This window comes from [Clostridium] citroniae WAL-17108 (genome assembly GCF_000233455.1).
GTDB classification, from domain to species: Bacteria; Bacillota; Clostridia; order Lachnospirales; family Lachnospiraceae; genus Enterocloster; species Enterocloster citroniae.
Map to the genome: position 1 here is coordinate 230,685 of NZ_JH376423.1, position 57,671 is coordinate 288,355.

Below are 57,671 nucleotides of genomic sequence, written 5' to 3' on the forward strand. Positions count from 1 at the left end.
AGCGCTGTCTCCAGCTGTTTGGCAGCCAGACGTCCGGCATTTTCATAGAATGTATATTTTTTTCGGTAGTTCTCTATAAATTGGCTGATCAGATCCAATATGAACACCTCCGTTCCTGTTTCTGGATAAAAACAGTATATCGTAATGCATGTGATAATTCAAATACTTTCAGGTCCAGGTGTATTCTTTTCTATTTCCAATTTATGTGATACAATGGAAAACATATATAACATATGATTTTCAGAAAGAGAGAACAGGGATGAAGCTGACAGAACTCAAATGCACTGCCTGCAACGGAACACTGAAACTGGATGAGAAGAACCCCCACATAGCGGTGTGCGAATACTGCAGGTCCCGCTATGTGCTGGAGGACGAGGGGGAGGGGAATGTCCGTCTGTCCTCCCAGCCGATCAGGATGAATTATGTGCCCCAAACGCCGGGGGGATCAAAGCAGCCTTCCTCATCCGGGAAGCCTTCCGGGCGGGACAAGGAGGGATGGATACGGGCAGGAGCTGTCACAGGCCTGGCCCTTGTGGTCTTGGCGCTGGTGTTCGGACCGGGATTAAAAAAACAGTGGGATGGATCCAAGGGGCCCGGGCCCGTGTCAGTGACAGACAGAAGAAAAAACGGAAGCGGTGGGGCTGTTACAGAGTCAAAGGCTTTGGAGGAACCAAAGGAGGAAAAGGCCGAGCTTACGGGCCTGTTTGGGGACATGGCTTCCATTGCCATTGGAAAGCCGGCCGGCAGTCTGACGGATGAGGACCTGGCAGGTATCCGGTGGGTGGAGTATAAATATTCCTCCGACCATATCCTGGCCGGATACAGCTTTGAGGATCCGATGGAGGACCGGGATGCTGACCTTACATGGCTGGAGTTTGACCGGGACAAGACAAAGATCGATATGAAGGCATTGTCCCGTTTTACGGGGCTTAAAGCCCTCAGTGTGGCAGGATATGTATCCGCCGGAGATATTAAGGGGTTAAAGCTGGAGCGCATCAGCTGCTATGGAAAGAGCATGCAGGAGGTGGCAGCTGCCTTTGAGGATCCCGGACAGCTAAAGGATCTGCGTGTCAGCGCGGGACTGAAAGACTTGGAAGGAGTGGGAGTCTTTACAGGGCTGGAGCGCCTGACCGTCAGGGGATCGGATCTGACGGATATCAAAGCCCTGGCCGGCATGAAAGGGCTTAAATCCCTGACCATGGAATACTGTAATGAACTAAAGGATTTTTCCGTTCTGTCCGTGATGACCTGGCTGGAGGAGGTGTCGGTCCAGTCTGAAAACATGAAGGATATAGGTTTTGTGAAAAGCATGCCTGCTCTGACCTCATTGTCCCTGTCAAGGGCCGAGGTCCTGAACCTGGACAGTTTGAAGGGGAATACCACTCTTAAGTCCCTGGCTGTTGAGGACTGCAGTAAGGTGACGGACCTGAGCGCCGTATCAGGGCTGACCGGGCTTACGAAGCTGCGTCTGGATGTGCCCTATAACTGTCCTCAGCCTGATCTCAGGGGGCTTAGCGGGCTGAAAGAGCTTGCGGTATCCGGAATGGATACGGTGGGATATCTGGCAGGCATGGGGGAGCTTGAGGAACTGGTTCTGGAGTGGGTGGATATCGATGCCACCTCGGCCTTTGCGGGGCTTACAAACCTTAAAAGGCTGAAATGCTCCCGCATTCCGGATACCACCAAATGGGGATTTGTCAGCAAAATTCCGGCCTTGGAGATACTGGATCTAAACGGTGTGGCTACCTATGAGGACATATCGGGCCTGTTTGGAATGCCTGCCCTGAGGGAACTTTATCTGAACGGGGTGGAGTGTGAACTGGATTTTGGAAAGCTCTCCCCCAATGGGAACCTGGAAGTGGTGGAAATGGACGGAGTCAAGTTATATAAAAATGTTCAGATCAGCGGCGGGGGAGGGATCGTGTACGTGGACTATGACAAGGTAAGCCTGGATGAACACACGGACTTCCTTGGAAACTATCCCGGACTTAAAAGCCTTAGCCTGTCCGACAATATGCTCACCGGCCTGGAGTTTGCCGCGGCTTTGCCGGAACTGGAACGTCTTACGGTCAGGGATAATTACATAACAGACATAAAACCCCTGGAAGGTCTGGGCAGGCTGCGCTTCCTGGACTGCACCGGCAATCCGGTGGAGAATTACAGGGTCCTAAGCCAGGACGTGACCATCCTTCAGTAAGTGTACACTAAATAATACAGTGACAATCTGGGTAAAATGTAGTATACTTCTAAACGAAATAAAACATTGATTATCATTTAACGAAAGGATGACTGAATATGTACTGTGTAAAACGCATTAAAGATGACCTGTTCTGGGTTGGCGGTACGGACCGCAGACTGGCCCTGTTTGAGAACGCATTTCCCATTCCCAGGGGTATCTCCTATAACGCATACCTGCTTCTGGATGAGAAGACGGTTCTGTTTGATACCGTGGACCGTGCCATTACAGAACAATTCTTTGAGAATATAGACGCTCTTTTAAAGGGACAGAATCTGGATTACGTGGTGGTGAACCACATGGAACCGGATCACTGTGCAACCCTGGGTGAGATCGTGCGCAGATATCCCGAGGTTCAGGTTATTTGCAATGCCAAGACCGTTCCCATTATCAAGCAGTTCTATAATTTTGATATTGATTCCAGGGCTGTCATTGTTAAGGAAAATGATACCCTGAGCACGGGAAAACATACATTTACCTTTATCATGGCTCCTATGGTGCACTGGCCCGAGGTGATGGTGACCTATGATATCACGGACAAGATCCTGTTTTCCGCCGATGCCTTCGGCACATTCGGCGCAATGAACGGAAACATCTTTGCTGATGAAGTAAACTTTGAACGGGACTGGCTGGATGATGCCAGAAGATATTATACCAATATTGTGGGTAAATACGGCCCGTCTGTACAGACTCTTTTAAAGAAGGCCTCTGCCCTGGAGATCCATACCCTGTGCCCCCTTCACGGACCTGTGTGGAGAACGGATATCGAGTGGTATGTGAACAAATATCTGACCTGGAGCAGCTATGCGCCCGAGGAAAAGGCCGTGATGATCGCATACGGAAGCATTTACGGCAACACGGAGAATGCGGCCAATATTCTGGCAGGCATGCTGGCGGACCGGGGCGTAAGGAACATTGCCATGTATGATGTGTCCTCCACCCATCCTTCCATTATGATCTCCGAGGCATTCCGGTGCAGCCATCTGGTGATCGCGTCCGTTACCTACAACGGCGGTATTTTCAGCAACATGGAGCATTTCCTCACAGACCTGAGGGCCCACAATCTGCAGAACAGGACAGTGGCCATCATGGAGAACGGTTCATGGGGCGTGCTTTCCGGAAAACAGATGAGAGAGATCATCGGTTCCATGAAGAATATGACGATCATGGAACAGTCGGTAACTGTAAAATCCTCATTAAAGGATGTTCAGATGGCTGAGCTGGAAGCAATGGCGGACGCCATTGTGGAGTCCATGAAATAAACCGTGATCGCCCATTGATGATCAATGTTTTTCATACCGGATCAGTGAGATGACAGGAAACAACAAAAACAGCCTGCGGCGCAACAGATGGTGCCGCGGGCTGTTTTTCTGTATGATCATACATTGCAGTACATGAAAAATATGTACCTTAATGAATATCTTGTTGTATTTTTTTTGTTCTCGTAGTAAAATAATTAAGGTATACGGGAAAATTTGGGGGAGCAGGATCACGGGGAATCAGCTGCCTTGCTCCGCATCAGTTCCGTTACATACCGGACAGCGGGAAGAAGCGCCTTGGCCTCTGCCTCGCTGCAGTTGTGCAGTTCCCAGAGAAGCTGCTGTTTGGCGTCTCCCAACGCCTCAGCGCCCGGATAAAATATTCTGTCCGCCGGGATCCTCAAAGTGGTAACCAAAGGATAGAGAACCTCGAACTTAGGATTCCCGCGGAAGTTTTCAATATTAATAATGGTACGGACATCAATTCCCAGCTTTTCAGCCAGGGATGCCTGGGACAGTCCCTGTTCTTCCCGGGCTTTGCGGATGACCGTACCTAAAGTTTTAACGTAATCATGCATTGTGATTCACCTCAATACTAGTGTACACTACAGTTCTCATATTATGAATTACTATGGGATACATATATTTTATGAATTAAAATACACTTGCATACCAGGCACGAATACATGGAAACCTATGCATCACAGTGCCGGGTCAGGGGAATGTTGCAGGAAAGGAAGAAATTGGTTCATGGATGGGAAGTTGGATGAAAGGAAGCCCCAAAACCGCATGGTGCTGGACGCGGAACGGGAAAAAGAATATGCAGGCTCCCTTTCCGGGATTTTTGATGAACTGGTGGAGTGCAATATAGCTACCGGCCAGTGCAGGAGCATTTTTTTTACAAAGGATAAGAGCTGCCTTTGTGTGAACCGGACCCTGGAGGATTTCCAGGCTTTTGCATGGGAGAGGATCCATCCCGAGGAATGCGGGATGTTCCTGGGGATATTCAATAAAAAACGGATGGAGGAAGCTGCCGGAAAAGGAGAGCATTTATACCTGGAATTTCGCTGTCTCAGGAAAACGGGAGGCTACACCTGGACCCGGGTGCTTCTGATACCGGAAAAACACTGCCGGGACATCATGCTGTGTTACGGGATCGACCTGGGCCAGGAGGACCGGGAAGTCCATGTACTGAAGCAGATTGTGGACCGATATGTGTACAGGAATTGTGATTATCTCATCTGCCTGGACGCATCCAAGGATGCCTATACCCTGCTGCGCAGAAATGAGGGGGCGTCCCTGTTCCCTCCTGACTCATCCGGCAGCTACAGCCGGATGATCGGCTTTTTCATTGATACATATGTGGCCAAGGAGGACAGGGAGCGGGTCAGAAAAGAAATGCAGATGGATCATGTGTTGTCCGTGCTGGACAAGGAAGGGGAGCACACGGTCTCCTACGGGGTGACGGACTCCGGGAAGGGGTATTTCCGCAAGCGGTTTCAGTATGTATATTATGACAGGGCCAACCACATTGTGCTTCTCATGAGGACCGATATCACCAAGGAGTACAAGGAGCAGTGCAGACAGAAGGAGCGGCTGCGGGATGCCCTGCAGCATGCCAGGGTTGATTCCCTAACAGGGCTTTTCAACAGACAGGCCATCCACAGGGAGATCGGACGGTTCTTAAATGACCCCCGCCATCCCCGGGCCGTCCTGCTTTTCATGGATCTGGATAATTTCAAGAATGTCAATGATACCATGGGACACAGGAGCGGGGACCAGGTGCTCTGCCAGGTGGCGGAACTGTTCCGCAATACCCTGCGTTCATCTGATCTGATCGGCAGGGTTGGGGGGGATGAGTTTGTGGCATTCCTTACAGGCGTTGTCTCCGAGGAGGAGGGAATGGAATGCGCCAGGCGCCTGTGTGATGCGGTGGGAGGGATCACGGACCCAATGCTTGGGCCCATGAAACTGTCCTGCAGCATAGGAGGGGCCGTGTGCCCCAGGGACGGACAGGATTATGACACACTGTTTGTAAAGGCGGACGCGGCCGTTTATGAGGCAAAGCACAGGGGAAAAAACCAGTGCGTGTTCTATATGCCCGGAATGGATCATTCCACCAGTTCAATGTCATAGGTTTTCATCCAGAAGTTGATCTGCAGGATATAGGCCATCATCTGGGGGCCTGCCATCAGCTGGCCGTACCAGGGTTTGCCGTAGTCGCCGGGATTGGACAAGAACAGTTCCAGCTTTTTCCGGTCCAGGAACTGCATCACGGGCGCATGGCTGTCGGACATCATTTCCCGGACACGGCCTGCCAGCAGTTTTTCATAGGAAGTATCATATGTTTTTGGATAAGGGGACTTGCGCCTGAAGAGGATATCTTCGGGAAGCAGTCCCTTTGCCGACTGCCTGAGCAGGTTCTTTACCACCCCGTCCCTGGTCTTCATATCCCAGGGTACGTTCCACACATACTCTATGATCCTGTGGTCCGCAAAAGGAACCCTGGCTTCCAGGCCTGAATACATGCTGGCGCGGTCCATCCGGTTCAGAAGGGTCTGCATGAACCACCTCAGGTTCAGGTAGGCGATCTCCCTGCGCCTGGCTTCCACCGGCGTATCCTCGGCCAGGACAGGGGTTTCTGCCACGGAGCGTTCGTAAGTGTTTTTTACATAATCGTCCATGTCCAGATACTCCAGGAAGCTGTCGTCAAGCAGGATCTTTCTGGCATTTAGGTCCATGGTCCAGGGGAACGTATGGGCTTCAAAGCACTCTTTTTTGTGAAACCAGGGATAGCCGCCAAAGATCTCATCCGCGCACTCGCCGGTGAGGGCCACCTTGTTGTATTCCTTGACCATGGAGCAGAACTGGAGCATGGAGGAATCAATGTCCCCCATGGCGGGCAGGTCGTGGGCCAGAACAGAGTCATAGAGCCGGTCGGCCTGGGTGAGATTGCCGCATTCCAGGTAGTGGTGGTCACTGTCCAGAAACTGTACCATACGGTCCACAAAGGGGCGGTCCTGGGAGGGCTGGAAGGAATTGGCCTTAAAATACTTGTCATTGTCCACAAAATCAAAGGAGAAGGTGGTGAGCTTCTTTCCCTGCTTTCTCAGCTGCGCGGCGCAGATTGCGGATACCAGGCTGGAATCCACGCCCCCTGAAAGAAAGGTACAGATGGGCACATCGGAGACCATCTGTCTGCGCACCGCGTCCTGTACCAGGAAGGATGTCTTTTCAACGGTTTCTTCATAGCTGTCCTCATGGGGATGGCTTTCCAGCTTCCAATAGCTCTTAAGACGCAGCCCGCTGTGGGAACAGATAAGGAAATGTCCTGGCAGCAGCTCTTCCATATCTTTGAATACGCCGCATCCGTAAGTCCTTGCAGGGCCGATGGAAAATATTTCGTTCAGTCCTTTTTTGTCCAGTCTGGGGCGGATGCCGGGATAGGCAAAGATTCCCTTTGGCTCTGATGCAAAGATGATCTCCTGGCCCCGTACCATGTAAAACAAGGGTTTTACACCGGACCTGTCTCTGAACAGGCACAGCCGGTTTTTGGCAGTGTCCAGGATGGCAAAGGCAAAGATGCCGTTTAACTGCTTTACAAACTCCGGACCGTACTCCATGTATCCGGTGAGAATGACCTCGGTGTCGCTGGAGGTCTGAAAGGAGCGGCCGCAGCGGATCAGGTCCTGGCGCAGTTCCTCCGTGTTGTAGAGCTCTCCGTTGTAGACAATGGCAAAGGTCTGCCCGGAGCCGGATTTCACCATGGGCTGGCGGCCGCCGGACAGATCAATAATGGACAGGCGGGCATGGGAGAGCCCGCCGTGTTCCGCCAGATACAGGCCGCTGTCATCCGGCCCCCGGTGGCGCTGCCGGCCGGCCATGTCGGCCAGAACGGTTTCGTAATGTATTTTTTCTTTCAGGTAATGGTCATGGGGGTTATAAAAACCAGCAATTCCGCACATAATCAGTTCCTCCTCGTTCTATGAGATATAAACTGCCCGGAGCGTGCTTTGAACACGCCTAAAGCAGGAAACAGGCTGCAATAAAGGTACACAGAAAGCCCAGGCATACGGGGACCAGATTCTTTCTGGCCAGGTCCAGGGGGCTTACGTTACAGATGGCGGCCACAGGGATAAGGCCCCATGGTACAATGGTGCCTCCGCCCACAAAGATGGCGGTGATCTGTCCAAGGGCTGCCATAACAGGTACGGACGCGCCGGTGGCAAAGCCAAAGGTGCGGGCCAGGGAACCGGTGAGAGGAAGGCCGGAGAAGCCGGAGCCGTCCAGTCCCGTAAGGCTTCCCACCGCCATCTGGATCAGGGCGGCCACGTATTTGTTCAGGGGGGCATTTTGCGCCAGCCACATGGCCCAGTCGTTCATGATCCCGTGGGAAAATCCCTGGCCCATGATGGCTGCGATCCCTTCTCCGCCTAGAAAGAAGTAAGCGCCAATGATGATCACTGGTGCAAAGATGCGGATGGCAAAGAGAAAACCGTCCGTCACATACCCGGTCACCTTTTCTAAGGACTGTTTCCCGAAACCCAAAAGCGCGCCCAGGCACATGAGGATCAGGGCAGTGCCCGATACCATACTGGTGGCGCTGTTGCCCTTTAATTGAAATGCCAGCATCAGAAGAATATCCCCCACAAATGCCAGGGGGGTGACAACGGCCATGATCACAGCGGCCCTTCGGTTCTGCGGCGGATCGGTGCTCTCGGTCTGGATGGACAGGCGCAGCCCCTTTCCTTCCATTTCCTCCCTGTTTAACAGATATGCGCTTCCCACCGTCACAATACCCATAACCCAGAACACAGGCCATGCCTGATGAAGGATGCCTGTGGTAGTAATGCCTGCCGCGCCTGCGGAGACAGCGGGTGCGCCCTGGATGACAAAGTCATAGCTTAAGGCAAATCCGTGGCCAAAGAGGTTCATGGCCATGGCTGCCGCCAGGGGATTCAGTCCGGCCTTTACTGCAAAGGGAAGCATAATGGTGCCTACCAGCGCCACCGAGGGGCTGGGCCATAAAAAGAGAGAAAAGACAAACATGGTCAGACCCAGGATCCACCAGGTGATGGAGGGGGTTTTCATGATTCTGGACATGGGGACCATCATCAGATAATCACTGCCAAGGTCCTTTAAGCATTTGGAAAGGGAGGTGACCAGGGCTATGGTGGCCAAAACCTCCATGAATTCCTTTCCGGCATAGAGAATGGCATTGAACACGGTCATAATCCCTCCGGTAACGGATTTAAGACCGATCAGTCCAAGGATGAAAAGAAAAGCAATACAGACAGCCAGCGTGTCCCGCCTCATGACCATGACAGCCAGGATGACGATGACGCCTATGAGATAGGCATAGTGCAGGGGAGTCAGCGCTATGGTGGATTCAATCATATGAGTCACTCCTGTTATTTGAGAATATAATCTATAGTATGAGAAAAATCAGGCAGCGGTGAAATAATCCTTATTTTGGGGTTGATTTTATGGCGGTGTGCTGGTATGCTTAAATAACGGAATAAAATAAACAATGAAAGGAAGTGAACCTAAGTGGAAGGTCGAAGTCGTAAGATGGAAGCAGACAATTATCATAAGCGTGTGGTAGTGGGAGCTGTTATGGCGGCTTTGGTCCCGCTTTGCTTTCACTGCCGTTAACAGACTGATACAGGGCGCCTTTGCGCGTCTCCTCATGCGTTTATGATGATAGCCATGGATTACGGAAGGTTTCTGTAATTATGGCTATTTTGTGTGCTGCTTTCATGGATTGTACCGTTCATGAAAGGAATAAGATGCAGGAGAATTTTGACTTGAAAGAATTAATGGAGCTGTTGGATACCAGGCAGTTCCGCAGACTAAAAGAGATATTGTTGGAGATGAACGAGGTGGATATCGCCTCCTTCATAGAGGAACTGGATTCAGAGAAGACAGTGGTGGTGTTCCGCATGCTGTCAAAGGAAGTGGCCAGTGATGTGTTCGCCAACCTTCCTGTGGAGGACCAGGAGCATATCATCAACAGCATAACGGATTATGAGCTCAGCGCCATTGTCAACGACCTGTTTGTGGATGATGCGGTGGATATGCTGGAGGAGCTTCCTGCCAATGTGGTGAAGCGTGTGCTCCAGAACTCAACCGCCGGCACCAGACAGCTGATCAACCAGTTCCTCAAGTATCCGGAGAACAGCGCCGGAAGCATTATGACAGCCGAGTATGTGGGCCTTAAGAAGACCATGACCGTGGAACAGGCGTTTGCCTATATCCGCAAACATGGGGTGGATAAGGAGACCATCTATACCTGCTATGTGATGGATGCCAAACGGAGGCTGGAAGGGGTGGTCACGGTAAAGGACCTGCTGATGCATCCCTATGAGGAGATCATCGGCAATATCATGGACACCCATGTGATCAAGGCGGTGACCACAGACGACCAGGAAGAGGTGGCCGAGAGCTTCCGCAAATATGACCTGTTAAGCCTTCCGGTTGTGGATCATGAGGAACGGCTGGTGGGGATCGTCACCGTGGATGACGTGGTGGACGTGATGGAGCAGGAGGCAACCGAAGACTTTGAGAAGATGGCTGCCATGATCCCCAGTGAGAAACCATACCTGAAGACAGGGGTATTTGTCCTGGCAAAGAACAGGCTGGCCTGGCTTTTGATCCTTATGGTGAGCAGCATGATCACGGGCGGCATACTGGCCAAGTACGAGGCGGCATTTGCAGTGCTTCCCCTGCTGGTGACCTTTATCCCCATGCTGACAGACACAGGCGGCAACGCGGGCAGCCAGAGCAGTACCATGATCATCCGCGGCATGGCGGTGGGGGAGATCGAGGCCAGGGACATATTCAAGGTATTGTGGAAGGAACTCAGGGTGGGCGTGATCGTGGGCGTTCTTTTGGGGCTGGTCAATTACATCCAGCTGGTCATCCGTTTCCCGGGAAGGGAAATGCTCTGCCTCACCGTGGTCTTAAGCCTTCTGGCCACCGTGGTGATCGCCAAGACCATTGGCTGTGTGCTGCCCATTGTGGCCCAGGCCGTGCATTTGGACCCGGCTATTATGGCGGCGCCCCTTATTACCACCATTGTGGATGCGGTGAGCCTTATCATTTATTTTCAACTGGCCTGCAGCCTGTTAAGCATATAAGTGCGCGCTGGGAAAATCAGCCGCAAAGATGGGCTGTCCTGAACAGTTACGAAAGGATTGCTGTGGATCAAGAAGAGACAAGAAAGAGAATGGAAGAGGGAAGGCATTCTGGGGAACGATATTGTGGAGGAGCATATGGTGGGGAATGACGGACATAGGTACCCGGCTGTTGGGATAAATCGTATAAATATTCAGAATATTCACATGCTGGTAAACAATAAACTAATAAGAATGAAATTTAATGAGAAAAGTATTGACAAAACATGGGCGATTATGTATACTATAAATAACAAAAGAAACGAAATAAAAACAAGGAGGTACGGTCCGCCGGAAAGAGATTTTTCGTTTTCTATATAATTTTAAATTATATATGAAAACAGAGAATAAGAGATCTGCCTGATGAAATGTGAAAGGAAACCAGATACATGACCGGTTGATATTTTCATATACCAAGTAGATTATCAATGAACGGGAACATTTTAATGATATGACGAGAAAGTATCAGTAAAATGAAATTGATAATGAAAGGTGAAAATAAAAACAGTACATGTAAAGGGATGACTAAAACACAAAGTAAAGAGAGCAGAGAAACAAAAAACAGGTATCGAGAAAGAGAAATCTGAATCGGTACCTGTTTTTTTGTTGTGTCAAAACCAGTAAAACAGGAGTTGTCATCATGATTTAGAAGTGTCCAACAGATGTACCTGATACCGTGGCCAAATTATGTTATATGGCGGGTACTAGTATTGATTCATCCAGGAAATCCCAATAAGATTAAAATAGTGCACAAAATCCCCCCTCCGTTTTCGTGGAGTTTTAACGAAATGAAGGAAAACACAAAAAAATAGATTTACAAATCAATAAAGTAGTGATACATTTTAAATAACTTGTTAAACAAGTTTAGAAACATATTTAAAGAGTGATAAAACAAGTCTAAAATGGAGGGGAATCAAATGAAAAAAACAATGAAAAAATGGGCAGTTCTTTTAGCAGCAGTCAGCATGGCAGGCAGCGCAATCATGGGATGCGGCGCATCCGCCACAGGAAGCGGAGCCCAGAGTAAAGAGGAGAAGTCCGGTAATGAATCAGGAAGCGCCGGTGCGGCGGAGGGAGCGATCCATGTGGGCATCATATTTACCGAGGCAGGCCTTGGGGGAAACTCCTTTAACGACCTGGCGCTGGAGGGAGTAAAGCAGGCAGCTGAGGACTTTGGCATTACATATGATGAAGTGGAGCCTAAATCCGTGTCGGATGAGGAGATCATCCAGGATGAGATGGCGGCATCAGGGGATTATGACCTGATCATCTGTGTGGGGGCGGAACAGGTGGACGCCCTGACCAATGTGGCCAATACATATCCGGAACAAAGGTTTGCCCTGTTGGACGCAACCTCGGATCTGTCCAATGTGGCATCCTATTCATGCAAGGAACAGGAAGGAGCTTTCCTGGCAGGCGCCCTGGCAGCCCTGGCAAAACAGGAGAAGATAGACGGTAAACTGGGGGACAGCAAGACCATTGGATTTATCGGCGGAGTGGACAATCCACTGATCAACCGCTTTGCGGCAGGCTACCAGGCGGGAGCCCAGTATATAGAGCCGGAGATGAAGGTGCTGATCGATTATGCGGGAGGTTTTAATGACCCCACCACGGCAAAGACCATTGCCAATACCTTTGTGGAAAAAGATGCGGATGTGATCTTCCATGCAGCGGGAGCTTCCGGAATGGGTATGTTCCAGGCAGCGGAGGAAAAGGGATTTGTGGCCATTGGAGTGAATCTGAACCAAAACGGCATTGCGCCTGACTATGTGATGGCAAGTATGCTTAAAAAGCTGGATTCCTGCGCTTACCATGCAATTGCCAGCGTTGTGGAGGGAACCTACACAGGGGAGAATCAGATGCTGGGATTAAGTGACGGCGGTGTGGATGTAACAGTGGAGCAGAGCAATATCCAGGTAACGGATCAGATACTTGAGCAGCTGGAAGAACTGAAACAAAAAGTGATAGCAGGAGAGATCCAGGTTCCCTCTGAGCTGAACTAAAAAACAGGAGGCAGGTATGGACGCAATCAAAATGGTTGGCATTGTAAAATGCTTTGGGCCGGTACGCGCCAATGACGGCATTGATTTTACGGTAAAACACCAGGAGATCCACTGTCTTCTGGGAGAAAACGGAACAGGGAAAAGTACTCTTATGAATATCCTGTTCGGGTTATATCATCCCGATGCCGGGGAGATCTTTATCAATGAAAAAAAGGCATCCATTGCAAATCCCAATGATGCATATGCGCTGGGAATAGGAATGGTACATCAGCACTTTATGCTGGTAGGCCAGCTGACCGTGTTGGAAAACATCATCCTGGGAAAAGAGTCAGGCGGATTTTTCCTGAACCGCAGGGAGAGCCGTGCCAGGGTGGAAGAACTGGTGGAGCGGTTTGGGTTCAGGATCGACCTGGATGAGAAGGTGGTCAACCTATCCGTGGGTATGAAGCAGCGTGTGGAGATCCTTAAAACCCTGTACAGGGGGGCTGATATCATTATACTGGATGAGCCCACGGCCGTGCTCACGCCCCAGGAGGTGGAGGAGCTGTTTAAGATTCTCAGACAGCTGAAAAAGAGCGGAAAGACCATTGTATTCATCACCCACAAGCTCAATGAGACTATGTCCCTGTCCGACCGGATTACTGTTATACGCAAAGGAAAGGTAGTATTCTGCTGCAACACCCAGGACACCAATGAGAAGGAGCTGGCCACACAGATGGTGGGCAGACAGGTAGAATCCGTGGTTGCAAAGAAAGGGCAGCAGACAGGGGATGTGGTCCTGGAGTTAAAGGAAGTCCGGCTTCATGAGAGAGCGGAACACACCGTGAGCCTGACTGTCCGGGCAGGGGAGATCCTGGGAATAGCCGGGGTGGACGGAAACGGACAGCAGGAACTGGAGGAGATGATCGTGGGAAACCGGAAGGTGACGGAGGGGAGCATCCTGCTTGGCGGAAAGCCGATCCATACCCTGCCGGTAAAGGACAGGAAAGCCATGGGAATCGGATATATACCCTCCGACCGCCACAAGAATGCCATGGTATCCGGATTCTCCATTACGGAAAATTTTCTTCTGGGGTATCAGAATACACCGGAATACTGTAAAAAAGGGTTTATTGATTATGACAGGCTGAAGCAGGATGCCGGCAAACAGGTGGAGGCATTTGAGATCAAGGTTGCAGGCGTGGAACAGGAGATCGGGCAGCTTTCAGGAGGCAACCAGCAGAAGGTCATCCTTGGAAGGGAGATCAGCCACGATCCGGGGCTGGTGCTGGTAGCCCAGCCTGTGCGGGGACTGGATATCGGAGCCATTGAGCGTGTACATAAAACACTGCTTCAGCTAAAGGAGCAGGGAAAAGCCATCCTTCTGATTTCAGCCGAGCTGTCTGAGGTCATGAACTTAAGCGACCGTATCGCCGTGTTCTATGAGGGGGAGGCCAGCGCCCAGTTTACAAATGGGGAGTACACAAAAGAGGAGATCGGACTGTTTATGGCAGGAAAGAGACAGGAGGTAAATGTTCATGAAATGGATATGTAATAAGAAGACCGCAGAGGTCGGAAAATCCCTGGCAGCCATAGGAGTAGCCCTTATTATAGGCGCTCTGTTCATCCTTCTGGCAGGCGAATCCCCCATCAAAGCTTATTCATCCCTGATACAGGGCGCATTGGGTACGCCCCAGTCCATTGCCAACACCATCAGCAAGAGCATTCCGCTGGCGTTTACGGGACTGGCTGTGGCCATGGGTTCCCGGTGCGGCATGCTGAACATCGGCGCGGAAGGCCAGCTTCATGCGGGAGCCATGGCAAGCGTCATCACGGCCCTTACACTGAGCTTTCTTCCGGCTCCTGTGCTGCTGGTCGTCAGCATCCTGGCAGGTATCCTTGCCGGGATGGCGGTGGGCAGCGTGCCGGGGATATTCAAAGCCAGATTCAGTACCAATGAGGTCATTGTGGCCATTATGCTCAATTATATCTGCACCCTGTTCACCTCCTATCTGGTCAACGGTCCCTATAAGACAGAGGGGTCCACGGCCCAGACCGAGCTGATTGCAGAGGAGATCTGGTTTGGCAAGCTGCTGCCCAGGACTCAGCTGACCGTGGCGCTGTTCCTGCTTCTGTTTATAGCAGCCGCCATGTACATTTTCCTGTGGAAGACCTCGGTGGGATATCAGCTGCGGGCAGTGGGGGCCAACCCTTCAGCCGCCGGTACGGCCGGTATCCGGGTCAATCTGTTCCTGATCATGTCCATGACTCTCAGCGGCGGTATTGCAGCCCTGGCCGGAGTGACCGAAGTATTTGGAAAATATCACAGGTTTATAGAAGGTTTCTCGCCTTCCTTTGGATTTACGGGGATCGCAGTAGCCATTCTGGGCAGGAACCACCCCGCAGGCGTGCTTCTCACGGCCCTGCTCTTTGGGATCATGGACATGGGTTCTCTGCGCATGAGCAGGGAGACCATGGTCAGCACAAACATGGTAACTGTAATACAGAGCCTGGTGATCCTGTTGGTGGCAGCGCCGGAACTGATCAAATGGACCAGAAAGAGAGGATGACATATGGATATGATCAATAATTTTATCGGACTTACCCTGCAGCTGTCCGTTCCCATTGTCCTGGGAGCCCTGTGCGGCACCATTGCGGAGCGGGGAGGCATTATCCTGCTGGGTGTGGAAGGCATTATGCTCATAGGAGCTTTTGCCGGCGTGGCCGGTTCCTACGCCGCTGGTTCGGCTCTGGCGGGAGTGGCCCTGTCTCTTGTATTGGGCGGCGTGATCGGCTGGTTTTACGCACTTTTCTGCTTAAAATGGAAAGCGCACCAGTCTGTGGTGGGCGTAGGGATCAACCTGTTTGCCAGCGGGATCACAGCAGTTATGCTTAAGACGATCTGGCAGACGGAAGGCATGTCGGAATCCGTGGCATCCATCCCCAACCTGACTGTTCCGGGGCTTTCCAGGATTCCCGTCTTAGGGGCCCTGTTTAAGGAACAGTCCCCCTATCTCTATGGGATGTTCCTGATTGTGGGGGCTGTGTGGATCGTGTTTTATAAGACAAAATTCGGACTCAGGTACAGGGCCATGGGTGACCAGCCCTATGCGGTGCAGACCGCCGGGGTGCAGGTAAACCGTTACCGCTATATTGCCATGATCATAGCGGGAAGTATTGCCGGACTGGCAGGCTCCTATCTCTCCATTTCCCAGAACAACCTGTTTGTGGTGGACATGACAGCGGGCAGGGGATTCATGGGACTGGCGGCCAATATCTTTGGCGGATGGCAGCCTCTGGGCTCCATGGGAGCGGGCATGATATTTGCAGTTGCCCAGGCGGCCAGATTTTATCTCACGGATGTGGCCATCCCCTCCCAGTTCGTGCAGATGCTGCCCTATGCAGTGACCCTGATCGTGCTGCTGTTTGTGGGAAAACGGGTAAAAGGTCCGGAAGCACTTGGCAAATTGGTGGATTAGTCCTATACTAGAACTGACACCAAAGCGCATGAAAGGAGCACAAGAGACCTGTGAAGGATACCGTTATTAAAGAGAAGAATGTAAAGATACCGTTATATGTGACTGCATATGAGACCATCAGCCAGTGGCTGAAAGAGGGAAAATACAAAGCTGGAGACAAACTGCCCGGGGAGAATATCCTGGCGGAACAGCTTCAGGTCAGCAGAGGCACATTGCGGCAGGCTATGCTGCTCCTTCAGGAAGATGGATTGATCATTAATCATCAGGGAAAGGGAAATATTGTCCTTTCTAATCAGGATATGAGTAAAGGTGGGCTGGAAAAAGTCGGGAATCCAATTGTGGACTTCTGCATCCAGCCCGTGGACCGGGTGGTGACCTCCATCGGTTTCCAGCCGGCCACACAAAAGCACCAGCAGGTGCTGAAACTCCGGCCGTCCAGTGTGGTGGCTGTCATTGACATCACCTACTACTGCGGGGAGACGCCGGCCGGATTCGCCATGGTGTATATGCCCCATGAGATACTGGACAGCAGCGATGTGGATCTGGAGGATACGGATACCGTTTACCGGTACTATACGGAGCTTTTGTCCTCCAACGGACTGTACAGTGACACAAAGATCCGTCTGGGACAGGCGAGGGAACGTCTGGCCAATATACTTTGCATCCAGGAGGGAGATCCCCTCTTACTTCTGGAGGAGGTGCTCTATACGGAATACGACACACCGGTATTGTCCCAGAAGCTGTTTTTCGGCCCTGACCAGCATGAGCTGAGTATCAGGAGAAAGAATGACAGGAATACTATAAAAAAATTGGAGTAATAGACATGAAAACATTTCATAACGAAGCGGAGCCAGGACAGATCGGCAGCACGGTCCTGATGCCGGGAGATCCTTTGCGGGCAAAATACATTGCGCAGACCTATCTGACCGATGCAATGTGTTATAACCGTGTCAGGGGAATGAACGGATATACTGGTTACTATAAAGGGAAAAAGATTTCAGTCCAGGGAAGCGGGATGGGGATCCCATCCATGGGCATCTATGCATATGAGCTCTACCAGAATTATGATGTGGATACCATTATCCGCATAGGCACGGCCGGTGCCATCCACAGGGATGTGGAGGTGGGGGATCTGATCTTTGCCATGGGGTGCTGCACCAATTCCAATTTCCCGGCCCAGTATCATCTGCCGGGCACATTTGCACCCATTGCTGATTTTAGTCTGCTGTCAGCCGCTGTCAGCCAGGCCCAAGGCAGCAGGATCCCCTTTCGGGTGGGCAATGTATTCAGCTCAGATGTATTTTATGAAGACCGGAAAGGGGAAAAGGGGGAATGGGAGAAAATGGGCGTACTGGTCCAGGAGATGGAGACCCTGTCCCTTTACTGTACGGCTGCCCGGGCCGGAAAGCGCGCCCTGGGCATGCTGACAGTGGGCAGCAGCATCCATACGGACAGGGCCCTGACCAATGGGGAACGTGAGAGAAACCTGGATGCCATGATCCAGTGTGCATTGGAGATCGCATAATCAGGTTACCTCCCGGCCTCCAGAAGGGGGAGCAGCACATCGCCCCAGTCCTTTTCCAGGCGGTCCAGTGTAAAAGCGGCATTGGCAGGACTGGTGGAGGGGCATTTGACAGCGTCCCTTCCCGTGTGTTGGCGGCAGTATTTTACATAGAGGCGGTGGGCTGTGCTGCCATTGGTGATGATCTCCCTTATGTCGGCGGCCTGTAAGATGCGCTCCAGATCCATGGGGGTGACATTACAGATGCTCTGGTCGCTGGAACCCTTGATGTCACAGGAGTGGATCACGTCCCAGAGGGCGATCCCGTGTCTCAGCAGGATGGACTTTTTTCCTTGATATTCAGGAGGAAATGTTTCCTTTAACAGCCGCCCCATCAGTTTCCAGAACCGGTTCTGGGGATGCCCGTAATAAAAATTTTGTTCCCTGGACTTAACGGAGGGGAAGCTGCCCAGGATCAGGATGCGTGAATTCCGGTCATATACAGGTTCCAGGGAATGGGAAACCCTGGTATAGCCAGGAAGCAGAAGGTCTTTGTTTTCATTCATTGTGTGGTTCTCCTTTTGTACTGCGGATAAATTTGGCGGAAATACGGCCTGACTTCATTGTACCATCATTTGGATATTTAGCAACTTCTGGAAACTTCTATTGACAATGGGAAGCGGATTTTACTATAATAATAGTATTCTCAGTAATAATAGTATTCTCAGTGTGATTGATTTCGATGTGTTGGGTCTGCGCCTATGCAGCCAGTATTGTTGGAAAAGAACCAGGAACAGGCGGGCGCAAGGTGTGTCTTCCTGTTCTTTTTAACTCATTGTATTTTCAACAAGAAAGAGAGGTAGCCTTATGAACCAGGAGCAGTTAAAACGTATGAGCGAGGGCAGGGGGTTTATTGCGGCATTGGACCAGAGCGGCGGCAGTACGCCAAAGGCCCTGAAGAATTATGGCATAGGCGAGGAGCAGTACAGCACGGACGAAGAAATGTTTAATCTGGTTCATGAGATGAGGACCAGGATCATTACCAGCCCGTCCTTTACATCAGATCACATCCTGGCCGCAATCCTGTTTGAGAACACCATGGAACGCAGGATCGAAGACAGGCTGACAGCCGATTACCTGTGGGAGGTTAAGGGTATCATCCCCATCCTGAAGGTTGACAAGGGGCTGGCAGAGGAGGAGGACGGGGTGCGCCTTATGAAACCTATTCCGGCTTTGGATGCGCTTTTGACCAGGGCAAAGGAGCATCATATCTTTGGCACTAAGATGCGTTCCGTGATCAAGAAAGCGGATCCGGCAGGTATTAAGAAGATTGTGGACCAACAGTTTGAGATCGGCCTGAAGATCGCAGCTGCCGGCCTGGTTCCCATACTGGAGCCTGAGATCGATATCTACAGCCCTGACAAGGCTGAGAGCGAGCGCATCATGAAGGAGGAAATCAAAACTCATCTGTCAGAACTTCCAGAGGGTACAAAACTGATGTTTAAGCTTTCCATCCCGAATAAACATGGTTTCTACAGCGATATCATGGAGGATCCCCATGTAGTCCGGGTAGTGGCCCTGTCCGGAGGCTATTCCAGGGAGGAGGCCAATGAACGCTTAAGCCGCAGCCCCGGATTGATCGCAAGTTTCTCCCGGGCATTGTCGGAAGGGCTTAGCGCCAAACAGACAGAAGGGGAGTTTGACCGCATGCTGGCGCAGTCCATTAAGGAAATCTATGAGGCGTCCATTACCTGATGGGAGATGGGAAAACACAGGATCGTTTCACTCAGTGTTACTATCGTTTCCGTACTTTATGCAGCATGGCTGATCTTGACCATGCTGCTTTTTTGTCTGTGGGAGAGAGCATTGTCTGGGGCATCCGATCCGCTCTAATCCGGTCGCCTTGCGCTAGACAGTTGTTTTGATTCGTTATATAATGAAACAAGAATCTAAAAAGCGAGGTAAATGTATGCTTGCAAAGGAGCGCCAGGATGAGATACTCTCGATCATAAGGCAGAAAAAAGCAATCAAGATGTCCGATGTTGTAAAGAAATACCAGGTTTCCCATGAAACTGCAAGAAGGGATCTGGAAGTCCTTCAGGAGCAGGGGATGATCAAGCGAGTTTATGGAGGGGCTGTTTTATCAGAGCCCGCCTCTTTTTTGCCCGGAATGACAGAACAGCCATGTATAGTGGATGAGTCCAGTTCCCTGGAACGGGAAGCCATTGGAAGGGAAGCCGCAAAACTGGTGAAGGAGGGGGATACGGTCCTTCTCTCAGTGGGTTCCACCGTGCTGCAGATTGCCAAACATATTCGTGATATCAAGCATATAACGGTCCTCACAAATTCTATTTTTGTGCTGAATGAACTGATCGATTCAGATGTGCGGATGTTTGTGCTGGGAGGATGCGTCAACAGCAGCGAGTATGACATGGAGGGACATCTGGCCGTGGAAGCACTGAAGCATTTTTGTGTGGACATTGCATTTATCTGTGCAGGGGGGATCACCAAAGAAAACGGGGTCTCCGATTATAACTGCGAGGTGGCCCAGATCAATAAGGCCATATTGGGCCGCGCCAGGAAAACCGTGCTTGTGGCCCATGCCAAAAAGTTCGGCACCGACTCCTTCAGCGTGACATGCCCGCTGGACAGTATACATACCATCATATCGGACAGCACCCTGCCCCATGGATATGTGCGTTATCTGCAGGAAAAAGGAATCGAACTTATTCTGGCAGATTCGGGACAGGTATAAATGCGGGGTAGGTATAGATGCGTATTGGGAATTTGTGGGAATTTGATCAAAATTTATGAAATGCAGCACAGGAGGAGCTATGCTTCAGGAACGGCGCAATAAGATCATAGAGTTACTGCACGAGGATGGGATCGTAAAAGTCAGTGAGCTGATGAGGCTTTTTGATGTATCCATAGAAACGGTGAGAAGGGATCTTGAGTATATGGAGGAACACGGCATGCTGAACCGGGTGTACGGCGGTGCGGTACCGGCCCAGCCAAGAGCCACGGAGCCATCCTATTCCACCAGGGAGATAAAGCATTTTAAAGAAAAAAAGGCCATTGGTGAGAAAGCAGTGGAACTGGTCAGGGATGAGGATGTGATCGCAGTGGATATCGGAACCACAACCCTGGAGTTTGCAAAGGCCCTTGTGGGAAAGAGAAGGGTTACGGTCATTACCAACTCTATGAAGATAGCCATGATCTTGTCCGAAGACATCAATATCCGGGTTATCATGCTGGGGGGAGAAGTGAGGAGCGGGGAGGCTTCCGTGTCCGGCTATATGACGGACGATAATGTGAGCCATTTTATCACGGATAAGTATTTTCTGGGGGTTGGGGGGCTCAGCCTTACAAAGGGCATTACGGATTATCATATGGCCGAGTCCAATCACAGGAGGATTGTGATCGCTAATACACAGAAAGTAATAGCACTTGCAGATCACAGCAAGATGGGGGCGTTGCAATGAATAAAATATGCGGATTAGAGCAGATTGATGCACTTGTGACCGATTCTGATGTGGATTCTGTGGTAGTTGAAAAAATAACAGCCATGGATATTGAGGTAATACAGGTGAAAGCATAGAGAAATAAGGGAAAAATGGTAAACAGTGGGCTGTGATGTATTGGCAGCCTACTATTTTTATGCTCTTTAATAGGGATGCATGATAATAAAATGTCAAATACATAAGGATAAATGCAACAAAAACCGTCAAAGTGCACAAAAGCACAAGCTTAATATTTGCTATAATGTGGATTGATGTGGAAGTTTGTATGGATTATAATTAAATTAAACATAAGTGCACAAAATGTTGTCAAAAATACAACACAAGGAGGCGGGTAATGTCATTTAATGAAATTATTATGTGGGTAATGGCAATCGGTTTGTTAATTGGTGCGGCTGACAAGATAACTGGTGATCATCTTGGACTTGGGGAAAAGTTTGATGAAGGTTTTAACGCAATGGGACCTCTGGCACTGGGCATGGTAGGAATTGTCTGTCTGGCGCCCGTCATATCCAAGGTTCTTGGACCCGTTATCATCCCTGCATTTGAGGCCTTAGGAGCAGACCCGGCCATGTTTGCTTCTATCCTGGCCAATGATATGGGGGGATATTCACTTGCATTGGAACTGGCAAAAAATGAGCAGGCAGGCCTGCTTTCCGGTAACATAGTGGCTTCCATGCTGGGATGTACACTGGTTTTCTCCATCCCGGTGGGACTTGGGCTGATTGAGAAGGAGGACCAGGGATATTTTTCCAAGGGTCTGCTGATCGGGTTGATAACCATTCCTGTGGGCAGTATCCTGGGCGGACTTATCGCCGGATTCCCTATGGGACTTGTGCTTAAGAATATCATTCCTATCATCATTCTGTCCGTATTGCTTGTATTGGGACTGAAGTTCATCCCGGACCAGATGATAAAAGGATGTATGATTTTTGGAAAATTCATAACCATTGTCATTTATATCGGACTGGCGGCAGCGGCATTTGAGTATATGACCGGCAGGGTCCTGATACCTGGAATGGCGCCGATCATGGAAGGGATGGAAGCCATTGCCGGAATCGGGATCGTACTCCTTGGTACATTTCCATTTCTCACCATTGCCACCAAGGTACTTAACCGTCCTCTGAACGCATTGGGGCAGAAGATCGGCTTAGACGCAACCAGCGCGGCAGGACTGGTGTTCACACTTGCCAACTCAGTACCTGTCTACACCATGATGAAGGACATGAAGAAAAAGGGGATCATTGTAAATACAGCCTGGCTTGTTCCTGCAACAGCAGCTCTTGGGGACCATCTGGGATTTACGGCCGGGGTCCAGCCGGACATGATCACGCCGGTGGTGCTGGGTAAGATCGCAGCGGGCGTGCTTGCCATTATCCTGGCCCTGGTCATCTGCAAGAACATGGATGAGACCGTTGATAAGGCAGTGGGGAAGGCAGCGAAAGCATGATAGGAGGGGAATGAATGAAGAAATATTATCTGGGGCTTGACCAGGGGACAACAGGAACAACCGTTATGATCTTTGATGAAAACTGGAACAAGGTTTCCAGGGGTTATAAGGAGCACACCCAATATTATCCGGAACCGGGCTGGGTGGAGCATGACCCCATGGAAATCTGGCAGAATATCCTGGAAACCATAGATATGGCAGCTAAAAAAGCGGGGATCTCAAAAGAAGAGCTGACCTGTATCGGTCTGGATAATCAGGGGGAGACCGTAATGCTGTGGGACCGTATCTCAGGCGTGCCCGTGTATAACGCCATTGTGTGGCAGGACCGCAGGACCGCACAGATGGCAGGGGAGATTTCCCGCACTCATGGCGAGATGATACGTGAGAAAACAGGACTGATCGTGGACGCATACTTCAGCGCCACCAAGATAAAGTGGATCATTGACAACGTGGAGGGGGTTCAGGAAAAGATTGAAAAGGGCCGCATTATCGCAGGCACCCTGGACACATGGATGATATGGAAGCTGACCCATGGCAGGGTGTGCGTGACAGATTATTCCACTGCAAGCCGTACCATGCTATTAAACATTCATACAGGCAAGTGGGATGAGGAGATACTGGAAGTGCTGGGAATCCCTGAAAGCATCCTGCCGGAGATCCATGACAGCGCAGAATTGTACGGGCATACGGATCCCCTGGACTTTTTCGGGGCCATCATCCCCATATCCGGTTCGGTTGTGGACCAGCAGGCCGCGCTCTTTGGCCAGGCATGTTTTAAAAAGGGCACGGTTAAGACTACATATGGCACGGGCTGTTTCATGCTGATGAACACAGGGGATAAGCCTGTATATTCCAGGAACGGGCTTCTCACAACCGTTGGCTGGGGCCTGAGCCAGGGGCAGATAACCTTTGCTCTGGATGCGGGGATCTACATAGCCGGCGCAGCCGTGCAGTGGCTGCGGGACAAATTAAAGATAATTGAAAATGCAGCTGAGACAGAGCCCATGGCAAAATCAGTGCCGGACACGGCGGGAGTATACTTTGTGCCTGCATTTTCCGGCCTGGCCGCGCCCCACTGGGACCAGTACGCCAGAGGCACCTTTGTGGGTATCACCGGGGGAACGGAGAAGGAGCATATTGTCAGGGCAACCCTTGAGAGCATGGCGTACCAGGTCAAGGATAACCTGGATGTGCTGGAAAAGGACTCCGGCATACCCATCGAGGTGATGAGGGTGGACGGAGGCGCGTCAGTCAACGGATTCCTGATGCAGTTCCAGGCGGATATCCTGGGGATTCCGGTTGAGGTTCCTGTGATAACGGATACAACAGCGCTGGGAGCGGCCTATCTGGCAGCTTACGGCATAGGCGAGTTCCATGACATTAATGAGTTGGAGCAGAACTGGAAACTGGATAAGAGATATGAACCACAGATGGATTCTGAAACAAGAGAGCGCCTGCTTCATGAATGGCACAGGGCGGTGGAACGCTCCAAAGAGTGGATTGAAGTAAAAGAATAGAGGAGGATGGGAACATGATGAAAACAGATGTAGTTGTTATTGGCGCCGGAGCAGTCGGATGTGCCATTGCCAGGGAATTATCAAAATATCAGATTCAGGTAATGGTAGTAGATAAAAATGAAGACGTGGGTGGGGATGCATCCAAGTCCAACAGTGCGATCATACATACGGGGTATGACGCGTCCCCGGGCACCCTGGAATCCGAGCTGGTAGTAGCTGCAAATCCCATGTATCCGGAGCTGGTGAAGGAGCTGGATGTCCCCTTTAAGCAGACGGGCGCCATCCTTCCGGCCATCACCCAGGAGCAGTTCGAACAGCTGCCGGCCATCAAGGCCAAGGCGTTTGGGAACAGGGTCTATGATGTTGAATATCTCACAAAAGAGCAGATCATTGCCATGGAACCGAACATAAACCCTGAGGTTAAGGGCGGGCTCCATATACCAAGGGAGAGTATCATCGATCCATTCATACTGGTTCAGGCCCTGGCTGAAAATGCCAATGAAAACGGTGTGGATTTCCTGTTAAATACAAAAGTTACCGGTATTCAGACAGAGGACCGGAAAATTAAGGCGGTGGAGACAACAGCGGGCATCATAGAGACCAGATATGTCATTAATGCAGCGGCCCTGTACTGTGACGAGATAGCGGCCATGGCAGGCAAAGCTGAGTACAAGGTGGTGGCCAGGAGAGGGCAGTTCTATATTCTTGACAAGAATACTTCATGTAAGGTGGACCATATTGTCCTGCCCATCCCTACCAAGATAACCAAAGGAAAGCTCATGTGTCCTACCATTCACGGAAACATGCTGGTAGGGCCAACCGCGGAGGACCTGGATAACAAGACCGACAAATCAGTTACCGCCGATGGGCTGGAAAGCATTGTAAAGGATGTGCAGAGGCTGATCCCCAATGTGAATATCAGGGATACCATAACCCAATACAGCGGACTGCGCCCCAACCGTAATCCCGAAGGGCTTCATGTGGATGTGTATGATGACCTGGAAGGCTATGTAAATCTCTCCGGGGTGCGTTCCACCGGACTCACCCTTTCTGTGTCCATGGGCGTGTATGTGGCACAGCTGCTGAAGGAACATGGATGTGGCCTTGTCTATAAGGAGGATTTTAAGAAGACAAGAAAGGGCATCCGCATTTTCCATGAAATGACTGCCGGTGAGCAGGAAGAAATCATCAAAGAGAACCCTAAGTATGGAAATATCATCTGCCGCTGCGAGACCATAACGGAAGGCGAGATCCTGGATGCCATCCACCGGCCCCTGGGAGCCAGAAGTATAGACGCTGTTAAGCGCAGGGTACGGGCGGGAATGGGAAGGTGCCAGGGCGGATTCTGCGGACCCAAGGTCATTGAGATATTGTCCAAAGAGCTGAACATACCGGTGGCGGAAGTCAACAAGAATGTGACTGGTTCTTATATGGTTTCAGGGAAAATGAGATAGAAGGGAGAGAACAAAATGTACGAAATGAAATGTGATGTTGCAATCATAGGCGGAGGACCGGCAGGACTTTCCGCGGCCGTGGCGGCTAAGAAGGAAGGCGCTGGAAATGTACTGATCATTGAGCGCGATGAAAGCATCGGAGGAATCCTTCAGCAGTGTATCCATCCCGGATTTGGCCTCTCCTATTTTGATCAGGAACTCACAGGACCGGAATATGCGGGCAGGTTTGCCAAAGAGGCACTGGAACTGGGCGCGGAGGTGCTGTTAAGATCCATGGTGCTGGAGGTAAGCGCCCGGACAGGTGAGATCATCTGTATCAATATGGAATACGGCATGACCAGGGTAACAGCCAAAAGCATCATACTGGCCATGGGCTGCAGGGAGAGGACCAGGGCCAATATACAGATACCAGGAACAAGGCCCGCGGGCATCTATACGGCCGGTTCCGCCCAGAGGCTTGTGAACCGGCAGAATACCATGGTCGGACGGAATGTGGTCATCCTGGGTTCCGGCGATATCGGCATGATCATGGCCAGGAGGATGAGCCTGGAAGGCGCAAAGGTACTGGCTGTGGTTGAGATCATGGATTATCTTGCAGGCCTTACCAGGAACAAGGTACAGTGCCTGGATGATTTTGACATACCTCTGAAGCTGAGCCATACCATCACACGGATCGTAGGAAATGAGCGGGTGGAAGGCGTTTATGTGGCCCGGGTGGATGAAAACAAAAAGCCCATGAAAGAAACGGAAGAATACATTGAATGTGACACACTTCTGCTGTCCGTGGGACTGATCCCTGAAAATGAACTGACCAGAAAAGCAGATATCACCATATCAGGCATCACCAGCGGCCCCGAGGTAAACCAGTATATGCAGACCTCGGTCCCCTCTGTGTTTGCCTGCGGAAATGTGGTCCATGTCAATGACCTGGTGGATAACGTTACCGTTGAAAGCATGCTGGCCGGCCGATACGCGGCGCTCTATGCGGCGGGAAAGCTGGAACAGAAGCAGGAGGTAAGGACCGTGACCGGAACCAATGTAAGATACATCTGTCCCCAGCGGCTCGTGCCATGTGACGATGGGAAGGCAAAGCTGTTCTTCCGTGTCCTGGCCCCGGATGTGGATGTGAGGATAGAAGCAAAATGTAATGGGAAGGTCATTGCATCCAAAAAAGAGCGCAGGGTAAATCCGGGTGAAATGTGCAATATACAGATCCCTATGTCTGAAGTGGATTCCGACATAGTGATAGACGTCATAAAGGAGGCATAACCGTGAAAAAAGAGATTATTTGTATCGTGTGTCCGATTGGGTGCCGCATCCTGGCAGAAGGAACAAAGGAAGAGATCACTTCCATAGAAGGGTTTACCTGCGGCAGGGGAAAGGAATATGGAACCCAGGAGTTCCTGCACCCGGTGAGGATCCTTACCAGTACCGTGAAAGTGGATGGGGAAGACCGTCTGGTACCTGTCAGGTCCGACAGGCCCATTCCAAAGGAACTGCTGATGGACTGCATGGCAGAGATACGGAAAACAGTGGTTAAGGCCCCGGTAAATACATATGATGTGATCATCCCGGATGTGTGTGGATGCGGCGCCAATATTGTGGCAACAGGATGCGTTTAATGGCGGGAGGTGGAAATGTGTCAGACTTAGTGAAAATCACGGTTTTGAAGAAGATGGTAATGGATGACATAGTGGAGACATACGCGGAAAAGCCCATTCCTGTCTGTAACAAATTTGAAGAGGGCGCTGTGTTCATTACGGATGGCAGGAAGGTGCCGGAGGGCTTCTGCACATGGGCCTGGGCCGATATCTTTAAGGATATTATTTTTGTCAGGAACCATATGGAGTGCATTGGGACCAAGGGGAAGAAAACACAGGTAGCGTCCTGTACGGATGGTTTCAGGCCGGTGGTGTTTTTGATCGAACCTTATGAGGGGTGATGGGAAGACGGAACAACAGTATACATGAAAGGTATATCCCACTTCTATTCCACAACAACATCAATCCCAAGGTTGCGGATGATATTCGGCTCCTTTAGAGGCGCTTTTGTGCGGCGTGACTTGCTGCCGGAATCTGTGCAGTTGTAATTGCCTGCATCATGACATGGGCGTGGAAGAATAAGAAGACGGCTACAACATCTGTACAGACTGAATTGATTATCAGAAATACAAATAGCAGTTTATTTTTTCCTGACTTTATGTTAGCATATAAAAAGCCGGTTTAAAAAGCCGGACATGCAAATGAAGTTAAACGATAACAGATGTCAGGATAAGATTATGAGACAGGAATATTATTACCAGCACATGACAAAAGGAGAGCAGTCGGCGTACCGCTCCATGCTGGACGGCTTTGAGGCAATTGCCCCGGAATTTCCGGTACTGAACCTGGGCGGGCGTGAACTCTCCGACTTGTTTTTCAGGCTTCGTCTGGATCATCCCTCAATCTTTTATGTGGAGGGATTTAATTACCGGTATGCTGACAATTCCCAATATGTCCAGCTCATTCCCCAATACATGTTTGAGAAGAAAAAGATCAAGGAGATGAAACTTGCCCTGGAATCCAGAATCAACCGCCTGGTCCAGCAGGCCGGGGATCTGTCCCCAGAAGAGAAGGAGAAATACATCCACGACTTTATCTGCACCAATGTGACATATGATAAGCTGAAAAAGCAGTATTCCCATGAAATCATAGGCCCTCTTCAGCAGGGGGTAGGGGTCTGCGAAGGGATTGCAAAAACAGTGAAGATCCTTTGTGACAGGATGGGAATGGAATGTATCATTGCCATCAGCCAGGCTGATCCGGAACAGGGAATCCGTTACCGCCATGCCTGGAACCTGGTAAAGCTTAAGAATACGTGGTATCATCTGGATGCAACCTTTGACAATTCCCTGGGGCGTTATGGGCAGAAACGCTTTGACTACTATAACCTGGATGATAAGATGATGTTTAGGGACCATCAGCCGCTGGTTTATGGAATGCCTGCCTGCCCGGATGGATCCCGCTTCTATTATAAGGAAAACCGTCTGTCGCTGACCAAGGTGGAGGATGTGTCAGGCCGCATGAAGGCGGTGCTGCGGAAAAAACAGCCCTATTTTGTGTTTCACTGGAGAGGAGGGGCCCTGAACCGGGAGGTGCTGGAGCGGATTGTACGGACTGCATCTGAGGCTGCACGGGAAAAAGGGAAATACATCCGCCTGTCAGTTAATTACCGCCAGGCCGTGATGGAAATTGCAGTTCTGGAAAGCCAGCTTCAGGAAACCATATGCAGGGAAGAGGCCAATGAAGGGGAACTGGATGGCAGGGAGAAGTGAGGGAATGGACATGAGCTGGGGAGGCGTGATCCTGTCAGGAGGGCAGGGGAGCAGGATGGGGTATGCGGATAAAAGCAGCCTGATCCATGGAGAAAAGACTTTTTTGGATATAATTGGAAATGAACTTCATTCCCTGGGTGTCCCGTGTTATCTGTCCCGGGCTGCTTATAAAAGCGGAGAACCGGTGCAAGGTTTTACTGTGGTGGAGGATACGGTCCGGGGAAAGGATGGGGAATGGATTGGGCCCATGGGAGGAATCTGGTCCTGCCTTGAGCAGACAGCAGAACCATTCCTGTTTTTTGTGTCCTGTGACATGCCGCTGTTTCGGGGCAGGATGGCGGAATGCCTGTTAAAATACTGGAAACCGGGAGTGGATGCTGTTTTGTGGCGCACCAGGGACGGCAGGCTGCAGCCCATGTGCGCTCTGTATTCCAGAACCTGCCTGCGGGAACTGAGGACCCGGATCCATTCGCAGAATTATCGAATGATGGATTTTTTGGAGCACGTAAACTGCGTGGAGGCAAAGACCGCAAAAGAACATATCCCGGACACATGGTTTTTGAATGTAAACACCCCGGAGATTTACAAAGAACTGGGGAAGAAGCGACTTCCTGTCCTGGCTGTCAGCGGAAGGAAGGATGCGGGGAAGACATGGCTGCTGGAAAAACTGGTGGGGGTACTGTCCGGGGCAGGGGTACGCACCGCGGTCATCAAACATGACGGACACGAGTTTGAAGCCGATGTACCGGATACGGACAGCTTCCGCATGAAAAAGGCCGGGGCTTATGGGACCGTGGTATATTCCGGCAGCCGGTTTTCGCTGGTCAAGGATCAGCCGGGCATGGAAGCGGAGGATTTCTTTGCTTTTTTCCCGGAGGCGGATCTGATCCTGCTGGAAGGGCAGAAGTATTCTTCCTTTCCTAAGATCGAAGTATTGAGGGCGGCTGTGTCCTCTGAACCGGTGTGTGATCCGCGGACCGTGCTGGCTTACGTATCCGATGTGCCCCTTAAGCAGGGAAAGGTATTTCCTTTTGACTCCATTGATGAGATATCCGAAGTGATCATAAGATGGATGGACGGGAAGTGTTAAAACAATAGGGAAAACGGTAAAAGGAGGGGGGATTCCCTCCTTTTTCTGCTTGACGAATCCATGTTCCCTTGCTATAGTAATATTAACAAGTGTTGTTATAATGCTTGTAGAACAAATATAACTTTTATGTCAGTATAAGACGAAAGATGGTGGATTTATGGTATTGAAGATTGATTTCAACAGTGATGAAGCAATCTATATACAGCTGCGCAACCAGATTATCATGGGCATTGCCACGGACATGATCCGGGAGGGGGACTCCCTTCCCTCTGTGCGACAGATGGCTGATTATATCGGCATCAACATGCATACAGTTAATAAGGCATACACTGTACTTAAGCAGGAAGGCTTTGTGAAGCTGGACCGCCGCAGAGGCGCAGTGGTGAGTCTGGATATTGATAAGATACAGGCCATCGGAGAGATGCGCAGGAACCTGGATGTTGTGCTTGCCTGGGGAATCTGTAAGAATATGACCAGGCAGGAAGTTCACCAGCTGGTAGATGAGATTTTTGATAAGTACACCCGCGGGTGTATGGAAGGAGAAGATGAGGCGGAAGAAAACTAAGGCGGTGACAGCGCGCCTTTGATGACAAATGGAGGATTCGTATGTTATGTGAAAGATGTAAGATCCGGGAAGCCAATATCAGATACACAGAGATCATAAACGGGATCAAGACAGAGCACAATCTCTGTTCCCACTGTGCGAGAGAGATGGATTTTGGACAATACGCCGCCATTCTGGACGGTGAATTCCCGTTGGGAAAACTCCTGTCCGGCCTTCTGGGCCTTGAGGACGATGAGGAGGAGACCGATGTGCGCGGCAAGGTGGTGTGTCCCACCTGCGGCACCAGTTTTGATGATTTTGTGGAAAACAGCCGGTTTGGATGCCCGGACTGCTATGGGGTATTCGACCTGTTCATCAGCGATAAGATGAAGCAGCTTCAGGGAAGCGGAAACCATAAGGGCAAGCATCCCAAATTCAGAAGCACATTTGAGAAGGAACATCCCGCCCAGGCCAATGCCGGAGAGACAAAGGAGACCGCAGATAGCGCTGCCATTCAGGAAAATGGAATGGACAGCAGGTCAGCGGCTGTGAATAAGCAGATCCGTGAGCTGGAGACCCGGCTTAAGGAAGCGGTGAAGCAGGAAGAGTATGAGCTGGCAGCACAGTGCCGTGACCAGATCAAAGAACTAAAAAAGGAGGCGGATATCCATGAGTAAATGGTTTGACAGCGTGGACAACAAAAACTCCAATATTGTTTACAGCCGCATCCGCCTGGCCCGGAACTGGGATGAGTATGCATTTCCCTCCAGAATGACGGCGCAGCAGTGCGGGGAAATGCTGGAACGCATGAAGGAAGGGCTTAAGAATCTTCCGGAACTGGATGGAAATCCGTACAAGTATCAGCAGCTGAATGAGGTCAGGGAACTGGAAAAACTGGCGCTCAGGGAGCGCAGAATCCTGAACCTGGCAGCAGTGAACAAGAAGGAGCCGGCGGGCCTTCTGTTGTCTGAGGATGAGGGCAGCAGCCTGGTGCTGGGAGGAGATGACCATATACGCATGCAGTTTTTGGCTTCCGGTCTTAAACTGGATGAATTATGGCAGAAGGCGGACGCCATGGACGATTATGTAAATGAGCGTTATTCCTATGCGTTTGATGAGAAATACGGTTATCTGACCTCCTTCCCCACCAATGTGGGAACCGGACTTCGGGCCTGTGTGGTCCTTCATCTGCCAACACTGTCCCAGGTGAGAAAATTCCAGAGCATAGTAGGCGATATGAGCCGTTTTGGAACAGCGATCCGGGGACTTTACGGAGAGGGAAGCGATAATTACGGAAGCCTTTATGAAATCTCCAACCAGAGGACCTTAGGGTTGTCTGAAAAGGAGATCGTGGAACTGGTGACCAAGGCGGCATCCCAGCTGAACAACCAGGAGATGAGGGTGAGGAACGCCACCCTTAATACACAGAGACTGGAACGCGAGGACGAGGTATATAAGTCCTACGGCGTTCTCAAATATGCAAGGAAGATATCTGAAAAGGATGCGCGCATCTTCATTTCCCAGCTAATGGCAGGGGAGGAGGACGGACTGATGTCCTTTGATAAAAAATGTTCCCTTTACAACCTGGTTCTGGGTATTAAGCCCGCAAACCTGAATCTTTGGGCAAAGCGTCCCCTGGATAAGGATGAGATGGACTCTGTAAGGGCAGCATATGTGAGACAGAATCTACCTGAGATAGAAGTTAAGTAACACTTGTAAGGAGGACATAAAACTTATGATGGAACGATATACACAGCAGGCCCAGGAAGCGCTGGGACTGGCAGTGGGCGTGGCGGAGAGCCTGAACCATGGATATGTGGGCACGGAGCATCTTCTCATCGGCCTGCTGCAGGAAGGAACCGGCGTTGCGGCCAAGGTGCTGGAGGACAATGGGGTGGAGGAGGATCGGGTGATCGAACTGGTAAGCCAGCTGATCGCGCCTAATCCCACCATTCAGACTACCAACCAGACCGCATATACCCCAAGGGCCCGCAGGGTCATAGAGAACAGCTACAGGGAGGCAGTGCGTTTTAAGGCGGCACAGATAGGAACGGAGCACATCCTTATAGCCATCCTCAGGGAAGGCGACTGTGTGGCAAGCAGGCTTCTCAACACCATTGGTGTCAGCATCCAGAAGCTTTATATCGATCTGCTGGCAGCTATGGGGGAGGATGCCCCTGCTGTAAAAGATGATATTTCAGGCGCAAAGGGAGGCAGAAAAAGCAATGCCACACCAACCCTGGACAGCTACAGCCGCAACCTGACACAGCTGGCGGCGGACGGAAGGCTGGATCCCGTGATCGGACGGGAGCAGGAGATACAGAGGGTGATCCAGATCCTGAGCCGCAGAACCAAGAATAATCCCTGCCTGATCGGAGAACCGGGCGTGGGCAAGACCGCTGTTGTGGAGGGGCTGGCCCAGATGATCGTTTCCGGCAATGTGCCGGAAACCATTGCGGACAAGAGGGTCATGACCCTGGACCTGTCCGGTATGGTTGCCGGTTCCAAGTACAGGGGAGAGTTTGAGGAGCGGATTAAGAAGGTGATCTCTGAAGTGATCGATTCAGGGGATGTGCTGCTGTTTATCGATGAGATCCATACGATCATCGGAGCCGGCGGAGCGGAGGGCGCGCTGGACGCGTCCAATATCCTGAAACCATCCCTGGCAAGAGGAGAGCTGCAGCTTATCGGCGCCACCACCATCAACGAATACCGCAAATATATTGAGAAGGACTCCGCGCTGGAGCGCCGTTTCCAGCCTGTGACCGTAGACGAGCCCACGGAAGATGAATCCGTGGCCATTTTAAGGGGGCTTCGCAGCCGCTATGAAGAACACCATAAGGTGGAGATTACGGACGAGGCCCTGGCAGCTGCCGTGAAGCTGAGCAGCCGTTATATCAATGACAGGTTCCTGCCGGACAAAGCCATTGACCTGATCGATGAGGCGTCCTCCAGGGTAAGGCTTGCCAATTATACAAAACCTTCCAAGATCAAGGAATACGAGGAAGAGATAGAGGCACTGGAAGAGAGCAAGGAAGAGGCCATTAAAAAGGAAGCCTATGAAAAGGCGGGAGAGATCAAGAGCAAGCAGGAAAAGCTGCGTGAAAAGATCAATCAGACCATGGAGAAATGGCAGAAGGAAAAGGAAACAAAGAAACTGCTTGTAAGCGATAATGAGATCGCTGATGTGGTTTCCGGATGGACCAGGATACCGGTGCGCAAGCTGGCTGAGGAAGAGTCCGAGCGCCTGAAGAACCTGGAGGGAATCCTTCATCAGCGCGTGGTAGGGCAGGAGGAGGCGGTTACCGCCATTTCCAAGGCTATCCGAAGAGGCAGGGTAGGGCTTAAGGATCCGGGACGTCCCATTGGCTCCTTCTTATTCCTGGGCCCCACGGGCGTTGGAAAAACAGAACTCTCCAAAGCCCTGTCCGAGGCCATGTTTGGAACAGAGAATGCACTGATCCGGGTGGATATGTCTGAATACATGGAGAAACACAGTGTGTCCAAGATGATCGGATCCCCGCCAGGATATGTGGGCTATGATGAGGGCGGACAGCTCAGTGAAAAGGTACGCAGGAATCCCTACTCCGTGATCCTGTTTGATGAGATAGAGAAAGCCCATCCGGATGTGTTTAACATTTTGCTCCAGGTGCTGGATGACGGACATATCACGGATGCGCAGGGCCGCAAGATCGATTTTAAGAATACCATTATCATTATGACAAGCAATGCGGGCGCGGAGAATATCATTTCCCCGAAGCGCCTTGGATTTGGTGCGGCCAGTGACGCAAAGGCTGATTATACCTTTATGAAGGAACGGGTCATGGACGAGGTGAAACGTCTGTTCAAGCCGGAATTCCTAAACAGGATCGATGAGATCATCGTATTCCACCAGCTGAGCAAGGATCATATCAAGGGAATTGCGGACATCATGCTGAGTACCATCGGAAAGCGCAGCAAGGACCAGCTGGGAATCGAACTTACAGTGACCGATGAAGCCAGGGAATACCTGATCGATAAGGGCTATGATGAGAAATACGGCGCAAGGCCGCTGAGACGTACGATCCAGAATCTGGTGGAGGATAAGATGGCCGAGGAAATGCTGGATGGCAGCATAAAGGCCGGTGATACGGTTCAGGTAGGGTTTGACGGAGAAAAGCTGACCTTTACATCAAAATCCAAAGCAGCTCCAAAGCGCAGGACTTCCGGTACCAAGACAGAGGCGGCTAAGGGAGACGCCGGCAAGACGCCGGGAAAAAAGAAATCAACCGCTGCTACAAAGGCTTAATGAGAAGGAAATCAATTTAAGAATATTTTCACTGGTTATTTGTTTGGTATTGATGTATAATTTTTATGAGGAAGTTACTTAAGCACATTTAGCAGGAGGATAAGAAGATGCCGGTCATTGAAGAATTAATCTGCACAGAGCAGGATGGCACCATTAGTTTTGGCAATTATACGTTAGGGCAAAAGGCAAAGAAGTCCGATTTTGAATATCAAGGGGATATGTACAAGGTCAAGACCTACAATGAGATTACCAAGCTGGAGCGCAATGACATGTTTGTATATGAATCTGTTCCGGGAACCGCAGCAGAGCATTTCAAGGTTACGGATGAGGGCGTGGAGTTCACAGTAGAAGGAAGCAAGGATGCGCAGATCACGATTCAGCTGGAGAATGATACAGACTACGAAGTTTACGTAAACGATGCAGCCGTGGGCAATATGAAGACCAACATGAGCGGTAAGCTCAGCGTAAGCGTGGAGTTGGAAGAGGGCCTGGCAGTCAATGTCAAGGCGATCAGGAGAGTATAATATGCAGGAAGCGGGCTGGAAGAGATTCCAGCCTGTTTCTATACAGAGCAGATCATATACGGCGTATTGGCTGACAAAAGGAATCCGGGAGGAAAGAATGGCAAAAGCAAGGACAACCGCGTTTTTTTGTAAAGAGTGCGGATATGAATCTTCAAAATGGATGGGACAATGCCCAGCGTGTAAGGAATGGAACTCCCTGGTGGAGGAGCCGGTGTCCAAAACGCCGGCCGGCAGTCTTGGACGCATGGGGGGCGGCAGCTCAAAGCCGGCAGCTTTGACAGCCAGGCCATCCCTTTTATCGGAAATCGATTTGGATGAGCAGGACAGGATCCCCACTGGCTTCCGGGAGCTGGACCGGGTGCTGGGAGATGGTATTGTGGCAGGTTCCCTGGTATTGGTGGGAGGGGATCCGGGTATAGGGAAATCCACCCTTCTTCTTCAGGTGTGCAGGCACCTGGCCGGAGCGGGGCAGAAAGTGTTATACATATCAGGTGAGGAGTCGCTGAAGCAGATTAAGATGAGGGCAAACCGTATCGGACCCGTGACAGGGGAACTGAAATTCCTGTGTGAAACCAGCCTGGAACATATTGAACAGGCCATAGACGCTGAAAAGCCCCAGATCGCAGTCATTGACTCCATCCAGACCATGTACCGGGAGGAGATATCCTCTGCCCCGGGAAGCGTCAGCCAGGTAAGGGAGTCCACCAGTATTCTCATGCAGATCGCCAAAAGCCGCGGGATCGCTATCTTCGTGGTGGGGCATGTTACCAAGGAGGGTGTGGTGGCCGGTCCCAGGGTGCTGGAGCATATGGTGGACACGGTGCTTTACTTTGAGGGGGACAGGCATGCTTCCTACAGGATTTTGAGAGGTGTAAAGAACAGGTTTGGCTCCACCAATGAGATCGGCGTGTTTGAGATGCAGGAGGAGGGGCTGGTGGAGGTTGAGAACCCTTCCGAATATATGCTGGACGGCCGGCCGGAGGAGGCCTCAGGAGCAGTGGTTTCCTGTTCCTTTGAGGGCACCAGGCCCATTCTGCTGGAGGTCCAGGCCCTGGTGACCGAGACAAATTTCGGTATGCCCCGGCGCACGGCCGCGGGTACGGATTATAACCGGGTGAATCTTCTGATGGCTGTTCTGGAAAAGCGGTGCCGCTACGAGATGTCCCGTCTGGACGCCTATGTCAACATTGCCGGAGGCATGAAGATGAATGAACCTGCATTGGATCTGGCCATTGTCATGGCCATCATCTCCAGTTATAAAGACCGGCCGGTGGACCCAAAGATGCTGATATTCGGAGAGGTGGGACTGTCAGGAGAGGTGAGAGCCGTGTCCCAGGCAGGGCAGCGGGTGAGCGAGGCTGCCAAGCTGGGCTTTACCTCCTGCGTGCTGCCAAAGGTGTGCGCGGATAAGATGAAGCCGGTGGAGGGGATTAAGATAATTGGAGTGGCCAATGTGCGGGAGGCCATTGGCGTGATCTAGGAGAGCGGATCCGGACAATTGCGGTTTCAGGCCGGGGGAGCATAGGAGAAACCGCCGTTGTGGGTTGCCTTGGCCCGATATAAGGCCGCGTCCGCTGCTTTGATCAGCTGGGAATAGCTGTCTCCCTGGCGGGCGGTAACAGCCCCTGCGGACAGGGTAATGGGAGGCATATTTCTCCGGGATGCCTCTGCGGCGATGGTATGATTGATATCATCAATGATCCGTTTGGCCACGGAATAGTCCTCTGTTTTGGACACGAATATGGCAAACTCATCTCCATGGAGCCGGGAGGCAAGGTCAATGGTGCGGATACGCCCAACGATCATTTGGGCGGACAGCTTGATGACTTCATCGCCAACGGAATGCCCGTAATTATCATTGATCGCTTTAAAGCGGTCTCCGTCCAGCATAATAAGGATCCCGGATTCGTCCTTTTCCATGGAATTCAGGTATTCTGCAACATTTTTCCGGAATGATTTAAAATTCATCATGCCGGTCAGGTCATCTATGGCAGCCGCCTTCTGGGCAACGGACAGGGCCAGTTCCAGGCGCCGCTGCGTCTGTCCAAGCTCTATGTATGCTGCTTTCAGTTCACGGCTTTTCCGGTCCTTGCTTATACGCCCAAGGATGTAGAAAAGGAGAAGTTCCAAAAGCAGGAGAGGGACCAGCCAGATCTGGACCGAGGACTTCAGCATGGAGGCCACGGGTACCAGGGTGAGGGAGTGGTAACCATTCCCGGGCTGAAGATATCCAAAGTAGGTGCTGTTCCCGGATTTTACGGTGAGAACCGTGGATGTTTGGTCCAAAAGATTGGACAGGCCGGCATCAATGCCTTTCCTGAAAGAGAGAAATGCTTCTGCGGACTGAATCTGCTCCTTTAGCTTTTCTGTCTGTGCGTCCGAAAGGCTGCCGGCAGCTGCAGGTATATGCTCCTGCTCCGGGCCGGCCTTTGTTTCTTCCGGGGAAGCCCCGGTTTCCGCTATGGAAGCCCCGGTTTCCTTTATGGAAGCCCTGGTTTCCTCTATGGAAGCTTTGATATCTTCCAGGGAATCCCAAAGGTTCCCTCCGAGATAGTCGGAGTTGGTGCTTCCGATCACGGTTCCGTTGTCATCAAAGATCATCATCTGCTCACGGTCATAGCTTACCAGGGAAGATACAAGATTCTGAATATTCCCCATTTTGATATCATAGGCAAAGACGGTCTGCTGATCCGGCTGAAGCTGGGAAATCGTGGACAGGATATAATGGTTGGCATAGCTCATGTATGGAGGAGTGAAGACAATGTCCCCCTTTCCTGCCGCGGCATCCTTGTACCAGGGACGCTCTGTGGCTGTATAGCCGGTGCTTTCATATTCAGAGTAAGGCGTGTCCCAGCTGTACAGATAACGGCCCTGATAATACATATAAAGGCCGTCAAAGGTATCCCCTTCAATGTCCAGCATTTCCGAGTCAATGGATTTTAAGTAGTCCAGGACGTCATCGGGATCACGGTTGTCCTCTGTCTCCCTGGCCATCATGTGGGAGAACAGCTGGAAGGAGTGGATATAATTATTCATGACCCCATCGATCTGGCGTATGTTTTCCTCACCATGAGCGGCCATGGCGTTTTGGATATAAAAGGATTCCTTTTTTCCCAACAACAGAATCGCAATAAGATTAACTGCCAGAAAAACAGCGGTATACCCGAAGCGTTTATTCCATTTCCCCATAATTTTCATGTTTCCCTCCGATAGACCTTCCTGCCTCTTTATGCGGTGACTCATAACTGATTTATTTTATAGAAATATCAAATCACCTGTCTTTCTAACTATATTAGCACAGAAATATAACTGTGTCATTGATGTTGTGAATTGTTTAGAATTGTATGTATAATTTAGTCGCTTATTTTTAAAAAGTGGTTGACACTTTTCAAAACATGTGGTATTCTAATTGAGGTTCGGAAATACAACAGACCATAGGGGAATAGTTCAATGGTAGAGCAGCGGTCTCCAAAACCGTAGATGGGGGTTCGAGCCCCTCTTCCCCTGCTGACTATTTTAACGAATAGCCCAACCCGAAGAAAGTCGAGAAGTCCTTATTTTATAAGGTTTCTGGGCTTTTTCTTTTTGCTTTTTTTCTAATATCACGTCTGTTACAGTCTTTGATTGTGGGGCAAAACTCCTTCGGACCCCAATCACCGTATTTTGGCGGCTGGCAGGGCAACGGATGGAGGCGTACTGGGTGTACGCCGACTGACGTTAACGCGGCCAGCCGCCAAAACACGGCGGTTGGGGCGTGTATCCCCTTGTCCACTGAGGGTAAATAATAATGAATAAAAAATAAATCCTTATGGGGCTAGAGAGAGATTCTTTTATGTTAAAATATTGTGATATAGGTATTGACTGACTGCATTTGTCTGATATCAATTAATTATATAGCAAAATTTTGTAAATATTTCATATATTGAAGGATATGAATCCAATAAATATGTTATAATCATTATAGATAAAATAATCACAATCTGGCAGAGTTTTAGAAAGTAACATATTTTATAAAAGTAAAATACTTAACTTATAAAAAGTAATATCACACATTGAAACCCTTCTGAAGCGTACCTCATGGCATATTTTTCCAATTAACGATATAATTTTTACATACTTGTAGAATGTAGGAGGAATCTTCATGAATGAGAAAAAGCTTATGTTTCAAGACTATTTAAGAAGTCAAATTCATATGTACCGTAACTTTCATGCTTTCTCTCAAGAATATATGGCGGAAGCCCTACGTGTCTCGCCGCGATCATATATTGATCAAGAACATGGAAAGTATGGATTTTCTGCCATGACATTGGTATACTATGTTTTTTTATTAACAGACGAAGAGATTCTGATCTTCTTCAAGGAGTTGAAAATTTTGATAGGAAGGAGGAATGGAGATGCTGCATAAACCCGTATTTGATTCTTCAGAAATACATACATTACTGACTCTGCTTGGAGCAGACTTGCATTATATCGGATATCGTTACACGGAATATGCTCTTTTGCTTATGAAAGAAGATGAGGAGTGCATACATTCTGTTACTAAATGTCTATATCCTGAAATCGCGAAACAGTATCAAACATCATGTAATTCGGTAGAACGAAATATTAGGACTTTATCGCAAGTAGCATGGAGATCTGAGCCACGCCTTCTTCAAAAACTGGCTGGTCATAGGCTAGATAGAAGGCCAACCTCTAGTCAATTTCTTGCAATACTTTTTGCGTATCTTAGTAGTTCAGGCAATTTAAAAATTTAAGCTTAATACTTATGGGGCAGTCGGTTAATACCGAATTCCGCCCCTTCCTTAAATCAAGTGCCTTTTACAAATATTTAAGCATACCACTTCCTGAATCGGAGCAGGTGAAGGCTCCTCTTTGGAAATCAACTCAGGGATTTCACAGCAGGCCTTCTTCCTAAGTCTACGGACCCGGTTGTAAAAGGTTTCCGGATGGATACCGTGCTCCTTGCACCACTGATAATCGGAGAAGCCACTGTTCATGCATTTGTATATAGGAATGTTGAGTTCGACAGGGCTCGGTGAAGAAAAGTCATTAATAGAATTAAAAATTGCAGATATAGAAGAATAGAACCTTATGATGGCTGGTTTTAGGAATCGTCATATTAAAAAATTGGAAAAGGACAATATAGGATTTGCCTAAAACAACGGGCAGAACGCCTTATATACAATGGAGTGATGAAGATGGGGGAAAGAAAAGAAGAAAAAATAAACGGTGTTATTTACAGTATACCTCCAAGTGCAAATTAAACCTTGGCTACAAATATCATCCGGATATCAATGATGGGGACATGACGGTCAAAAAGGATATTTACTACATCCATTGACGGCATATGAACTCAGAATCGAGGACATCCCCCGCCGTAATCCGCATAAAAGAACACAAGCCTTTCTCTTTACCGCAAAATGTGGTATAATAAAAGACATTAGGGTGATGTCGGTCATTGGCTCTGCGGATAGAGAATGACTGAAATCTCTCTTATATTCTATCTTTGAAATTTGGCGGTATTAAGGAGGTTGTGGTGTATTGCATTTGAAACACCATGCAAATAAATATGAATGTTGAATATTATAAAAATTTTATAATGATTGCTGATTACGGGACGTTGACTCAAGCCTCGGAAGAATTACATATTGTACAGTCCGCGCTGTCTAACCAGGTAAAGCTATTGGAAAAAGAATATAATGCTTCGCTGTTTATCAGAAAGTCAAAGGGCTTGGAATTGACGGAAGCGGGCAAGATCCTGTATCCGATCGCAAAGCAGATCGCACATTGTGAAGAAACCGCACACAGAGATATTGATTGTTTATTAAACGGGGTGATCGGAACCGTAAGGATCGGACTTACCATGGCCCATCCTGACCTTGTCCTTAATAATATCCTGACAAATTTTAAGATCGCCCATCCGCGGATCGGGTATAGTATTTTTGAACGGCCGTCTGAAGAAATCATAGAACTTTTAATACAGAATAAGATCGATGTTGGTTTTATCAGACAGCGTAAAGCCATGTCGCCGTTGGTCAGGAAAGAGTTGGTGATCAAGCAGAAGTTCCATGTCTGTTGCGCGAAAGGCAACCCGTGGATATCCGAGGATGTTGATAAGGTATCCATTCGGGATTTAGATAATATCCCTCTTGCCATTCCCAGAACATTTGAAAACGTTTTACGGTTATCGTTCCAAAAGTTTGGAGTTAACCCTAACATTACCTGTGTATCGGGTTCAAGGCTTTATACTGTTATGCTGGCGCAGGCCATGGCAGGCATTGGGATTGTCTGTATATCTGATGTGAAAGATCTGGCGGCAAAAGATGTCTTTGTACGTCCGCTTGTAGATATTGAAGGGGAAAAAAGCGGTGATGTCAGTGCTGACAGGCATGTTATCGTATCATCAGAGCATCCGCTGTCATCCGCCACCGCGCATTTTATCAGCTTTTGCAGGGAGATGATTGAAAATTCCCACCCCTCCTCCTAAAGCATTTTGATGCTTGTTTATGAGCTAAATCATCCTAAAATCTTACTAAATAATTTTCAATTAAAGGCAATGTTTTGTTGCCTTTTTTTGATATCTAATTTTTAGATACAATATATCTAATTTTTGTGATTCTAATTCGACAAAAATAGTGATATTATCTAATAGTAAATAAACAATCAACGCGGGTTTATTTGTGATATTAAAATTTTATGAAAGGGGGAAAGGGCATGTGGTCTAAAAAAGAAAGGCTGGAGGCAGTTTTAAACGGAGAGAAGGCGGATCGTGTTCCGGTATCTGCATGGAGACATTTTTTAGAAGATGAACATAGCGGAGCTGAAAGATTTGCAAATAAAATGCTTGAATTTCAGAATACATATGACTGGGACTATATCAAACTTCAACCCAGAGCTTCTTCTTTTTGCGAAGCATGGGGGCAGAAATACTCCTATGACGATTACATGGGATCGGTTGTTGCGCCATGTATAGACCCGTTGCTTCATGGGGATGAGAACCTTGGAAAAGAATTAGAAAAAATTGTTGAGCTGACAGGAAATGAGGATGTATTTCTTGAGCAGATAGACGCAGTGAAACAAGTGATCGCTGGGTCTAAAGGCACTCCTGTTTTCCATACGATTTTTTGTCCGGGCGCGGTGTTTGAAATGTTTTTTGGACAAATTGCTTCCGGAAGATATCGACCCACATCCAAGGAAGGCTTAGTGAGGGCGATTCAAGATTATCCGCAGCTTACCGATCAGGCTATGAGAAACATTACCGTTTCTTTGGCAAAATACGGGGAGAAACTGGTGAAAACAGGGCTCTACGGTATTTTTTATAGTTCGGCGGCACTGGCAAGAACTGGTTATCTTACAAAGGAAGAGTGGGAGCGTTACGTCAGAAAATATGATCTTATGCTGATCGATGCTTTAAAACCTGCGAAGATATGGGTTCACACCTGCGGAATTAATTCAAATCCTGAGTACTTTACCGACTATCCGATTGATATCCTTCACTGGGCGGAATCCGCAACAGGAAATGTAAAATTGGATAGCGCTAAAAACTGGATTGGAAAGATTACGCCAATGGGCGGCTGTGATGAACGGCTGTTCGGCCAAAATAAAGCATTAGAAATAAGTGCAATGGCCCATAATGCCATTGAAAGAATGAAAGACCAGCCGTTTATTCTGGGGCCTGATTGCTCCATCTCAGTCAATACGCAAGAGGATGAACTTAAGGCATTCCGCGCGTCTGTTGAGGACTGATCGAATCATTAAGATAGTAAGAGGAGGGTTATGTTATGTCTGTACAAGCAACTATCACCTGTGTGATTTTTGTTATCACCATATTTCTTTTAGTTTTTAAACCAATACCCATTATTATTACAGGAGCAATCATTCCTACCGCTCTTGCACTTTTCGGAATCATTAAGGCAGATACAGCCTTTGCTGATTTCACCAACTCCACATCCATTTTCATGATCTGCTTCTGTATCATTGGTTCCGCATTCTTTAAAACCGGGCTTGCTGATTTTCTTGGTACAAAGATCATCGGAGTTTTGGGAAAGAATGAAAAAGGATTGCTGGCAGGAACCGGTATTGTAGCCGGCGGACTTTCTGCATTCTTAAACGATACAGGCTCCACGGCATGCATGATGCCAATCGTTAGTTCTATGGCCGAGAAGGCTGGCGTTAAGAGATCCAGACTTTTACTTGCACTTTCCTATTTTGCTTCTTTGGGCGGATGTATCACTCTTGCAGGTACCACACCTCACATTGTTGCAAATGGTATTTTGAAGGATAATGGACTTCCTGAGTTTGCATTTTTTGAATATGCAAAGATCGGCGTTCCGTTACTGATTGTTGGTATCTTATACATGATGTTCGTTGGCGTTAAACTGCTTCCTGACAGAGATATCGATGTCAATGTGGACGGAACAAAAGATTACAACCTGAAAAAGATGCCTTACTGTGCAGCTATTTTCGTATTTACAATCCTTGCAATGGCAACCGGCGTTATTCCGATCATGCTTGCAGGCGTTATTGGTTCCGTGCTTGTTGTTTTAACAGGATGTATCACCATGGATGAAGCTATTAAGGCAATCCCGATCTCTTCCGTATTCCTTGTGGGAGGCGTTTTCCCAATTAGTAAGGCACTTGTCAGCACTGGAGCAGCTGAGTTCTTCGTAACCCAGTTATCACCTGTTCTTGCAGGCTTTTCTCCAATCGCCCTGCTTGGCGGTATTGCTGCCCTTCAGCTGCTGATCACTCAGTTCCTGATGAACTCTTCTGCAACTGTACTGGTTCTTCCAATTGCCCTTATGCTTTGCCAGGCAGCTGGTATCAATCCTCTTGCAGGCGCAATGCTTGTTAGTATCTGTGCATCTGGTGTGTTCGCATCCCCATTTGGTGCCGGAAACAACCTGATCGTTATGGAAGCTGGTGGATACAATATTCAGGACTTTATAAAATGCGGTTTCCCGTTAGTAGTCCTCTTTGGTATTGTTACAACTGTTCTCTGTGCGGTATTCTATCTGTAATTCATATTTGTGCGGTATTTGAATAATATCATAACGGATCATACTATGGACAGCAGGCTCATTGGAGCCTGCTGTTCTGCATATTGATAGTTGGCGGATTTTGTAGTATTCTTTAGGCAAAGCCTGTTTATAATTTTAAGGCGGGAGGAGATTGAAACTCCCCACCTTAAGATTATAGGATCTAAGCGGGGAGCATGGCAAGACGGTGCTGTAAAAAGTATTAATTCAATATCAATATGGATAAATTTAAGTAGGCGGCAAATATACACCATAGGAAATAGGGGATCTGTAAATAAGCAGCCAAAGGACTAACAATATAAAAATGCTTTATCATAATGGCTATTATATAGATTAAGGCTATGAGCCAAATAAAGGCAAACAGGTAAACTTTAAAATGAAAGAAGATTATGCTCCAGAAAAAATTAAAAAACAGCTGAATGCCATAAAGTAAAAATGCGTTTGTCTTATTGGGACGGCTTGAAGAATAGATGATATATGATGAAAATCCCATTAGGATGTAAAGTATGGTCCAAATGACAGGAAAGACAAATCCGGGAGGGCTTAAGGCTGGTTTGTTTAATGCGGCGTATGTTGACATATTTCCGCCTATTAACGCAGAGACGGCACCAACAGCCAGGGGGATAAGGATTGATATGATAAAAGCACTTCTATTTTGGATTTTCATACAATGGCATACCTCTTGCTTGTATTTAGCTAATTATATGCACCGGGGCCGTGGTTTATGAATTATGTTTTTGATGAACGAGGTGTAATCATATGATGATTCTGACAATAACGATAAAATTACATGCACCTTGGGTGCATTCGTTAAAAGAGAAGCGGATGGTAGTAAAAAGTCTGCTGGCAAAACTGCAAAACAAATTTAATGTATCAGTGGCGGAACTTGATGAACAAGATATCCATCAGATCATTGTTTTGGGGTTAGCTGGTATTGTTGCAAATAATGCCCAGGCAGACAGCGTTTCCGAGGCAATACAACACTTTGTGGATTCCAACACGGAAGCGGAACTATTGGAGTTTGATCGTGAAATACGTTAACTAAAGGAGAAAATTCATGAAAAGTAATGACCGATTAAGTGTATTTATAAGTCTGGTGCTTCGTCATCAACCGGATGCCGCAGGTGTAACTTTGGACGAACATGGCTGGGCAGATGTAAATGAGCTGATCCATGGCATTAATGGGACGGGCAGATTTATTGATCTGGATCTGCTGGAAAAGATTGTTCGGGAAGACAAAAAGAATCGGTATGGATTCGATGAAGGACATACGCGGATCAGAGCAAATCAGGGGCACAGCATTGCTGTGGACGTGGAGCTGAAAAAGATGCTTCCCCCGGATGTATTGTATCACGGAACAGCCACCCGATTCATGGAGAGCATAAAGACAAAGGGTTTAAAACCCATGAGCCGTTTATATGTTCATCTCTCAAAGGATTATGATACGGCCTTGAAAGTCGGAAAGCGCCATGGGGAGCCTGTGGTGATCAAGGTGGATGCAGCCGGAATGTGCCGGGATGGGGCTGATTTCTACTTGTCGGAGAATGGGGTTTGGCTTACAAAATATGTTGATCCCGGATACCTTTCTATTAATTAGATCCTGCGCTTAGCAGTTTCTGGAAGATAAGTGCCCCATGGAATTAATGGCAATTCCATGGGGGCACGGTCAAAGATGAATTATTCTGCCAACTCGTCAATGATCGCCTGGATATCATCAAGGCATCCGCCGCATGCGGTGCCGGCTCCTGTTGCTTCCTGTACATCTTCCAGGGTTTTGGCCCCTGCAGCAATGGCATCTTTGATCATGCCGCGGGTAACATCATTGCAAAAGCAAACGGTTTCATTGGGATCCATAAGACACACCTCCTAATAATGGTAGTATGTGCGGTTTGGATATGAATATGTATTGAAAGCAGGCTATATGTGAGCTTTCAGCAAAGAACACCCATTACTAGAATTTATAATCATCTATCTCCACTTTATCCGCTTCCTGGAACGGAGCCAGGGTGGAGATCATTTTCACGGTCTGCCCGTATGGATTGAAACAGTAGTGGACTTCCAACGGTTCGATGTGGATCAAGTCTCCCTGTTTTAAATGGTGCACGGTCCCGTCCACCACAATGTTGATCTCTCCTTCGAGTATAAAGAAGTCTTCCTCCATGATGTTGTGGTAATGTGCCTTGAAATCCTGGCCTGGCTGGAACTGGACTACAGCAAAATTCATTCTGGGACCTTTCATCAGGTACTTGGGGCCGCTGTCCCCGAAACGATATTCTTTTTCACTTTCATTTATAATAAACATTTTCTACTATTCCTCCTGTTTTATAATCCCGGGGCAGCCCACATACTCCTGGTCAGATCCTGGTTGCACAGATTCAGCTGAGCCTTATAAATTCTGCGCCATTGTTCATATAGTTCACAGTAGAGCTGATGATTGGCGGAATCCGGAACATAGGTGGTATCCCATTGCACCAGTTTTTCTGCTGCTTTTGACATGTCTTTATAGATGCCGGTCCCATAGCCGGCCAAAATCGCTGCACCCAGGGCGGTTGCTTCTTTGACCACCGGAACCTTTACCGGAAGTCCAAGAACATCGGATAAAATCTGGCACCACAACGGGCTCTTGGAAGCGCCTCCGGCAAAAATGATCTCCTCAGGCTGGTTCCCGGTTGCCTCGCGCACCAGGTCCAGATGGCCCTTGGTTACCATGGCTGTATTTTCCAGGATAGCGCGGTAGAAGGTATACTTTGAAAAACGTACCGGATCCAGCTCAAAGTTGGTAAAGGTTGGCGAGGCGTGCTTCCAGTTGATGAAGTTCATCACATCGGAGAATGCACACATCATACCGTAGGAGCCTGCAGGAATGTCCTTGGCGTACTCATTCATCACATCATATGGGTCCGTGCCCTTCAGCTTCGCAAGCTCTTTTTCCGCCTGGCAGAAGCCGTCCCGGAACCAGCGCATCACGAGTCCGGGTTTAAATGCCAGGGCTTCGTACTGCCATACATCCGGCACCGCATGGCAGTTGACCCGGACTCTGCATTCCTTGTCTGTTCTGCCGTCCGCTGTATTATATTCATACTGCCAGAAACTTCCGCCGAACACAGCCGCCTGGTTTGGCCTGACAACCCCTACGCCGATACAGCCCAGCTGTGCATCGCCGCCTCCTACGATCACAGGTGTTCCTTGGGCCAGCCCGGTCTGTTCCCCGCACTGTGCAGTCACGGTTCCGGCCCTGGAGCCGCATTCCCTTACTTCAGGGAACATATCGGTGCGCAGTCCGCAGCGTCTGGCAATGGAGGGATCCCAGGATCTCTTTTTAAGGCTGAATAGTCCGGTGGTAGAACCGTTGCTTGGCTCCACGGCCAGGATTCCGGTCATCTTATGGATCAGCCAGTCGTTAAACATTCCCACATATGCAATTTTTTCATAGACATCCGGCATCTTATTCCTGACCCATAACAGGCGGGGGAGGGCGTCCAGGGCGTAGGTCTGTCCGGATTCCATATATAATTCCTGTTCCAGTCCGGGATATGCCTTCTTTAGCTGGCTGACCTCATCCGTGCTTCTTGCATCCACATTGGCGCAGGCCCAAATTTCGTGTTCGTCCTTATCATAGAGTACAATACCCTCCCTCATGCAGGTGGTGGAGATTGCTGCAATGTCAGCCGGGGAAATGCCGGACTGTTCCAACACACCCCTGATGCATCCGCAGGTCAGCTTCCAGTTGTATTCCCAGTCAAAATCCATGCTGCCCGGGTATCTGGGATCTTCCCTGTGATCCCATTCCTGCTGTACACATGAGGTCTGGTTGCCCGCTAAGTCAAACAGGACGGCCCGGACGCTCCCCGTTCCGGCATCGACTGTAAGAAAATAATTCTTTGACATATGTAAACTCCTCCTTTACATTATCTTTTTCAGCTTAAATCAATCAGCTGCATGGCTGTTTCTTCATCTGTAATCAGTACATCCAGATATCCGCCCTTCAACGCTGCGCGGATGGCCTCCACCTTCTGAGGGCCGCCCGAAATCCCAATGACATTATTCAGACTTTTTAATGTCTCCAGAGGCGTGCTGAAAAGACGCTCTTCCACATCACTGTGAATCGGCTTTCCGTCTTTATCAATAAAGTGGGTCAGAATGTCGCCCACTGCCCCCTGCATGGAGAGATATAGGAAATCATTCTGATTTAAAATTCCGTTGGAAATGATAGTGGCATCATCGTTCATGGCTCCGATGCCGATCACTGTCATGGTTGCCAGGCGGACCATTCTTGCAATCTCTTCAATGGGGGGCTCGTTACGCATGGCTTTGCACATCTCCTTGGAAGAGACGAGAAGCGGCGCCGGATAGAGATAGAGCTTGGCATTGAAAATGTTGGAACGGATATTGGGCAGATAATAGCTGACTCCTCCTGTGAGGGACACCACGGAAATGGGCGACTCCGCAATGGTGGCCAAGTGGTTTAATACCCTGCTGGGGGTGTCTCCGTAGCCCATATTGATAAACATGTTTTCTGTCAGACGGTCCCCTATATACATAGCGGCTGCCTGAGCAATGGTTTCATTCAGATTGGAACCGCTTGGCGGAGTGGGAACCACAAAGATGTCCTTTAAATTCCATTGGGTGATCAGCTTCTGCTCGATCATCAGCTGCTGGCTCCGTTCCGGTGAAATTTTAAATTGAATCACACCTGTCTGTTTCGCCTTTTCCAATAGTTTGATGACTTTCATGCGGGATATGCCCAGTTTTTCTGAAATTTTCTGCTGAGTCATGTTTTCTATATAATAGTACCAAGCTGTTTTGACAATCAAGGAATCTTCGTAATCCATATCTGCCGTACGCACCTCCGATTTTTGTGTCGGTAGAAACAAATGTTTGATAATCGATAAAATGTTTCACCCTGTGATTAGTATATCAGAGCCAAATATGAATGTCAATATGAAATAGTATAGGAAATGTACATAAAATAGGGACAATAATCCACAAAAACATAATAATTGGCCAATATAAGACCTGATGGAGGTAAAAAATAAAGAAAAATATGCTTAAATAAAAGGGGCAAAACAGTGGGGGAAAGGGTTAAAATGCTTAAAACCCCTTGACAAACTTATATGGTTCCCGTATACTACAAGTGTTACAAATGTTTTTACTATAAACAAAAATATCAATAACAGGTGCGCTAAGGAGGATAAACATGAGTCAAGCAGAGACGTGTGATTCTAAGGAAGTGCTGCTTTCTGTCCGTGGCGTCTTTAAGACATTTGGTTTGAATGCAGTATTAAAAGGAATTGATCTGGATGTCGGCAAGGGCGAGGTGCTGGCTTTGATAGGAGGAAACGGTGCCGGAAAGAGCACCCTGATGAAGATCATCATGGGTATTTATCAGCCGGATGGGGGAGAACTGGTCATCGCAGATGAAAAGATCCATTCATTCAAGCCTTCGGTGATATTGGCCAAGGGCGTTTATATGGTACCTCAGGAACCTATGCTTTTTCCTAACATGACAGTGGAAGAGAACGTCCTCATTGGATTTAAGGAAAAGACAGGGACCTTGAGAAAGCGGCTGCTACAGATTATGGATGATATCGGATGGCACCTGGACCTGAACAGAAAGGCCATGAGTCTTTCCATAGCAGAACAGCAGCTGGTGGAGCTGCTGCGCGGACTTTTGAGGAATGCCAGGGTGCTGATCCTGGATGAACCTACCAGCGCGCTTACATTTGACGAAGTTGAGAGCCTCTTCAAGATCGTGGAAGATCTGAAGCAGAAGGGCATCGGAATTGTTTACATAACACACCGTCTGGCAGAAGTGTTTCAGATCGCCACCCATGTGGCAATTATGAGGGACGGAATTATCACATTAAAAGGGCGCGTATCGGACTTCACCAGGGAAATGCTGGTAAAGGGACTCCTTCCTCCCAATATGGATGTGGCGGATCTCAAAGATGGGAAAGGGGAGGAGAAAACCCTTAATTATGAGGGACTGAAGCCGGTGTTTGAGCTTCAGGGCTACACCGGCTATGGTTTTGAGGATGTAAACCTTAAGGTGTACCCGGGTGAGGTGCTGGGAGTGGCCGGGGTTGTTGGCGCCGGACGTACGGAGCTTGCCACAACCATATTTGGAAGAGACAAGGTTTTAAGAGGAAAGGCGATTCTGGATGGCAGGGATATAACAGGATGCTCCACCGCACAAGTTCTGGAGGCGGGAATCAACTATGTGCCTGAGGACCGAAGACTCAACGGACTATTCGCCATCAGCGATGTGGCTGCCAACACCACATCTTCCTTATTAAGAGATAAGAAGATGGGAGGATTCTTTCTGAACAAAAAAGCCGAGAAGGAAGTGGCCGGCCGATATATTGACGACTTCCGCATCAAGGTTACGGGGCAGGATCAGACAGCAGGAAGCCTTTCGGGAGGAAACCAGCAGAAGATCATTATCGGCCGTTCCCTTTCAACCAATCCCAAGCTGGTGATCCTGGATGAACCCACCCGTGGTATTGACGCGGCGGCGCGAGGAGATGTGTATTCCATTATTCATGAACTGAAGGCCCGGGGTGTGGCGATTATGCTTATCTCCTCCGATATGGAAGAAATCGTGGAGCTTTCGGACCGGGCGGTGGTCGTATTTTCCGGGCGGATCAAGGGCGAACTGACCAGGGCGGAAATCAGCCAGGCCAGCCTGATGGCGGCATCCTTTGGCGTGACAGAAGAATGAAAGCAGGTGGAGAGACATGAATCAATTGAAGAAAATAATGAAAACCCATGAAATGAGCAGTTTTTTATTTCTGGCAGCATTGATATTCATTGTAGGCTGTGTAAATCCAAGCTTCTGGCAGCCCACATCGATCCTGAACTGCTTTAATGACAGTGTGGTGTTTACTTTGCTGGCGGTGGGAAGCGCCTTTGTCATCCTGACAGGTGAGATCGATGTTTCGGTGGGCGCGACTCTGGGCATGTCGGCGGCAGTGGGAGCAACGCTGCTGAGGGACGGCTCCAACTGGGCCGTGGCCATTCTGGCAGCGCTGGCTATCGGAGCAATCATTGGATTTGTCAACGGGTTCGGAGTGTCGGTGCTTCAGATTCCATCCCTTATATTTACCCTTGGCGTCAATGGTGTTGTCCGCGGCCTGATTTACGTATTTACAAAAGGAGCATGGGTGGAAAACCTTCCCGCCGAATATACAAGGATGTCCAATACCCTGATCGCGGGACAGCTCACCACCTTTTATGCGGTGGCAATCCTGGTAGTGATCGCGGGGCATATGATTCTGACGCAGACTAAAAAGGGCAAGTATTTTATCGCGGTAGGGGATAACGCGGCAGGAGCAACCCTTGTTGGTATCCCTGCATCCCAGACGAAAATCACAGCATACATAGTAAGCGGAGTTTTTGCGGCAGCGGCCGGCATGATCTACACATCGCGTATCGGCTTCATTACGCCCACCGCGGGCAACAGCTACGAGATGAAAGCCATTGCGGCATGTGTTCTTGGAGGGATCAGCCTGACAGGAGGCCAGGGCAGCCTGATCGGCGCGTCCATCGGCGCAATCATTATGTCTTCTATCAGCAGGATCCTTGTATTCCTGGGGTTTTCTTCTGACTATGACAATACCATTACCGGAATTCTTCTCATTACGATCGTGGTGATCAATACAGTGACACAGAACAGGGCCATCCTGAAGAACCGGCACCAGATTCTGTCTGCGAGGACAGCGATGGGCGCTGATAAAAAAGGAGGAGTTCAGTCATGAAAAAGGCGTTAAAAAGCTGGGAGACCGTCCTGATCTGTATTCTGGCCCTGGAGTTCATAATATTCGCAACAGCCAACAGTAAATTTCTGATGCCCCGTGTACTGTTCGGAAGCATCAATGATATGATATCCATCTGTATCATTTCCTTATTTGTTACCTTTGTCATGATTACTGGAGGAATTGATATTCAGGCTGGTTCCATTGTAGGACTGACCTCCATTGTTCTCGGTGTATCCTGGCAGGACTGGGGACTTAATATCTGGGTTGCGGCAGGGCTGGGAATCATAGTTGCAGCGCTGTGCGGTGCTCTGTCCGGATATTTTGTGGCTTACTGCGGCGTACAGCCCATGGTGGTCACACTGGGCGGAAGCTTCCTGTTTTCTGGTCTTGCGCTGCTGGTATCCAATTTGTCGGCCACTGAAAGCTATAAGGGGATCAACGGGTTTCCCGACAGCTTTATCAGGATTACCAAGTTTAAGTTGTTTGGGGTCATACCCAACCAGGTGCTGATTTTTCTGGTGCTGGCAGTTATTGCCTACATCCTTTTGCATAAGACGAAATACGGACGACAGATTTTCTTAATTGGCGTAAACCAAAATGCGGCGGAGTATTCCGGCATCAACAGCAGGCTGGTGATCATGAGCACCTATGTGTTGTCGGCCATGAGCGCGGCGGTGGCAGGTATTGTCCTCACCTCCTATCTGGGCACTGCCAAAAGTGATATCGGAGCAACCCTGACCATGCCTATCATTACAGCCGTGGTGCTGGGAGGAACCTTGAGCACCGGGGGCAAGGGAAGTGTTCTGGGAACTGCATTGGCAGCGGTTGTGATCGGAGTATTAAGATTCGGGCTCCCTCTCTGCTTCAAGGTAAGCCAGCAGTACCTGGATATTCCCGTTGGACTGATTCTTCTGGTGGTGGTGGTTGGCCGCTCTCTGGTCAATAACCAGAAGGTGATCGCCATGTTCCGCAGGAAGAAATTGTAACAGCGCGGACAGCGCATCTTCTTTGATACGAAGAGAAGTATTATGGGAACGGAATTTCCCTGAAAATACGATAACAATCACAATTATAAATAATTTAAGGAGGAACAATGTTATGAAGAAAAAATGGTTATCAGTGGTTCTTGCAGGAGCAATGACAGTTTCACTGGCAGGCTGCGGCGGCGGTACTGCTACCACGGCAGCGGCGCCCGCAACAGAGGCAAAGACAGAAGCGGCAGGGAGCAAGACGGAGGAGGCTCAAGCGGAAGACGGCAAGACAGAGGCGGCAGCTCCCGAAGCAGGCGCAGATGTTGCAGGCAAGACGGTTGCCTTTGTTCCAAAACTGACAGGAAACGCATTCTTTGAGTCCGCCAACAACGGTGCACAGGAGTATTCCAAGGGTTGGGGCTTTACCGTTGACTACCAGGGCAGCGCCAATGCGGCGGTTGCAGACCAGGTTAACGTGATCAACAACGCAGTTGCCAGCGGCGTGGATGCGATCTGTATTTCATCCGTTGACGCAACCGGACTGGACTCCGCGCTGACAGAGGCAAAAGAGGCCGGCGTTACCGTTGTTACATGGGATTCGGATGTTTCCGATACAGCACGTACCCTTATGGTCAGCCAGGGAACACCGGATCTGTTAGGTAAAATGCTGGTTGATATGGGTGCTGATTCCCTGACCAACCGCGGCAAAGATACTAAAAATGATACCATCAAATATTGCTGGCATTATTCACAGGCAACGGTTGCCGATCAGAATTCCTGGCAGGTAGCAGGCGAGGCCTATATCAAAGAAAACTTCCCGAACTGGGAAAATGTAGCTCCTGACAATTATTATTCAGAGCAGGATGCAGAGAAGGCGGTTTCCATCGGCGCATCCATTCTGGAAGCACACTCTGACATTGACCTGATCATCTGCAATGACTCCACCGCCCTTCCGGGACAGTGCAAGGCAGCTCAGAACAAGGGACTGACCAAGGAAGATGTTACAATAACAGGCTTTGCATCACCTATGTCCATTAAGGATTACTGTGCAGCCGGCGTGATCGAGCAGTGGGGACTGTGGGACTGCGGCGTACAGGGCGCAATGGGCTGCTACCTTGCAGCTTACCTTGCAGCAGGCAATGAAGTACATGTAGGCGACAAGATTAATATTCCTGACATCGGTGAGGTAGAAGTTATGCCAAATGACAGCCTGGTTGAGGGCGCATCTACCGCAGAGGTAAATAACGGTGTTGTATTGCTGCCGGAACGCACTGTATTTAACGCAGATAATATGAATGATTATAACTTCTAAGTTAAAAATGAATCAAAATTGTATGAACTTATAGGAGAAGAATTGGAAGGAGATTTCTGGTTATGGCTGATTTGGAAGGTGTAAAGGTTGCAAAGGATTACCACGTGGATGTACCCTTTGCAAATAACGATGGCTTCTATGTTAAGGGAGCAAACAACCTGGATTGGGGAATGAAAAAACATTTGTCCAATATTTTTAATCCCAAAAGCGGGAACACGGTTATGTTTGCCTTTGACCATGGATACTTTATGGGGTCAACTGCCGGACTGGAGCGTCTGGATCTGGTGATTCCTAAGCTGATTCCCTATGTGGATGTACTTATGGGGACCAGAGGCGCTCTGCGCTCATGCGTGACACCGGCGTGCGGCAAGGGCATTGCCCTTCGTTCCACCTCCGGCTCCTCTATGCTGAACGATGACCTGTCCCATGAAATTTTGGCGGTTGATATTGAGGACGCGATCCGTATGAATGCAGACTGTATGGCGATCCAGACCTTCATCGGCGCCGATGGACAGCTGTCCAGTATTGAGAACCTCTCAAAGGCGATCAATCTGGGAATGAGATACAGTATCCCTACCATGGGCGTTGTGGCCGTGGGTAAACAGATGGAGCGCACGGACCGCTTCTTCAAGCTGGCGACCAGGATTGTTGCTGAAATGGGAGCCAACATCATTAAAACCTATTACTGTGAAAACTTTGAAGAAGTTGTAGCGGCATGCCCTGTTCCCATCGTAGTGGCAGGCGGCAAGAAGCTTCCGGAGAAGGAAGCCCTGATCCTGGCTTACAATGCAATCAGCGGCGGAGCACACGGCGTGGACATGGGAAGAAACATTTTCCAGAGCGCCCACTCCCTGGAGATGGCGGCAGCAATCGGAAAGATTGTGCATGAAGGATTTACGGATAAAGAAGCATACGAATTTTTTGAGGATGCAATCCACTAGAAGTGTATTTGGAACGTACTTTCTGGCAGATGTGCGGAAGAATTGATTCAGAAAGAACTGATTCAGAAAGGCAGGCTGTGTTTTTTGCCTGCCTTTAATTTATAATTTAATTTATAATTTAATTTATAATTTAATTTATAATTTAATTTATAATTGAATGCTTTACTTAACAGCCTAATTTCTTTCATTCATTTGTAAATGCAGATAATTGCAGTGGTCTAAGCGTTAAAATCGTATTTTGCGGAGTTTCCATACCAGGCTGCAACTCCGCAAAATTCTTACGGCCGGTATAACAGAAATATTCAATGTCTTCTAATATGGATTGCCTTAGGAATCCTGTTAACAGATGGGCTGCTCAGGTATTTGAGATAAAAAATCACTGAATATTTTGTGATGCAGTTTCTCATCAAGGGACAGCCTTGCAAGCATTTTGGAAACATGGGGATCGTTGATTTCTTTTGCCTGGGCTGCGTATGCCTGGGCTGCGAACTGCTCTGATTCAGCATTTTTTGACAGCAAAGTCCGAAGGTCACAGTCATAGTCCACCATGTTGCCGCACCAGTACGAGCCAGGTTCCAGAGAACGGCATTCCGGCCGGCCGCCGAGAAGAGCGATGAGCTGCCCGATGATTGTAAAATGATGCTGTTCCACCACGGCAATGCGCTGGATCACGCGCCGGATGGTCCTGTAGTCATTGCTCAGGGTCCAGGACTGGTACAGATACTGGTGTACGGTCGTCATTTCGCTGGCGGCAGAGGCAAGGTCCGGCGTGAGGATCTCTGCATATTGTAAGTTCTTTTTTGCAACGGCAACCGGGGGATACCAATTGGAATGTATAACTGGAAAAGAATCCGGATTTGCGAGGATACTGTATTGGATACGATTCATGGAACATCCTCCTGAAAAGGGCAGGTTAGGTGATTTAATAAACTTTATGAGAAAGGATGATAGGATAGAACTGTTTTTATAGAGGTTCTCACCCAAGGGAGAAGCCTTCCCCATCAAGATATAGTCGTAATATCGACTATAAAAATACTTCAAACACATGGTTACATATTTTGACAGTTTCGGTATAATTATGCTATATACAGTAACTTGTTTTAAAATATTAAAAAAAGGGGCGGGAGAATATGAGGAATATAAGAAACAAAATCATTGCAATGGGCCTGGGGATCATGGTGGCCGGAACATCGGTAAGTTACATCAATACATACTCGGTCATCACCGCAGAAGCGCACTCGGGAAGGACTGATTCCAACGGAGGCCATAAGGATAATAAAAATAAGAGCGGCTTGGGCTCCTATCATTACCATTGCGGAGGACATCCCGCACATTTACATACGGGCGGCGTATGCCCTTACGCCTCTGATTCCGCCGCTGCATCGGGCGCTAAGTCGGCTTCCTCATCGGACAAGGAGCTTGTGAAAAAGGTGCAGCAGGCCCTCAATGACAAAGGGTATGACTGTGGAGAAGCTGACGGCATAGCGGGCACAAAGACAAAGGAGGCCGTCCAATCCTTTCAGGAGGACAATGGACTCACCGTTGACGGAGTGATCGGTGATCAGGTAAAAGAAGCATTGGGGATTGAGTGATAAAAGAAGGTAATCCGGCGTAATTCCTTCTGAAAATCATAAAAAAACGCAAAAAATATACAATGTGCACAAAAATAAAGTGATTTATTGATAAAAAGGCAAATGGACTAAAAAACTTTTAGGATATATAATTATTTTTGTATTAAAAAATAATGCTATTCACTATGTATATCCTGAGAATTGGCTCAGAGTTTCTACCAACTACCGTAAAGAGTTGACTACATGGCTTTTGTAGTTGGCTCTTTTTTTGGTAATCAGGTATTTATTGGTGGAGGGGAGTGGAAACGAAAAGCCAATGAGATTCCGGCTACAAGGCAGGGATAGCGGCGTTGGACTGTTGATACGCTCAGAAGGTTGATACGTTCAGACAGAAAAAATGATATGGAGGACATAGTAGTGAAACAAAAGGCAGACTTTGCAGACAGGTTTTTCGGAATATCTCAAAGCCGTTCAAGCATTAAAACGGAGGTTCTTGCAGGAATCACAACGTTCATAACCATTGCCTACATTCTGATTTTGAATCCGCAGATCTTATCTGACCCGTACGTGATCATGGGGGATCCGGTCATGGCGGAGAAAATTGCAAATGGTGTATTTATCGGAACATGTATCGGGGCGTTTATCGGAACCGTGCTCTGCGCACTGTACGCAAAAGTTCCCTTTGCCCAGGCCCCGGGCATGGGACTGAATGCATTCTTTGCATATACGGTTGTGTTGGGAATGGGATATA

General features: G+C 49.0%; 53 protein-coding genes, 1 tRNA gene and 1 riboswitch (2 of these 55 cut by a window edge). Of the genes, 42 read left to right on the top strand and 12 right to left on the bottom strand.

From position 1 onward, the window contains the following. Positions 1 to 98, bottom strand: partial view of a RelA/SpoT domain-containing protein gene (locus HMPREF9469_RS16240; RefSeq protein ID WP_007863785.1) — the 5' end (the start) only. It extends 1,195 nt beyond the left edge of the window; only the first 98 of its 1,293 coding nucleotides appear in the window; it begins with the start codon at positions 96 to 98; its stop codon lies beyond the left edge, outside the window. A 161-nt stretch (positions 99 to 259) separates the two neighbouring features. Here HMPREF9469_RS16240 and HMPREF9469_RS16245 point away from each other — a divergent pair, with 161 nt between their 5' ends. Then, entirely contained in the window at positions 260 to 2,197 is a 1,938-nt protein-coding gene (locus tag HMPREF9469_RS16245; RefSeq protein WP_007863786.1) for a leucine-rich repeat domain-containing protein, read from the top strand. Positions 2,198 to 2,295: 98 nt separating this feature from the next. Beyond that, positions 2,296 to 3,498, top strand: coding sequence for an FprA family A-type flavoprotein (locus HMPREF9469_RS16250; protein WP_007863787.1), 1,203 nt, complete (start codon positions 2,296 to 2,298; stop codon positions 3,496 to 3,498). Between the two features lie 227 nt (positions 3,499 to 3,725). Here HMPREF9469_RS16250 and HMPREF9469_RS16255 read toward each other — a convergent pair whose 3' ends face one another. Beyond that, positions 3,726 to 4,073 (bottom strand): helix-turn-helix transcriptional regulator, encoded by a 348-nt coding sequence (locus HMPREF9469_RS16255; protein WP_007863788.1) that lies wholly within the window; start codon positions 4,071 to 4,073, stop codon positions 3,726 to 3,728. 172 nt (positions 4,074 to 4,245) lie between these two features. On the opposite strand from HMPREF9469_RS16255, the gene HMPREF9469_RS16260 reads away from it, so the two are divergent. Further along, positions 4,246 to 5,631 (top strand): sensor domain-containing diguanylate cyclase, encoded by a 1,386-nt coding sequence (locus HMPREF9469_RS16260; protein WP_007863789.1) that lies wholly within the window; start codon positions 4,246 to 4,248, stop codon positions 5,629 to 5,631. Here HMPREF9469_RS16260 and asnB read toward each other — a convergent pair. Both asnB and HMPREF9469_RS16270 read right to left on the bottom strand, forming a co-directional pair. Next, entirely contained in the window at positions 5,607 to 7,460 is a 1,854-nt protein-coding gene (asnB, locus tag HMPREF9469_RS16265; RefSeq protein WP_007863791.1) for an asparagine synthase (glutamine-hydrolyzing), read from the bottom strand. The two genes, HMPREF9469_RS16260 and asnB, sit on opposite strands and share 25 nt — an antisense overlap. A gap of 58 nt (positions 7,461 to 7,518) precedes the next feature. Continuing rightward, positions 7,519 to 8,892 carry a hypothetical protein gene (locus HMPREF9469_RS16270; RefSeq protein ID WP_007863793.1) on the bottom strand — a complete coding sequence of 458 codons (1,374 nt, stop codon included), beginning with the start codon at positions 8,890 to 8,892 and terminating at the stop codon, positions 7,519 to 7,521. A gap of 392 nt (positions 8,893 to 9,284) precedes the next feature. Between HMPREF9469_RS16270 and mgtE the strand changes: the two genes are divergently transcribed. From mgtE to deoD, 7 genes are all read left to right on the top strand, one after another. Then, the gene (gene mgtE, locus HMPREF9469_RS16275) at positions 9,285 to 10,634 is read left to right on the top strand and encodes a magnesium transporter (RefSeq protein ID WP_007863795.1); all 1,350 of its coding nucleotides are present in this window, start codon (positions 9,285 to 9,287) and stop codon (positions 10,632 to 10,634) included. Between the two features lie 953 nt (positions 10,635 to 11,587). After that, on the top strand, positions 11,588 to 12,673 hold the full coding sequence (locus HMPREF9469_RS16285; protein ID WP_007863802.1) for a BMP family lipoprotein: 1,086 nt from the start codon (positions 11,588 to 11,590) through the stop codon (positions 12,671 to 12,673). A 16-nt stretch (positions 12,674 to 12,689) separates the two neighbouring features. Continuing rightward, positions 12,690 to 14,207 carry an ABC transporter ATP-binding protein gene (locus tag HMPREF9469_RS16290; protein ID WP_007863803.1) on the top strand — a complete coding sequence of 506 codons (1,518 nt, stop codon included), beginning with the start codon at positions 12,690 to 12,692 and terminating at the stop codon, positions 14,205 to 14,207. Next, positions 14,191 to 15,222 carry an ABC transporter permease gene (locus HMPREF9469_RS16295; protein WP_007863805.1) on the top strand — a complete coding sequence of 344 codons (1,032 nt, stop codon included), beginning with the start codon at positions 14,191 to 14,193 and terminating at the stop codon, positions 15,220 to 15,222. The genes HMPREF9469_RS16290 and HMPREF9469_RS16295 overlap by 17 nt, the downstream gene beginning before the upstream one ends. 3 nt (positions 15,223 to 15,225) lie before the next feature. Further along, complete coding sequence (locus HMPREF9469_RS16300) at positions 15,226 to 16,131, top strand: ABC transporter permease (protein ID WP_007863808.1); 906 nt, start codon at positions 15,226 to 15,228, stop codon at positions 16,129 to 16,131. Positions 16,132 to 16,181: 50 nt separating this feature from the next. Then, positions 16,182 to 16,949 carry a GntR family transcriptional regulator gene (locus tag HMPREF9469_RS16305; RefSeq protein ID WP_007863809.1) on the top strand — a complete coding sequence of 256 codons (768 nt, stop codon included), beginning with the start codon at positions 16,182 to 16,184 and terminating at the stop codon, positions 16,947 to 16,949. A 5-nt stretch (positions 16,950 to 16,954) separates the two neighbouring features. Further along, positions 16,955 to 17,656, top strand: coding sequence for a purine-nucleoside phosphorylase (gene deoD, locus HMPREF9469_RS16310; RefSeq protein WP_007863811.1), 702 nt, complete (start codon positions 16,955 to 16,957; stop codon positions 17,654 to 17,656). A 5-nt stretch (positions 17,657 to 17,661) separates the two neighbouring features. On the opposite strand, the gene HMPREF9469_RS16315 is transcribed toward deoD, so the two are convergent. Then, positions 17,662 to 18,198, bottom strand: a complete 537-nt coding sequence (locus tag HMPREF9469_RS16315; RefSeq protein WP_007863813.1) for a DNA-deoxyinosine glycosylase — start codon at positions 18,196 to 18,198, stop codon at positions 17,662 to 17,664. Positions 18,199 to 18,499: 301 nt separating this feature from the next. Here HMPREF9469_RS16315 and HMPREF9469_RS16320 point away from each other — a divergent pair, with 301 nt between their 5' ends. The 17 genes from HMPREF9469_RS16320 to radA all read left to right on the top strand — a co-directional run bounded on the left by HMPREF9469_RS16320 (position 18,500) and on the right by radA (position 36,810). Beyond that, complete coding sequence (locus tag HMPREF9469_RS16320; RefSeq protein WP_007863814.1) at positions 18,500 to 19,387, top strand: fructose bisphosphate aldolase; 888 nt, start codon at positions 18,500 to 18,502, stop codon at positions 19,385 to 19,387. Positions 19,388 to 19,601: 214 nt separating this feature from the next. Further along, positions 19,602 to 20,387 carry a DeoR/GlpR family DNA-binding transcription regulator gene (locus HMPREF9469_RS16325; protein ID WP_007863815.1) on the top strand — a complete coding sequence of 262 codons (786 nt, stop codon included), beginning with the start codon at positions 19,602 to 19,604 and terminating at the stop codon, positions 20,385 to 20,387. 79 nt (positions 20,388 to 20,466) lie between these two features. Continuing rightward, positions 20,467 to 21,114: a DeoR/GlpR family DNA-binding transcription regulator gene (locus HMPREF9469_RS16330; protein ID WP_007863816.1), complete on the top strand. Its 648-nt coding sequence runs from the start codon at positions 20,467 to 20,469 to the stop codon at positions 21,112 to 21,114. 373 nt (positions 21,115 to 21,487) lie between these two features. Next, positions 21,488 to 22,600: an ethanolamine utilization protein EutH gene (locus tag HMPREF9469_RS16335; protein ID WP_007863818.1), complete on the top strand. Its 1,113-nt coding sequence runs from the start codon at positions 21,488 to 21,490 to the stop codon at positions 22,598 to 22,600. A 14-nt stretch (positions 22,601 to 22,614) separates the two neighbouring features. Then, entirely contained in the window at positions 22,615 to 24,117 is a 1,503-nt protein-coding gene (glpK, locus tag HMPREF9469_RS16340) for a glycerol kinase GlpK (protein ID WP_007863819.1), read from the top strand. A gap of 14 nt (positions 24,118 to 24,131) precedes the next feature. Continuing rightward, positions 24,132 to 25,571 carry an NAD(P)/FAD-dependent oxidoreductase gene (locus tag HMPREF9469_RS16345; RefSeq protein WP_007863821.1) on the top strand — a complete coding sequence of 480 codons (1,440 nt, stop codon included), beginning with the start codon at positions 24,132 to 24,134 and terminating at the stop codon, positions 25,569 to 25,571. A 15-nt stretch (positions 25,572 to 25,586) separates the two neighbouring features. After that, complete coding sequence (locus HMPREF9469_RS16350) at positions 25,587 to 26,840, top strand: NAD(P)/FAD-dependent oxidoreductase (protein ID WP_007863823.1); 1,254 nt, start codon at positions 25,587 to 25,589, stop codon at positions 26,838 to 26,840. Positions 26,841 to 26,842: 2 nt separating this feature from the next. Continuing rightward, a complete protein-coding gene (locus HMPREF9469_RS16355) occupies positions 26,843 to 27,193 on the top strand; it encodes a DUF1667 domain-containing protein (RefSeq protein WP_007863825.1) in 351 nt (116 codons plus the stop codon). Positions 27,194 to 27,210: 17 nt separating this feature from the next. Beyond that, positions 27,211 to 27,513, top strand: coding sequence for a TIGR04076 family protein (locus HMPREF9469_RS16360; protein WP_157140306.1), 303 nt, complete (start codon positions 27,211 to 27,213; stop codon positions 27,511 to 27,513). Positions 27,514 to 27,849: 336 nt separating this feature from the next. Beyond that, positions 27,850 to 28,884, top strand: a complete 1,035-nt coding sequence (locus HMPREF9469_RS16365; RefSeq protein WP_040416611.1) for a transglutaminase domain-containing protein — start codon at positions 27,850 to 27,852, stop codon at positions 28,882 to 28,884. Then, positions 28,868 to 29,974, top strand: coding sequence for a molybdopterin-guanine dinucleotide biosynthesis protein B (gene mobB, locus HMPREF9469_RS16370; RefSeq protein WP_227884406.1), 1,107 nt, complete (start codon positions 28,868 to 28,870; stop codon positions 29,972 to 29,974). The genes HMPREF9469_RS16365 and mobB overlap by 17 nt, the downstream gene beginning before the upstream one ends. A gap of 157 nt (positions 29,975 to 30,131) precedes the next feature. After that, complete coding sequence (locus HMPREF9469_RS16375; protein ID WP_007863833.1) at positions 30,132 to 30,539, top strand: GntR family transcriptional regulator; 408 nt, start codon at positions 30,132 to 30,134, stop codon at positions 30,537 to 30,539. Positions 30,540 to 30,580: 41 nt separating this feature from the next. Next, on the top strand, positions 30,581 to 31,195 hold the full coding sequence (locus tag HMPREF9469_RS16380; protein WP_007863835.1) for a UvrB/UvrC motif-containing protein: 615 nt from the start codon (positions 30,581 to 30,583) through the stop codon (positions 31,193 to 31,195). Next, entirely contained in the window at positions 31,188 to 32,228 is a 1,041-nt protein-coding gene (locus HMPREF9469_RS16385; protein ID WP_007863837.1) for an ATP--guanido phosphotransferase, read from the top strand. Before HMPREF9469_RS16380 ends, HMPREF9469_RS16385 begins: the two co-directional genes overlap by 8 nt. Positions 32,229 to 32,253: 25 nt before the next feature. Then, positions 32,254 to 34,806, top strand: coding sequence for an ATP-dependent Clp protease ATP-binding subunit (locus HMPREF9469_RS16390; protein WP_007863839.1), 2,553 nt, complete (start codon positions 32,254 to 32,256; stop codon positions 34,804 to 34,806). Positions 34,807 to 34,913: 107 nt separating this feature from the next. Further along, the gene (locus HMPREF9469_RS16395; protein ID WP_007863841.1) at positions 34,914 to 35,330 is read left to right on the top strand and encodes a hypothetical protein; all 417 of its coding nucleotides are present in this window, start codon (positions 34,914 to 34,916) and stop codon (positions 35,328 to 35,330) included. 97 nt (positions 35,331 to 35,427) lie between these two features. Beyond that, complete coding sequence (gene radA, locus HMPREF9469_RS16400) at positions 35,428 to 36,810, top strand: DNA repair protein RadA (protein WP_040416687.1); 1,383 nt, start codon at positions 35,428 to 35,430, stop codon at positions 36,808 to 36,810. 26 nt (positions 36,811 to 36,836) lie between these two features. Here radA and HMPREF9469_RS16405 read toward each other — a convergent pair whose 3' ends face one another. After that, positions 36,837 to 38,528, bottom strand: a complete 1,692-nt coding sequence (locus HMPREF9469_RS16405) for a sensor domain-containing diguanylate cyclase (RefSeq protein ID WP_007863844.1) — start codon at positions 38,526 to 38,528, stop codon at positions 36,837 to 36,839. A gap of 238 nt (positions 38,529 to 38,766) precedes the next feature. Here HMPREF9469_RS16405 and HMPREF9469_RS16410 point away from each other — a divergent pair. The 6 genes from HMPREF9469_RS16410 to HMPREF9469_RS16440 all read left to right on the top strand — a co-directional run bounded on the left by HMPREF9469_RS16410 (position 38,767) and on the right by HMPREF9469_RS16440 (position 44,350). Next, positions 38,767 to 38,837: transfer RNA gene (locus HMPREF9469_RS16410), tRNA-Trp, on the top strand. Positions 38,838 to 39,471: 634 nt separating this feature from the next. Then, positions 39,472 to 39,735 carry a hypothetical protein gene (locus HMPREF9469_RS16415; protein ID WP_007863849.1) on the top strand — a complete coding sequence of 88 codons (264 nt, stop codon included), beginning with the start codon at positions 39,472 to 39,474 and terminating at the stop codon, positions 39,733 to 39,735. Beyond that, the gene (locus HMPREF9469_RS33815; protein ID WP_007863850.1) at positions 39,725 to 40,084 is read left to right on the top strand and encodes a sporulation initiation factor Spo0A C-terminal domain-containing protein; all 360 of its coding nucleotides are present in this window, start codon (positions 39,725 to 39,727) and stop codon (positions 40,082 to 40,084) included. The genes HMPREF9469_RS16415 and HMPREF9469_RS33815 overlap by 11 nt, the downstream gene beginning before the upstream one ends. Positions 40,085 to 40,929: 845 nt before the next feature. Then, complete coding sequence (locus HMPREF9469_RS16430) at positions 40,930 to 41,817, top strand: LysR family transcriptional regulator (RefSeq protein ID WP_242827923.1); 888 nt, start codon at positions 40,930 to 40,932, stop codon at positions 41,815 to 41,817. 227 nt (positions 41,818 to 42,044) lie between these two features. Then, a complete protein-coding gene (locus HMPREF9469_RS16435; protein ID WP_007863852.1) occupies positions 42,045 to 43,076 on the top strand; it encodes a uroporphyrinogen decarboxylase family protein in 1,032 nt (343 codons plus the stop codon). 35 nt (positions 43,077 to 43,111) lie between these two features. Continuing rightward, positions 43,112 to 44,350, top strand: coding sequence for an SLC13 family permease (locus tag HMPREF9469_RS16440; protein ID WP_007863853.1), 1,239 nt, complete (start codon positions 43,112 to 43,114; stop codon positions 44,348 to 44,350). A 220-nt stretch (positions 44,351 to 44,570) separates the two neighbouring features. On the opposite strand, the gene HMPREF9469_RS33820 is transcribed toward HMPREF9469_RS16440, so the two are convergent. Next, positions 44,571 to 45,035, bottom strand: a complete 465-nt coding sequence (locus HMPREF9469_RS33820) for a TspO/MBR family protein (protein WP_007863854.1) — start codon at positions 45,033 to 45,035, stop codon at positions 44,571 to 44,573. A gap of 92 nt (positions 45,036 to 45,127) precedes the next feature. Between HMPREF9469_RS33820 and HMPREF9469_RS16450 the strand changes: the two genes are divergently transcribed. Next, the gene (locus tag HMPREF9469_RS16450; RefSeq protein ID WP_007863855.1) at positions 45,128 to 45,409 is read left to right on the top strand and encodes a DUF503 domain-containing protein; all 282 of its coding nucleotides are present in this window, start codon (positions 45,128 to 45,130) and stop codon (positions 45,407 to 45,409) included. Positions 45,410 to 45,425: 16 nt separating this feature from the next. Further along, complete coding sequence (locus tag HMPREF9469_RS16455) at positions 45,426 to 45,965, top strand: RNA 2'-phosphotransferase (protein ID WP_007863856.1); 540 nt, start codon at positions 45,426 to 45,428, stop codon at positions 45,963 to 45,965. Between the two features lie 80 nt (positions 45,966 to 46,045). On the opposite strand, the gene HMPREF9469_RS16460 is transcribed toward HMPREF9469_RS16455, so the two are convergent. The 4 genes from HMPREF9469_RS16460 to HMPREF9469_RS16475 form a co-directional block, all read right to left on the bottom strand. Beyond that, positions 46,046 to 46,222, bottom strand: a complete 177-nt coding sequence (locus HMPREF9469_RS16460) for a (2Fe-2S)-binding protein (protein WP_007863857.1) — start codon at positions 46,220 to 46,222, stop codon at positions 46,046 to 46,048. A gap of 97 nt (positions 46,223 to 46,319) precedes the next feature. After that, complete coding sequence (locus tag HMPREF9469_RS16465) at positions 46,320 to 46,670, bottom strand: cupin domain-containing protein (protein ID WP_007863858.1); 351 nt, start codon at positions 46,668 to 46,670, stop codon at positions 46,320 to 46,322. A gap of 20 nt (positions 46,671 to 46,690) precedes the next feature. Continuing rightward, entirely contained in the window at positions 46,691 to 48,256 is a 1,566-nt protein-coding gene (gene lsrK / locus HMPREF9469_RS16470) for an autoinducer-2 kinase (RefSeq protein WP_007863859.1), read from the bottom strand. 29 nt (positions 48,257 to 48,285) lie between these two features. Beyond that, positions 48,286 to 49,200, bottom strand: a complete 915-nt coding sequence (locus tag HMPREF9469_RS16475) for a sugar-binding transcriptional regulator (protein WP_007863861.1) — start codon at positions 49,198 to 49,200, stop codon at positions 48,286 to 48,288. 365 nt (positions 49,201 to 49,565) lie between these two features. Between HMPREF9469_RS16475 and HMPREF9469_RS16480 the strand changes: the two genes are divergently transcribed. The 5 genes from HMPREF9469_RS16480 to lsrF all read left to right on the top strand — a co-directional run bounded on the left by HMPREF9469_RS16480 (position 49,566) and on the right by lsrF (position 55,349). Then, entirely contained in the window at positions 49,566 to 51,089 is a 1,524-nt protein-coding gene (locus tag HMPREF9469_RS16480) for a sugar ABC transporter ATP-binding protein (RefSeq protein ID WP_007863866.1), read from the top strand. A 16-nt stretch (positions 51,090 to 51,105) separates the two neighbouring features. Further along, positions 51,106 to 52,125 carry an ABC transporter permease gene (locus HMPREF9469_RS16485; protein ID WP_007863868.1) on the top strand — a complete coding sequence of 340 codons (1,020 nt, stop codon included), beginning with the start codon at positions 51,106 to 51,108 and terminating at the stop codon, positions 52,123 to 52,125. After that, the gene (locus tag HMPREF9469_RS16490; RefSeq protein WP_007863869.1) at positions 52,122 to 53,111 is read left to right on the top strand and encodes an ABC transporter permease; all 990 of its coding nucleotides are present in this window, start codon (positions 52,122 to 52,124) and stop codon (positions 53,109 to 53,111) included. Before HMPREF9469_RS16485 ends, HMPREF9469_RS16490 begins: the two co-directional genes overlap by 4 nt. A 112-nt stretch (positions 53,112 to 53,223) precedes the next feature. Beyond that, positions 53,224 to 54,408, top strand: a complete 1,185-nt coding sequence (locus HMPREF9469_RS16495; protein ID WP_007863871.1) for a substrate-binding domain-containing protein — start codon at positions 53,224 to 53,226, stop codon at positions 54,406 to 54,408. Between the two features lie 62 nt (positions 54,409 to 54,470). Continuing rightward, positions 54,471 to 55,349 carry a 3-hydroxy-5-phosphonooxypentane-2,4-dione thiolase gene (gene lsrF / locus HMPREF9469_RS16500; RefSeq protein ID WP_007863873.1) on the top strand — a complete coding sequence of 293 codons (879 nt, stop codon included), beginning with the start codon at positions 54,471 to 54,473 and terminating at the stop codon, positions 55,347 to 55,349. A 339-nt stretch (positions 55,350 to 55,688) separates the two neighbouring features. Here lsrF and HMPREF9469_RS16505 read toward each other — a convergent pair whose 3' ends face one another. Beyond that, the gene (locus HMPREF9469_RS16505) at positions 55,689 to 56,237 is read right to left on the bottom strand and encodes a ferritin-like domain-containing protein (RefSeq protein WP_007863875.1); all 549 of its coding nucleotides are present in this window, start codon (positions 56,235 to 56,237) and stop codon (positions 55,689 to 55,691) included. A gap of 287 nt (positions 56,238 to 56,524) precedes the next feature. On the opposite strand from HMPREF9469_RS16505, the gene HMPREF9469_RS16510 reads away from it, so the two are divergent. Both HMPREF9469_RS16510 and HMPREF9469_RS16515 read left to right on the top strand, forming a co-directional pair. Then, the gene (locus HMPREF9469_RS16510; RefSeq protein ID WP_416387858.1) at positions 56,525 to 56,941 is read left to right on the top strand and encodes a peptidoglycan-binding protein; all 417 of its coding nucleotides are present in this window, start codon (positions 56,525 to 56,527) and stop codon (positions 56,939 to 56,941) included. 144 nt (positions 56,942 to 57,085) lie between these two features. Next, a riboswitch (purine riboswitch) is annotated at positions 57,086 to 57,182 on the top strand. A 140-nt stretch (positions 57,183 to 57,322) separates the two neighbouring features. Further along, positions 57,323 to 57,671, top strand: partial view of an NCS2 family permease gene (locus HMPREF9469_RS16515; RefSeq protein WP_265583669.1) — the 5' end (the start) only. The gene runs 1,085 nt beyond the window's last position; the window shows 349 of its 1,434 coding nt (coding positions 1-349); its start codon is at positions 57,323 to 57,325; its stop codon lies off the right edge, out of view.

Excerpts from the sequence above, each read along its gene's own strand:
- HMPREF9469_RS16245 (WP_007863786.1), top strand. The coding sequence starts at position 260 with ATGAAGCTGACAGAACTCAAATGCACTGCCTGCAACGGAACACTGAAA.
- HMPREF9469_RS16250 (WP_007863787.1), top strand. The coding sequence starts at position 2,296 with ATGTACTGTGTAAAACGCATTAAAGATGACCTGTTCTGGGTTGGCGGT.
- HMPREF9469_RS16255 (WP_007863788.1), bottom strand. The coding sequence starts at position 4,073 with ATGCATGATTACGTTAAAACTTTAGGTACGGTCATCCGCAAAGCCCGG.
- HMPREF9469_RS16260 (WP_007863789.1), top strand. The coding sequence starts at position 4,246 with ATGGATGGGAAGTTGGATGAAAGGAAGCCCCAAAACCGCATGGTGCTG.
- asnB (WP_007863791.1), bottom strand. The coding sequence starts at position 7,460 with ATGTGCGGAATTGCTGGTTTTTATAACCCCCATGACCATTACCTGAAA.
- HMPREF9469_RS16270 (WP_007863793.1), bottom strand. The coding sequence starts at position 8,892 with ATGATTGAATCCACCATAGCGCTGACTCCCCTGCACTATGCCTATCTC.
- mgtE (WP_007863795.1), top strand. The coding sequence starts at position 9,285 with ATGCAGGAGAATTTTGACTTGAAAGAATTAATGGAGCTGTTGGATACC.
- HMPREF9469_RS16285 (WP_007863802.1), top strand. The coding sequence starts at position 11,588 with ATGAAAAAAACAATGAAAAAATGGGCAGTTCTTTTAGCAGCAGTCAGC.
- HMPREF9469_RS16290 (WP_007863803.1), top strand. The coding sequence starts at position 12,690 with ATGGACGCAATCAAAATGGTTGGCATTGTAAAATGCTTTGGGCCGGTA.
- HMPREF9469_RS16295 (WP_007863805.1), top strand. The coding sequence starts at position 14,191 with ATGAAATGGATATGTAATAAGAAGACCGCAGAGGTCGGAAAATCCCTG.
- HMPREF9469_RS16300 (WP_007863808.1), top strand. The coding sequence starts at position 15,226 with ATGGATATGATCAATAATTTTATCGGACTTACCCTGCAGCTGTCCGTT.
- deoD (WP_007863811.1), top strand. The coding sequence starts at position 16,955 with ATGAAAACATTTCATAACGAAGCGGAGCCAGGACAGATCGGCAGCACG.
- HMPREF9469_RS16315 (WP_007863813.1), bottom strand. The coding sequence starts at position 18,198 with ATGAATGAAAACAAAGACCTTCTGCTTCCTGGCTATACCAGGGTTTCC.
- HMPREF9469_RS16320 (WP_007863814.1), top strand. The coding sequence starts at position 18,500 with ATGAACCAGGAGCAGTTAAAACGTATGAGCGAGGGCAGGGGGTTTATT.
- HMPREF9469_RS16325 (WP_007863815.1), top strand. The coding sequence starts at position 19,602 with ATGCTTGCAAAGGAGCGCCAGGATGAGATACTCTCGATCATAAGGCAG.
- HMPREF9469_RS16330 (WP_007863816.1), top strand. The coding sequence starts at position 20,467 with ATGCTTCAGGAACGGCGCAATAAGATCATAGAGTTACTGCACGAGGAT.
- HMPREF9469_RS16335 (WP_007863818.1), top strand. The coding sequence starts at position 21,488 with ATGTCATTTAATGAAATTATTATGTGGGTAATGGCAATCGGTTTGTTA.
- glpK (WP_007863819.1), top strand. The coding sequence starts at position 22,615 with ATGAAGAAATATTATCTGGGGCTTGACCAGGGGACAACAGGAACAACC.
- HMPREF9469_RS16345 (WP_007863821.1), top strand. The coding sequence starts at position 24,132 with ATGATGAAAACAGATGTAGTTGTTATTGGCGCCGGAGCAGTCGGATGT.
- HMPREF9469_RS16350 (WP_007863823.1), top strand. The coding sequence starts at position 25,587 with ATGTACGAAATGAAATGTGATGTTGCAATCATAGGCGGAGGACCGGCA.
- HMPREF9469_RS16365 (WP_040416611.1), top strand. The coding sequence starts at position 27,850 with ATGAGACAGGAATATTATTACCAGCACATGACAAAAGGAGAGCAGTCG.
- mobB (WP_227884406.1), top strand. The coding sequence starts at position 28,868 with ATGGCAGGGAGAAGTGAGGGAATGGACATGAGCTGGGGAGGCGTGATC.
- HMPREF9469_RS16375 (WP_007863833.1), top strand. The coding sequence starts at position 30,132 with ATGGTATTGAAGATTGATTTCAACAGTGATGAAGCAATCTATATACAG.
- HMPREF9469_RS16380 (WP_007863835.1), top strand. The coding sequence starts at position 30,581 with ATGTTATGTGAAAGATGTAAGATCCGGGAAGCCAATATCAGATACACA.
- HMPREF9469_RS16385 (WP_007863837.1), top strand. The coding sequence starts at position 31,188 with ATGAGTAAATGGTTTGACAGCGTGGACAACAAAAACTCCAATATTGTT.
- HMPREF9469_RS16390 (WP_007863839.1), top strand. The coding sequence starts at position 32,254 with ATGATGGAACGATATACACAGCAGGCCCAGGAAGCGCTGGGACTGGCA.
- HMPREF9469_RS16395 (WP_007863841.1), top strand. The coding sequence starts at position 34,914 with ATGCCGGTCATTGAAGAATTAATCTGCACAGAGCAGGATGGCACCATT.
- radA (WP_040416687.1), top strand. The coding sequence starts at position 35,428 with ATGGCAAAAGCAAGGACAACCGCGTTTTTTTGTAAAGAGTGCGGATAT.
- HMPREF9469_RS16405 (WP_007863844.1), bottom strand. The coding sequence starts at position 38,528 with ATGAAAATTATGGGGAAATGGAATAAACGCTTCGGGTATACCGCTGTT.
- HMPREF9469_RS16415 (WP_007863849.1), top strand. The coding sequence starts at position 39,472 with ATGAATGAGAAAAAGCTTATGTTTCAAGACTATTTAAGAAGTCAAATT.
- HMPREF9469_RS33815 (WP_007863850.1), top strand. The coding sequence starts at position 39,725 with ATGCTGCATAAACCCGTATTTGATTCTTCAGAAATACATACATTACTG.
- HMPREF9469_RS16430 (WP_242827923.1), top strand. The coding sequence starts at position 40,930 with ATGATTGCTGATTACGGGACGTTGACTCAAGCCTCGGAAGAATTACAT.
- HMPREF9469_RS16435 (WP_007863852.1), top strand. The coding sequence starts at position 42,045 with ATGTGGTCTAAAAAAGAAAGGCTGGAGGCAGTTTTAAACGGAGAGAAG.
- HMPREF9469_RS16440 (WP_007863853.1), top strand. The coding sequence starts at position 43,112 with ATGTCTGTACAAGCAACTATCACCTGTGTGATTTTTGTTATCACCATA.
- HMPREF9469_RS33820 (WP_007863854.1), bottom strand. The coding sequence starts at position 45,035 with ATGAAAATCCAAAATAGAAGTGCTTTTATCATATCAATCCTTATCCCC.
- HMPREF9469_RS16450 (WP_007863855.1), top strand. The coding sequence starts at position 45,128 with ATGATGATTCTGACAATAACGATAAAATTACATGCACCTTGGGTGCAT.
- HMPREF9469_RS16455 (WP_007863856.1), top strand. The coding sequence starts at position 45,426 with ATGAAAAGTAATGACCGATTAAGTGTATTTATAAGTCTGGTGCTTCGT.
- HMPREF9469_RS16460 (WP_007863857.1), bottom strand. The coding sequence starts at position 46,222 with ATGGATCCCAATGAAACCGTTTGCTTTTGCAATGATGTTACCCGCGGC.
- HMPREF9469_RS16465 (WP_007863858.1), bottom strand. The coding sequence starts at position 46,670 with ATGTTTATTATAAATGAAAGTGAAAAAGAATATCGTTTCGGGGACAGC.
- lsrK (WP_007863859.1), bottom strand. The coding sequence starts at position 48,256 with ATGTCAAAGAATTATTTTCTTACAGTCGATGCCGGAACGGGGAGCGTC.
- HMPREF9469_RS16475 (WP_007863861.1), bottom strand. The coding sequence starts at position 49,200 with ATGGATTACGAAGATTCCTTGATTGTCAAAACAGCTTGGTACTATTAT.
- HMPREF9469_RS16480 (WP_007863866.1), top strand. The coding sequence starts at position 49,566 with ATGAGTCAAGCAGAGACGTGTGATTCTAAGGAAGTGCTGCTTTCTGTC.
- HMPREF9469_RS16485 (WP_007863868.1), top strand. The coding sequence starts at position 51,106 with ATGAATCAATTGAAGAAAATAATGAAAACCCATGAAATGAGCAGTTTT.
- HMPREF9469_RS16490 (WP_007863869.1), top strand. The coding sequence starts at position 52,122 with ATGAAAAAGGCGTTAAAAAGCTGGGAGACCGTCCTGATCTGTATTCTG.
- HMPREF9469_RS16495 (WP_007863871.1), top strand. The coding sequence starts at position 53,224 with ATGAAGAAAAAATGGTTATCAGTGGTTCTTGCAGGAGCAATGACAGTT.
- lsrF (WP_007863873.1), top strand. The coding sequence starts at position 54,471 with ATGGCTGATTTGGAAGGTGTAAAGGTTGCAAAGGATTACCACGTGGAT.
- HMPREF9469_RS16505 (WP_007863875.1), bottom strand. The coding sequence starts at position 56,237 with ATGAATCGTATCCAATACAGTATCCTCGCAAATCCGGATTCTTTTCCA.
- HMPREF9469_RS16510 (WP_416387858.1), top strand. The coding sequence starts at position 56,525 with ATGGTGGCCGGAACATCGGTAAGTTACATCAATACATACTCGGTCATC.